Annotated in this window: 39 protein-coding genes, 1 other RNA gene and 4 pseudogenes (1 of these 44 cut by a window edge); 25 read left to right on the top strand and 19 right to left on the bottom strand. The window is 62.2% G+C overall.

The window, feature by feature from the left end; translation table 11 throughout:
- Positions 1 to 111: 111 nt before the first annotated feature.
- A complete protein-coding gene (locus NKH02_RS16200; protein ID WP_352880011.1) occupies positions 112 to 423 on the bottom strand; it encodes a DUF2853 family protein in 312 nt (103 codons plus the stop codon).
- Between the two features lie 166 nt (positions 424 to 589).
- On the opposite strand from NKH02_RS16200, the gene ssrA reads away from it, so the two are divergent.
- Positions 590 to 947, top strand: a transfer-messenger RNA (tmRNA) gene (gene ssrA, locus NKH02_RS16195).
- 119 nt (positions 948 to 1066) lie between these two features.
- Positions 1067 to 1524, top strand: a pseudogene (locus tag NKH02_RS16190) (AAA family ATPase).
- A 58-nt stretch (positions 1525 to 1582) separates the two neighbouring features.
- On the opposite strand, the gene NKH02_RS16185 reads toward NKH02_RS16190, so the two are convergent.
- Positions 1583 to 2788: a multidrug effflux MFS transporter gene (locus tag NKH02_RS16185; protein WP_352880010.1), complete on the bottom strand. Its 1206-nt coding sequence runs from the start codon at positions 2786 to 2788 to the stop codon at positions 1583 to 1585.
- A gap of 186 nt (positions 2789 to 2974) precedes the next feature.
- Here NKH02_RS16185 and NKH02_RS16180 point away from each other — a divergent pair, with 186 nt between their 5' ends.
- The 6 genes from NKH02_RS16180 (at position 2975) to NKH02_RS16155 (ending at position 6116) form a co-directional block, all read left to right on the top strand.
- On the top strand, positions 2975 to 3664 hold the full coding sequence (locus NKH02_RS16180; RefSeq protein ID WP_352880009.1) for a TetR/AcrR family transcriptional regulator: 690 nt from the start codon (positions 2975 to 2977) through the stop codon (positions 3662 to 3664).
- A 118-nt stretch (positions 3665 to 3782) separates the two neighbouring features.
- The gene (locus NKH02_RS16175) at positions 3783 to 4319 is read left to right on the top strand and encodes an SspB family protein (protein WP_352865602.1); all 537 of its coding nucleotides are present in this window, start codon (positions 3783 to 3785) and stop codon (positions 4317 to 4319) included.
- 12 nt (positions 4320 to 4331) lie between these two features.
- Complete coding sequence (locus NKH02_RS16170; protein WP_352865216.1) at positions 4332 to 4529, top strand: DUF4169 family protein; 198 nt, start codon at positions 4332 to 4334, stop codon at positions 4527 to 4529.
- Between the two features lie 10 nt (positions 4530 to 4539).
- Positions 4540 to 4764, top strand: coding sequence for a ribbon-helix-helix domain-containing protein (locus NKH02_RS16165; protein WP_352865218.1), 225 nt, complete (start codon positions 4540 to 4542; stop codon positions 4762 to 4764).
- 131 nt (positions 4765 to 4895) lie between these two features.
- Complete coding sequence (locus NKH02_RS16160) at positions 4896 to 5201, top strand: hypothetical protein (RefSeq protein WP_352880007.1); 306 nt, start codon at positions 4896 to 4898, stop codon at positions 5199 to 5201.
- 27 nt (positions 5202 to 5228) lie between these two features.
- Entirely contained in the window at positions 5229 to 6116 is an 888-nt protein-coding gene (locus NKH02_RS16155) for a sigma-70 family RNA polymerase sigma factor (protein ID WP_352880013.1), read from the top strand.
- A 48-nt stretch (positions 6117 to 6164) separates the two neighbouring features.
- On the opposite strand, the gene NKH02_RS16150 is transcribed toward NKH02_RS16155, so the two are convergent.
- Positions 6165 to 10118, bottom strand: coding sequence for an AsmA family protein (locus NKH02_RS16150; protein WP_352880005.1), 3954 nt, complete (start codon positions 10116 to 10118; stop codon positions 6165 to 6167).
- A gap of 130 nt (positions 10119 to 10248) precedes the next feature.
- On the opposite strand from NKH02_RS16150, the gene NKH02_RS16145 reads away from it, so the two are divergent.
- Positions 10249 to 11211 (top strand): Dyp-type peroxidase, encoded by a 963-nt coding sequence (locus NKH02_RS16145; protein WP_352880003.1) that lies wholly within the window; start codon positions 10249 to 10251, stop codon positions 11209 to 11211.
- A gap of 144 nt (positions 11212 to 11355) precedes the next feature.
- Here the strand turns inward: NKH02_RS16145 and NKH02_RS16140 are convergent, their stop codons facing one another.
- Positions 11356 to 11724: an avidin/streptavidin family protein gene (locus tag NKH02_RS16140; RefSeq protein ID WP_352880001.1), complete on the bottom strand. Its 369-nt coding sequence runs from the start codon at positions 11722 to 11724 to the stop codon at positions 11356 to 11358.
- Positions 11725 to 11891: 167 nt separating this feature from the next.
- The gene (locus NKH02_RS16135) at positions 11892 to 13304 is read right to left on the bottom strand and encodes an FAD-binding oxidoreductase (RefSeq protein WP_352879999.1); all 1413 of its coding nucleotides are present in this window, start codon (positions 13302 to 13304) and stop codon (positions 11892 to 11894) included.
- Between the two features lie 102 nt (positions 13305 to 13406).
- Here NKH02_RS16135 and NKH02_RS16130 point away from each other — a divergent pair, with 102 nt between their 5' ends.
- The gene (locus tag NKH02_RS16130; RefSeq protein WP_352879998.1) at positions 13407 to 13886 is read left to right on the top strand and encodes a thioesterase family protein; all 480 of its coding nucleotides are present in this window, start codon (positions 13407 to 13409) and stop codon (positions 13884 to 13886) included.
- Positions 13887 to 14126: 240 nt separating this feature from the next.
- Positions 14127 to 14324 carry a hypothetical protein gene (locus NKH02_RS16125; protein ID WP_352879996.1) on the top strand — a complete coding sequence of 66 codons (198 nt, stop codon included), beginning with the start codon at positions 14127 to 14129 and terminating at the stop codon, positions 14322 to 14324.
- Positions 14325 to 14352: 28 nt separating this feature from the next.
- Here NKH02_RS16125 and NKH02_RS16120 read toward each other — a convergent pair whose 3' ends face one another.
- Entirely contained in the window at positions 14353 to 14832 is a 480-nt protein-coding gene (locus NKH02_RS16120; RefSeq protein WP_352879994.1) for an Lrp/AsnC family transcriptional regulator, read from the bottom strand.
- 89 nt (positions 14833 to 14921) lie between these two features.
- On the opposite strand from NKH02_RS16120, the gene NKH02_RS16115 reads away from it, so the two are divergent.
- Positions 14922 to 15824 carry an EamA family transporter gene (locus NKH02_RS16115; RefSeq protein ID WP_352879992.1) on the top strand — a complete coding sequence of 301 codons (903 nt, stop codon included), beginning with the start codon at positions 14922 to 14924 and terminating at the stop codon, positions 15822 to 15824.
- Between the two features lie 14 nt (positions 15825 to 15838).
- On the opposite strand, the gene NKH02_RS16110 is transcribed toward NKH02_RS16115, so the two are convergent.
- A complete protein-coding gene (locus NKH02_RS16110; protein ID WP_352879990.1) occupies positions 15839 to 16732 on the bottom strand; it encodes a dienelactone hydrolase family protein in 894 nt (297 codons plus the stop codon).
- Between the two features lie 231 nt (positions 16733 to 16963).
- Here NKH02_RS16110 and NKH02_RS16105 point away from each other — a divergent pair, with 231 nt between their 5' ends.
- Together NKH02_RS16105 and NKH02_RS16100 are read left to right on the top strand one after the other, a co-directional pair.
- Positions 16964 to 17113, top strand: a complete 150-nt coding sequence (locus tag NKH02_RS16105) for a hypothetical protein (RefSeq protein ID WP_352879988.1) — start codon at positions 16964 to 16966, stop codon at positions 17111 to 17113.
- A 9-nt stretch (positions 17114 to 17122) separates the two neighbouring features.
- Positions 17123 to 17554 (top strand): hypothetical protein, encoded by a 432-nt coding sequence (locus tag NKH02_RS16100; RefSeq protein WP_352879987.1) that lies wholly within the window; start codon positions 17123 to 17125, stop codon positions 17552 to 17554.
- 237 nt (positions 17555 to 17791) lie between these two features.
- On the opposite strand, the gene NKH02_RS16095 is transcribed toward NKH02_RS16100, so the two are convergent.
- On the bottom strand, positions 17792 to 20107 hold the full coding sequence (locus NKH02_RS16095) for a glucose/quinate/shikimate family membrane-bound PQQ-dependent dehydrogenase (protein WP_352879985.1): 2316 nt from the start codon (positions 20105 to 20107) through the stop codon (positions 17792 to 17794).
- A gap of 307 nt (positions 20108 to 20414) precedes the next feature.
- Between NKH02_RS16095 and NKH02_RS16090 the strand changes: the two genes are divergently transcribed.
- The 3 genes from NKH02_RS16090 to NKH02_RS16080 all read left to right on the top strand — a co-directional run bounded on the left by NKH02_RS16090 (position 20415) and on the right by NKH02_RS16080 (position 24388).
- Positions 20415 to 23084, top strand: a complete 2670-nt coding sequence (locus tag NKH02_RS16090) for an ATP-dependent helicase (RefSeq protein ID WP_352879983.1) — start codon at positions 20415 to 20417, stop codon at positions 23082 to 23084.
- A gap of 53 nt (positions 23085 to 23137) precedes the next feature.
- Complete coding sequence (locus NKH02_RS16085) at positions 23138 to 23626, top strand: Panacea domain-containing protein (protein ID WP_352865254.1); 489 nt, start codon at positions 23138 to 23140, stop codon at positions 23624 to 23626.
- Positions 23627 to 23737: 111 nt separating this feature from the next.
- Positions 23738 to 24388: a hypothetical protein gene (locus NKH02_RS16080; RefSeq protein WP_352865257.1), complete on the top strand. Its 651-nt coding sequence runs from the start codon at positions 23738 to 23740 to the stop codon at positions 24386 to 24388.
- Positions 24389 to 24399: 11 nt separating this feature from the next.
- Here the strand turns inward: NKH02_RS16080 and NKH02_RS16075 are convergent, their stop codons facing one another.
- The 5 genes from NKH02_RS16075 to NKH02_RS16055 form a co-directional block, all read right to left on the bottom strand.
- Complete coding sequence (locus NKH02_RS16075; RefSeq protein ID WP_352879982.1) at positions 24400 to 25452, bottom strand: ABC transporter permease; 1053 nt, start codon at positions 25450 to 25452, stop codon at positions 24400 to 24402.
- The gene (locus NKH02_RS16070) at positions 25449 to 26246 is read right to left on the bottom strand and encodes an ATP-binding cassette domain-containing protein (protein WP_352865262.1); all 798 of its coding nucleotides are present in this window, start codon (positions 26244 to 26246) and stop codon (positions 25449 to 25451) included. Before NKH02_RS16070 ends, NKH02_RS16075 begins: the two co-directional genes overlap by 4 nt.
- 86 nt (positions 26247 to 26332) lie before the next feature.
- The gene (locus tag NKH02_RS16065) at positions 26333 to 27346 is read right to left on the bottom strand and encodes a substrate-binding domain-containing protein (protein ID WP_023757039.1); all 1014 of its coding nucleotides are present in this window, start codon (positions 27344 to 27346) and stop codon (positions 26333 to 26335) included.
- Positions 27347 to 27439: 93 nt separating this feature from the next.
- Positions 27440 to 28348 carry a sugar phosphate isomerase/epimerase family protein gene (locus tag NKH02_RS16060; RefSeq protein ID WP_352879981.1) on the bottom strand — a complete coding sequence of 303 codons (909 nt, stop codon included), beginning with the start codon at positions 28346 to 28348 and terminating at the stop codon, positions 27440 to 27442.
- Positions 28345 to 29376, bottom strand: coding sequence for a Gfo/Idh/MocA family protein (locus NKH02_RS16055; RefSeq protein WP_352879979.1), 1032 nt, complete (start codon positions 29374 to 29376; stop codon positions 28345 to 28347). The genes NKH02_RS16060 and NKH02_RS16055 overlap by 4 nt, the downstream gene beginning before the upstream one ends.
- A gap of 196 nt (positions 29377 to 29572) precedes the next feature.
- Here NKH02_RS16055 and NKH02_RS16050 point away from each other — a divergent pair, with 196 nt between their 5' ends.
- The gene (locus NKH02_RS16050) at positions 29573 to 30598 is read left to right on the top strand and encodes a LacI family DNA-binding transcriptional regulator (protein ID WP_352879978.1); all 1026 of its coding nucleotides are present in this window, start codon (positions 29573 to 29575) and stop codon (positions 30596 to 30598) included.
- A gap of 160 nt (positions 30599 to 30758) precedes the next feature.
- Here the strand turns inward: NKH02_RS16050 and NKH02_RS16045 are convergent, their stop codons facing one another.
- Positions 30759 to 30968, bottom strand: a complete 210-nt coding sequence (locus tag NKH02_RS16045) for a hypothetical protein (protein ID WP_352879976.1) — start codon at positions 30966 to 30968, stop codon at positions 30759 to 30761.
- A gap of 435 nt (positions 30969 to 31403) precedes the next feature.
- Here NKH02_RS16045 and NKH02_RS16040 point away from each other — a divergent pair, with 435 nt between their 5' ends.
- Positions 31404 to 32906, top strand: coding sequence for an ATP-binding protein (locus NKH02_RS16040; RefSeq protein WP_352879974.1), 1503 nt, complete (start codon positions 31404 to 31406; stop codon positions 32904 to 32906).
- Between the two features lie 14 nt (positions 32907 to 32920).
- Here the strand turns inward: NKH02_RS16040 and NKH02_RS16035 are convergent, their stop codons facing one another.
- The gene (locus NKH02_RS16035) at positions 32921 to 33235 is read right to left on the bottom strand and encodes a ferritin family protein (RefSeq protein WP_352879972.1); all 315 of its coding nucleotides are present in this window, start codon (positions 33233 to 33235) and stop codon (positions 32921 to 32923) included.
- A gap of 135 nt (positions 33236 to 33370) precedes the next feature.
- Positions 33371 to 33885, bottom strand: a pseudogene (locus NKH02_RS16030) (trimethylamine methyltransferase family protein); the annotation flags it as partial.
- A gap of 160 nt (positions 33886 to 34045) precedes the next feature.
- Here NKH02_RS16030 and NKH02_RS16025 point away from each other — a divergent pair.
- Positions 34046 to 35520, top strand: a pseudogene (locus NKH02_RS16025) (esterase-like activity of phytase family protein).
- 56 nt (positions 35521 to 35576) lie between these two features.
- Here the strand turns inward: NKH02_RS16025 and NKH02_RS16020 are convergent.
- Positions 35577 to 36365 (bottom strand): L,D-transpeptidase, encoded by a 789-nt coding sequence (locus NKH02_RS16020; protein WP_352879971.1) that lies wholly within the window; start codon positions 36363 to 36365, stop codon positions 35577 to 35579.
- A 170-nt stretch (positions 36366 to 36535) separates the two neighbouring features.
- Between NKH02_RS16020 and NKH02_RS16015 the strand changes: the two are divergent.
- A pseudogene (locus NKH02_RS16015) lies at positions 36536 to 36751 on the top strand (MATE family efflux transporter); the annotation flags it as partial.
- A 1-nt stretch (position 36752) separates the two neighbouring features.
- The gene (locus NKH02_RS16010) at positions 36753 to 36989 is read left to right on the top strand and encodes a hypothetical protein (protein WP_352879968.1); all 237 of its coding nucleotides are present in this window, start codon (positions 36753 to 36755) and stop codon (positions 36987 to 36989) included.
- Positions 36990 to 37008: 19 nt separating this feature from the next.
- Here NKH02_RS16010 and NKH02_RS16005 read toward each other — a convergent pair whose 3' ends face one another.
- Positions 37009 to 38217 carry an MFS transporter gene (locus NKH02_RS16005; protein WP_352879966.1) on the bottom strand — a complete coding sequence of 403 codons (1209 nt, stop codon included), beginning with the start codon at positions 38215 to 38217 and terminating at the stop codon, positions 37009 to 37011.
- Positions 38218 to 38409: 192 nt separating this feature from the next.
- On the opposite strand from NKH02_RS16005, the gene NKH02_RS16000 reads away from it, so the two are divergent.
- Together NKH02_RS16000 and NKH02_RS15995 are read left to right on the top strand one after the other, a co-directional pair.
- The gene (locus tag NKH02_RS16000) at positions 38410 to 38985 is read left to right on the top strand and encodes a TMEM175 family protein (RefSeq protein ID WP_352879964.1); all 576 of its coding nucleotides are present in this window, start codon (positions 38410 to 38412) and stop codon (positions 38983 to 38985) included.
- A 94-nt stretch (positions 38986 to 39079) separates the two neighbouring features.
- Positions 39080 to 39352, top strand: a complete 273-nt coding sequence (locus tag NKH02_RS15995) for an SgcJ/EcaC family oxidoreductase (protein WP_352879962.1) — start codon at positions 39080 to 39082, stop codon at positions 39350 to 39352.
- A 226-nt stretch (positions 39353 to 39578) separates the two neighbouring features.
- On the opposite strand, the gene NKH02_RS15990 is transcribed toward NKH02_RS15995, so the two are convergent.
- Positions 39579 to 39860, bottom strand: coding sequence for a hypothetical protein (locus NKH02_RS15990; protein WP_352633593.1), 282 nt, complete (start codon positions 39858 to 39860; stop codon positions 39579 to 39581).
- Positions 39861 to 40040: 180 nt separating this feature from the next.
- Here NKH02_RS15990 and NKH02_RS15985 point away from each other — a divergent pair, with 180 nt between their 5' ends.
- On the top strand, positions 40041 to 40883 hold the 5' portion of the coding sequence (locus NKH02_RS15985) for an SDR family NAD(P)-dependent oxidoreductase (RefSeq protein WP_352879960.1). Its footprint extends 24 nt past the window's final position; the window shows 843 of its 867 coding nt (coding positions 1-843); the start codon lies at positions 40041 to 40043; its stop codon lies off the right edge, out of view.

Below are 40883 nucleotides of genomic sequence, written 5' to 3'. Positions count from 1 at the left end.
AAAACCGACCAGAGCTTCAACGCCATCATCCATCTCGCCGCCGCCGTGATAAACTCCAGATGAATCTCAACAGGCCCTAGTCGGCTGCCAGAGTAGAATTATCAAAAGGTCTCAGAGGGAGCCGAGCTTGCCCAGGTCTTTCGCGACCAGGTAGTAAAAAGTCACCCGGCTCTTGGTGTTGTCAGCAGCCATTGCCTTGCAAGTCTTCTCGATTGCCGCATCGGCCTTCGCCGCGTCGCTGATGCCGAGTTTCTTGGCGACCCAGTTGTCCCTGACGCGCCCAAGCTCCTTCGGGTCGGTGCAGGATACCAGCGAGGAATCACGGTTCCTGAGCGCGATGCCCAGGTGCTTTACGATCTTTTCGACCGCATCCGCACTGGCACCAGCGTCGTATTTCTTCACGTCTGCAAGATAGTCGGCCATCAAAATTCCCCTCGTCGGCGCCACGGATCCGATCGATGAGGCTGTGGCGCTGCTGCAACTTGTGCCTTTAGGTCGGCTACTCCTCACCGTGGCAAAGCTTCGGTGGAGACCGCGCCCAAGTCAACCCTTTGGAGATGCGGTTTTGACGGGTACAAAGTGCCATTGCGGCCTTTCATTTCTTGCGATGGGTCACTATATTCATCTTGTCGGCTTGACCGACTATGGTGATAAATGGGCGATGAAATAAGCCGTTCGGACCCGGGGGCGGTACCCGGCGCCTCCACCAAAAGCCGCTGTCGGCGACAGCGGTTTTTGCTGGGGGCGAAATAGGATCGACGAAGGTGTAAAGATCGTACTTTTGCCCGGCATGGTACCACCGTTATCGGGCTAAACCTGTAGTTGCAAATGACAACTATGCGGAAGCACGTCTCGCCGCGTAAGCGGTGCGATAGCTTCAATTCAAGCCCTAGGGGTTCGCACTTCTAGGCGGGGTTCGGAGGTACCTGGCAACAGAAACCTCCACTTCTCCCCTCCTCCTTCGATATGCGTCACGCGCAACGGCAGCTCCCAGTCCAGGCAAATCCTTGTGCGACCTGTCAGCCGCCAAGGCGCGGCACCTCGCGCGCCTCTCCATGGATAAAACATGCAAAGCGATTCCGATCGATTCTTCGTGCTGACCGGAGGTCCCGGCTCCGGCAAGACCACCTTGGTCGCAGCCTTGCGCCGGGCCGCCGAGTTGATGCTGTCATGGGAGATGCGCTCGTACTAGGTCGCGCGAGAACAGACCGGGCGCCCTGTTTTCTTCGATCGCGGCGTGCCGGACACGCTTGGCTATCTCAGGCTAAGCGGCCTGCCGGTGCCCCAGCATGTCAGTTGCGCAGCGAAACGTTTCCGCTCCAGCCCGCGCGTCTTCGCCGCCCCCCATGGCCGCAGATTTTCGCGCAGGATGAAGAGCGCAGGCAGACGCCTGATGAGGCCGAACGCACCTGTCATGCACTGGTCGGCGTCTATACGGAACTTGGCTACGAACTGGTCCCGCTACCTTCGGCACCGGTCGAGGAGCGGTTGCGCTTCGTGCTCGCCGAGGCAGGATCGATATGAAAAAGGCCGGGGAGAACCCGTGGGGAGAACCCGGCCCTTTGTTTGGAATGGCGAGTGTTTATTCCGCCGGGGCCTGGACGGTTTCGCGCGAACGGCCGAGCGTGACCTTGGCCAGCGTGAACGAGATCACCGCGCACAGCGTGATGCCGGCCACCATCGGCAGCGGCGTGCCGTCGAAGAACACGCCGGCAACGCCCATGGCGACTGCGCCGATGGCGAAGTGCAGCGTGCCCATCAGCGCCGAAGCCGTACCGGCGATCTCGCCATGTTCTTCCATGGCCAGCACCGAAGTGGTCGGGATGACCAGACCGAGGAAGCCGTAGCCGACGAACAGCAGTGCCGCCATCACGTCGAGCCGGTCGATGCCGGTCGCCATCACTGCGAACAGCACCACCATCGTCGTTGCATAGCCGGTCACCGCGACGCGCACCACGCGCCGCAGGCCGAACCGCTCGGCCAGCAATCCCGTCATCTGCGACATGCCGATGAAGGCAACCGCATTGATCGAGAAGAATACGCTGTAGACCGAGGGCGACAGCCCGTAATGATCGATCAGGATGAATGACGAACTCGACAGATAGACGAAGAAGCTCGCGATGCCGAAGCCGGCGATCGCCGTCAGGCCGAGGAAGTTGCGATCGCCCATCAGCAAGCGGTAGCCCGACAGCGCGGTGCCGAAGGAGGATCCGGCGCGGTCTTCCACCGGCCGCGTCTCCTTGAGCGAGGTTGCCAAAAGGATGGTGGCCAGCAGTGCCGCACCCGTCACCGTCCAGAACACGGCGCGCCAGCCGAAATTCTCGATGATCTGGCTGCCGGTCAGCGGCGCCAGGATCGGCGACACCGAAAACACCAGCATCAGCAAGGACATCAGCTTGGCGGCCTCATTGCCGGTGTGCAGGTCGCGAACGATGGCACGCGGAACGGCCATGCCGGCGCTGGCGCCAAGCCCTTGCAGGAAGCGGAAGGCGATCAGCCATTCGATGGTCGGCGCCATTGCCGACCCGATGCCGCCGACCATGAACAGCGCAAGGCCGCCATAAAGCGGCAGCTTGCGGCCGACCATGTCCGAGATCGGCCCGACGACGATCTGGCCAAAGCCCATCGACAGGAAGAAGATCAACAGGCTCATCTGCACGGCCGCGGTGCCGGCGTTGAGATCGGCGCCGATCGACGGCAATGCGGGCAGATACATGTCGATGGCGAACGGGCCGATGGCGGACAACAGGCCGAGCACGACCGCTATGCGGAGGAATTTGGGACTCATGATATAGGCTTCTTTCAAGTCTGGTTGCCGCCGCCAGGCGACGTCTAACCTAGGACGTTCCATCCCATGAGATTCCGACACCCAAGAGCGAATTTTATTCGTCTCAGCGGGCGAAATCTCTTTATGTTATGTCCACAAATTTAGACAGTCTTGTCTAATTCGTCAATCACCTCTATATAGATCTTAATGAAGCTGCACGTTTCTCCTGACACTTTCCCGCCACGCGGCCATGAGGCCAAGCGTCTGTCGATCGTCGATTCCGCGGCTGCCGTGTTTTGCCGCGAAGGGTTCGCCGGCGCCAACATCGATCTGATCGCCGCCGAGGCCGGCGTCTCGCGCCAGACCATCTACAATCATCATGGTGACAAGGAGAAATTGTTCGTCGCGGTGGTTCGTGATCTGACCGAGCGCTGCAATGCCGGCATCTTCGCCACCATTGCCACCTTCCCCGATCGGCCCAAGGATCTCGAAGCGGATCTGATCGGCTTTGCCGTGCGCTTGAACCAGAACTGCATCTGCAGCCGCGACGGAAAATTCCTGCGCAAGCTGATCCAGACCGAAGGCGAGCGCTATCCCGAACTGTTTGCGGAGTGGCGCGAACAGGGACCGGGCAGGACATGGCCGGCGATCGCCGCCCGCTTTGCCCGCCTTGCCTATGGCGGTTACCTCGCGATCGAGGACCCCGATGTGGCGGCACGCCAGTTCCTTGGCCTCGTCAATGCCGAACTGCAGACGACCTTCATGCTTGGCGGCTCGCCGAGCGAGGACGAAGTTGTGCAATCCGCGACGAATGGCGTGCGCACCTTCCTGCGCGCCTTTGGCAAGCGCCGCTCCACGATACCGGTTGAAAAGCAGACCGCGCTCGCCAGCGCCTGAGCGATCAAATCGTTGGCAATAGTCCTCGTCTCGGTGCGGTGGCGGTCTATATCAGGTTTACGCCGCCCTAAAGCTTGATTACAGCTATGCGGACGATTCAATGGAACCCTACCGTCACATGGCCGACGACCACATCCGCTATGACATTCTGGCCCAGGAGGCGTTGCGCGGCGTCATGCGCAAGGTCCTGGCCGAAGTCGCGCGCACCGGCCTCCCCGGCAACCACCACTTCTTCATCACCTTCCTGACCGGCGCGCCGGGCGTGCGCGTGTCGTCGCGTCTGCGCGAGCGCTATCCCGAGCAGATGACCATCGTCATCCAGTTTCAGTATTGGGACCTGAAGGTGACCGACACCGGCTTCGAGGTCGGCCTGTCCTTCTCCGACGTGCCGGAGAAACTCGAAATCCCGTTCTCGGCCGTGCGCGGCTTCTATGATCCCTCGGTCAATTTCGAGCTCGAATTCGACGTCAAGACGGACGGTGCGGCCGAGGAACCAGCCGCTCAAGCCTCGCCCGAGCCATTGACCATCGTCTCCGAGAAAAAGCCGAAGGCCGAGAAGAAGGCCGCCGCCGAGGCGGAGAAGAAGCCCGCGGCGGCGGACGCCGCCACCAAGGGCGCCGAAGTGGTCTCGCTCGACGCCTTCCGCAAGAAATAAGCCAAGCTCGCCATGGCCGAAATCATCAACCTCCGCCAGGCCCGCAAGCAGAAGGCGCGGGGCGAAAAGGTGCGCGTTGCCGACCAGAACCGGGCGTTGCACGGCCGTTCCAAAGGTGAGAAGCAACGCGACCACCTGATCGCCGACAAGGCCGAAAAATTCGTCGCTGGCCACCGCCGCGAGCCATCCGGCGGCGAAAACGAACAATGAGCGCTCTGCCGTGAGCGCGGTCGAAAAGCGCTCGGTGACCATTCGCGGCCACCGCACCAGCTATTCCCTTGAAAAACCTTTTTATGACGACCTCGTCGCGATCGCGGCGACCAGAAAGCTGACGCTCGCCGCCCTTGTCGCCGAGGTCGACGAGACGCGGCCCCGCGACACCAACCTGTCCTCGGCGCTGAGGCTCTATGTCCTGGGCTGGGCGAAACGCAGCGCGGACGTATAACTGCGGCAGGGCGTTCCCAGGCAGGCGCACCCGCAATTATTTTCCCGGGCATCCCGAATCCTTTGGCTTCGCCGCAACGTCTCGGACATGAGCGGCCTGCTGGGCGCGGGCAATCAAGAGGAACAACTTCGATGAAACGCCACCTGATACGCTACAAGACGAAACCGGAACGGGCCGACGAGAATGAACGGCTGGTCAAGGCCGTGTTCCACGAGCTGCGGGAAAAATCGCCGGAAGGCGTTCGCTACATGACATGGCGTTCCGACGACGGGACCTTTGTCCATCTGGTCGAGACGGAAACCGAGGCCCATGTCGACATCATCACCGGGTTGGCGGCATTCGAGGCCTTTCAGAATGGCATCAGGGATCGCTTGATCGAACGTCCGCAGCGCGAGGAAATGACCGTGGTGGGCAGTTATCGTATGCTCGACCAGTAGGTGGAACACGGCACTCATGGCAGGCGCATGAATATCATCATTGACGTCGAACAACGCGAACTCTTCAGCCGCCTGTTCGGCGAACTGCGTCCAAAGCTGCACCGCTACTGCGCCCGCATGACGGGCTCGGTCATCGACGGTGAGGACGTGCTGCAGGAAGCACTGGCCAAGGCATTCGAGGCGCTGCCGAATGCCGGCCCGATCGCCAATCCCGAGGGCTGGCTGTTCCGCATCGCTCACAATGCGGCGCTCGACTTCCTGCGCCGGCGAGCCCGCGAAAAGACTCTTTCCGATGAGGACCCGGACATGATCGTCGACCCGGCAAACCCCACCGTCGACCGTCAGGCCGCGGCGGCCGGCCTCCATACCTTCATGCGCCTCCCTCTCGCGCAGCGAAGCAGCGTCATCATGATGGACGTTCTGGGCTATTCACTGCAGGAGATCAGCGCCACGCTCGACACCAGCATCCCCGCCATCAAGGCGGCCCTGCATCGCGGCCGCGGCCGGCTGCGTCGGTTCGCGGACGAACCTGACGACCGCCCTCTCCCCAAGCTGAGCGCGGCCGAGCGTCTGCTGCTCGACGCCTATATCGACCGATTCAACGCCCGAGACTTCGACGCCGTGCGCAACATGCTGGCCGATGAGGTGCGGCTGGAGCTGGTGGCAAGGACGCGGCTGAATGGTCGCCAGGAGGTCGGCACCTACTTCCACAATTATTCCCAGGTGCAGGATTGGCGCTTCGTGCCGGGCTTCGTCGAAGACAGGCCGGCAGTCCTCGTCCGCGACAGTGACGATCCAGCGGCCCGGCCATCCTATTTCATCCTGCTGGCCTGGCAGGACGGCAAACTCCTGACCGTCCGGGATTTCCGCCACGCCCGCTATGTGGCGGACGGGGCGCAACTGCTCGTTCTTTGAAACGATTTCGGGGCGGAAAGGCCTTCCCTACTGCCTACTGCCTACTGCCTACTGCAGTGACTTCAGCAGATTGTCGAGCGTGAACGGATTGGATTTCGGCTTGGCCGGCGGCGGATTGCCGTTGGCCTCCGGCAGTGGCGCACGCTCCACCTTGGGAGGCTGCTGCGCGGCTTTGCGTTCGGCCTCGAGCCTTGCCTTTTCCTGCGAGACCACACGCATCGCCTCTTCCACCTTCTGCCGCTCCTGCTCGGCCTGCGCCTTGGCCGCCTCGTCGGCGGCCTGCCGTTCAACAGCGGCCTTGGCGTCCGCATCCGCCTTGGCTTTGTCGTCGGCATCCGCCTTGGCCTTCGCCTCGGCGTCGGCCCGAGCTTGGGCGTCGGCCTCGGCTTTGGCCTGAGCGTCCGCTTCGGCCTTCGCCTCGGCCTCGGCCTTCAGCCGCGCTGCTTCCTCCTGCTTGCGCAATTCCTCGGCGGCCTTGTCACGTTCGGTCTGCAGCGCCGCGTAGTAGCGTACCTCGCGCCGCAGCCGCTGCTTTTCGAGCAGTTCGGCCTGCATTGCCTCGACACGCTGCTGCTCCCTTTCCAGCGCGCGCTGAGTCAGGAACTGCGCCAGCGGCTCGCTGTCGAACTCTCGTTTCACCGCGCCGAAGGGCCCCTCGGCGGTGAAATTCACCGTCGGCTCGGAGCCGACCAGGGCGTCATCGCCCGGCCGATAGGCGATCGTCCCCTTGGCGGAAATCATGCTGGTATTGAGATCGGCCGTGATGTCGGCGGACAAGGTCGCCGCCGGATTTTCGAGGTTGACCGGCGGTGCCCTGAGCATACCGCCAGCAACCGTGAAGGCGATATCGGTGTCCTTGGCGGCAAAACTGCCATCGGCGGCAATTTCAGGCGCAAAGCCGGCGGTCTTGGCCGCATCGATGTCACGCCCGATCGCATCCGCCTTGGCGAGGAATGCACTGAACGCATCGGGATTGACACCGGCGACCTGCAAGCCCCTCAACGCCGCCGTACCGGAGCCAGACAAGGCGGCCACCATTCCTTCGACCGATTTGCCGCTGCTTGACAGCGCCGCCGAGAAATCGCCATTGCCGCTGATGCCGGCATCCGGCAGCATGGTCGCCAAGTCGGCGCCAGCCAGTTTCATCTGGCCGGTGAAAAGGCCGGTGCCGTCATTGTTCTTCAGCTCGAACAGGCCGGTCAGCGCCCCGCCCAGCAATTTCGCCTTCAGATCCGAAACGCGGATGCCTTCCTGGTCGAGCTTGAGCGAAAAGGCGGCATCATAGGCGGTGGCGAACCGGCCGGCGGCAAGCGCTGCCGTCGTCAGGTCGAGATCGGCGGTGAACGGCAGATTGGATTTCTGGCTGAACGGCGTTGCCCGCCACGCCCCACTCTTATCGGTTCCTTCCTTGTCGGCAAGGAAGGCGGAATCGCCGAACAGCGCCACCGCCATCGGATCGAGGTCGAGTTCGTCGAGCGCCAGCGCCCCGGCCAGATGCGGCACGCCGTCCTTGACGTCGACATTGACGTCGCCGGACACCGCCGCTTCGTTGATGGCGCCGCTGAGTTCGTCCAGCACCAGCAGACCGTTGCCATAGTCGCCCTGCGCCGAGAGCGACGTCGACATGCCGGCACCCATGCCTGGCAGGCCGATGCCTGATGTCATCAGCCATGGTTCGATGTCGGCGGCATCGAGGCTAAGCTTGCCCTTGGCGGCGAGGCCTTGCGGGGTGTCGGCGATCGTTCCCTCAAAACCGGCCTTGAAGTCATCGCCGGCAAGGCTGAAACTCGTCGCCAGGCCGCCGCCAAGCGTGCCCTTGGCCTGGATGTCCGTGCTTGCCTCGCCCAGCATGCCAAGCGGCAGCGCCGGCAGGCCGTAGAGCGCCAGCAGCGCGGTGGCGTCAGGATTTTTAGCGTTGAAGGTCAGCGCCACCGGAGCTTCGAGAAGCTTGTCCACCGCCCCCTTCCCCGACAGCGACGCGGAAAAAGCCGAGCCGCCGGCCTTGCCTTGCCCGCTCACCGCCAGGCCCGAGGTGCCGTCGCCATTGTCCGCCGCACTCGCCACCAGGTCGACGCGCGCATCCTGGAACAGCTCCGGATAGGCGGCGGCACGGCTTGCCAGTCCTTTGAGCACGGCGCTGTCGGGATAATGCTGGGCGGCGACATCCATCAGTGGCTTCAGGTCGACGGCAACCACCGAGGCGTCGAGCTTGCCGGTCGGGCGTGCCGGGAAATCCTTGATCCTGCCGGTGGCGCTGATCGAGGCGCCGGCCAGCCCGCCCACCGACAGCCGGTCGATTTCGAGCAGCCCGTCGCGCAGCCTCAGTGCGGTATCGACCGTGTCGGCGGTCAGCCCGCCGGCGCTGACCGGACCGGCCTTGATCTGGAAATCGAGGTCGCGGTCGGCAAAGCGATTGGCACCCTTGTCGCTGACGAAGATCGAGGCAAAGGCCGCCAGCCCGTCGACATCGAGTTCGCCGCCTTCGAGTCGCATCAGCACCGACGGCTTGGCATCGTCAGGCTGGCTAGCATCGATGCGGCCGGAAAACTTCGCCTTGCCCAGGATCAGTTCGAGATCACTGAAGGCCTGCCGCTTTTCCGAGAGGTCGACCTTGGCCTTGAAGCCGGCGGCGGGCAAACGGCGGATCGCCTCGTCGACGTCCTTCGACAGCCACGCTGCAAAACCCGAAGGTTGCGCCACGGCGAGCAGCAACGAGCCGTTGAAGCCGAAATGGCCCTCCACGTTGAGCAAGAGCATGCCATCGGCTTCCAGCGTGGTGCGACCGGGCAAGGTCGCGGCAAGCGATTTCACCGACCAGCCGCCATCGACCGGCTCGGCGGACAGATGAACGTCGCGCACCGTGGTGTCGCCGGCCACCACCGCTGGCAGCTTGACCTCGACGGTACCGGGAATGGTCGGTTTCGGCATATCGAGCAATGCCTGCTCCAGCCCCGCAATGCGCTGATCCAATGTCAGCCCGGCACCAGCTTGCGCACCCACCGCCTCGTCGAGCTGCACCTGAGCGCCACTGGCTTCGATGGCAAAGCTGGGCTCTAGCCCGAGATCGACCGAGGCCTTGCCGTCGGCGGTGTAGGGGTTGTCGAGCGGCCCGGTCTCGAATCGAAATTCGTCGACGCCCAACTTCTGGTGGTCGAGCGAAAACTTGCCGTTCAGCCGAAAGCCCGGATCGGGCTTGCCGGCGCTGACCTTCGTCTCGCCATCGGTGCCGCGCAGCTCCGCGCTGTTCTTGTCGGCGCCATTCTTGTCCGGATTTGAGATCTTGAACTGGCCGGAATAGACGGCAGCCCCATTGACGATGCCGGCATTGCCGTCGGTCTCGATGACCAGCGGATAGGCGTCCGGATCGGCCTTCAGCCGAAGCCGCATCTGCCCTGTGCCTTCGGCCTTGCCGGTGGACGCCGCGACCGTGGTGCGAAGACCGTCCAGCCGCAGCGTGCCGTCCATGCGCCACGGGCCGGCCAGCGACTTGGCCGAAATGGTCGAATTTATCTCGGACATCAGATGGCTGCGGCCGCCGGCGGCATGGCGCAGTTCGACCTGACCTTCGGTCACCGTCAGCTTTTCTATCGAGATCTGGTTGAGGTCGAAGGGCGAGGACGGCCGCATCGCCCAGTCGACCGTGCCGTCATTGGCAATATCGATGGTCGCTTTCGGCCGCACCAGCCGCATGTCGAAGATCAGCACTTCACCGCGCAGGAAGGGCGCCAGTTCCGCATCCATCGAAAACGTCTCGACGGTCATGGCCGGCTGGCCGTTGGGGCCACCGGCGACAGCGACATTCGCGAAGGTCACCGACGGGAACGGCAACAGCCTAGCCGTGGCGTCGCCCCGCACGGTCACCTTGCGGCCGAGAATGGCGCTCGCCTCGCGTTCGAAATCGGCGCGGTAGCCGGTCCAGTCGACAAAATACGGCACCACCAGCGCCGCACACAGCACCAGCACAAAAAGGCCACCGAAGATCACGAACAGGCGAGCGAGCATCAGCTCCGAACGGGTTGATTGAAATTCTGCCGCACTCTACCCGCATCCGCGTGTCGATAAAGAGGCAAATCATCCAGTGTTGCCTGATGTCCGGTGATCTGAAACAAATCCCGGCAAAGCGGAGATTCGAATGTCTGGGAAGAACTGGGACCGGGTGCCGATCGATGCGCAGAGCGTCGACGCTCCGCTGTCGCTTTCGGCGGTCTTTCTTGTCGTCACTGTCGTCAGCGAACAGAGCGCGCTCGCCAAGGTCGCCTCGGTGCTCGGCGAACTTGATGACCTGGTGAAGACCGTCGGGTTCCGCGACCTCTCCGGGCGACTGTCGTGCATAGCGGGCATCGGCCGCGATCTCTGGGACCGTTTCTCTCCCGATCGGCGCCCGCTCGAATTGAAACCGTTCGCGCCGATCAAGGGAGCCGTTCATTCGGCGCCATCGACAGCGGGCGATCTTCTCTTCCATATCCGGTCCGAACGCCCCGACATGTGCTTCGAGTTCGAACGCATTCTGCTCGACAGTCTCGGTGACGGCGTGACCGTCGTCGATGAAGTCTCGGGCTTTCGCTATTTCGATGCACGCGACCTGCTCGGCTTTGTCGACGGAACCGCCAACCCGACCGGCCTCGATCTGCCGGCCTCGGCACTCGTCGGCGATGAAGACGCCGAATTCGCCGGGGGCAGCTATGTCGTCGTGCAGAAATATCTGCACGATCTCCAGGCGTGGGCACGGACCCCGACACCCCTCCAGGAAGAGATCATCGGCCGCACCAAGATCGACAACATCGAAATCGACGATGACGCCGCGCCGCGCAAGTCGCACAAATCGCTCGCCACCATCGAGGATGCCGATGGCAACGAATACGACATCCTGCGCGACAACATGCCCTTCGGCCGGCCGGGGCAGCAAGAGTTCGGCACCTATTTTATCGGCTATTCCAGATATCTCTGGGTGATCGAGAAGATGCTTCAGCGCATGTACATCGGTGAGCCGCCGGGCGCTTACGACCGCCTGCTTGATTTCTCCACGCCGTACACCGGCACGACATTCTTCGCGCCAACTCGCCCCATGCTGCAAACCCTTGTTCAGGGCGTGTAGGAGAAGCTTGCGGCCGCACGCTAACGCTCCGGGATTTACTTCCGCTTTGGGCGCATGCGAACATAGTCGACACCCGCTGCTGGCCCTACCGCGATGACCAGAGCGGCGTCGTGCGAGGCCAAATGGCTTCGCTGGCCATTGGGACTAGCTTCTTTGGAACGTGTCCGCGCTGGTCGACATCGAACGCCACCAATTCAGTTTTTCGATTTTCGCAGGTTGGCCCTCGCCGCTGGCCTTAATCGCCACATCCGAGACGACAAACCACAACGTCTCCATTTTTCCCTCCCGAAGGAGGCCGGTATAAGAGACGATTGCATCGCCGACTGGCGTTTTCCCGCCGCCGGCAAAACTTATGCAATCGCCGCAGTGGACGCCCAAAATCGGAATTTCCTGGCCATGGAAACCGCTATCCGTCAGCGCGGTTCGAAACGATCCCGATATGCGATTGTCCGCATCATCGGTGATTTCGACAATGGACCCGTATTGATTCTTCCAGACGCCTTTCCAGTTCATGGGCGACCGCTCCGCTAGACGATGTTCCGTTGGTTGCCGCAACGTGAAAGCTATGAATCGGTTCCGAAGGTGGCGGACCGTTTCAGACCTCGCAGTGCGGCCGATCTCGGTTCCATCGTGGCCCGGTCGAAATGAGCCGTATGTGAACCTTGCGTCGGAGGACTCGCCTAGTTTCCCGGCAATATCTTGCCCGGATTCATGATGTTCAAGGGATCGAGCGCCTGCTTGATAGTGCGCATGATGTCGACGCCATGGCCGAGCTCATGACGCAGGAAGCCGATCTTGCCCTGGCCGATGCCGTGCTCGCCGGTGCAGGTGCCATCCATGGCGATTGCCCGCATGTTGAGCCGCGCGACGAACTTTTCCGACTGCGCGATCTCCTTGGGATCGTTCACATCCATCAGCACCAGCACGTGAAAATTACCGTCACCGGCATGACCGACGATCGGTGCGATCAAGCCCATCTCGGCGATATCGGCTTCGGTTTCCATAACGCATTCGGCAAAGCGCGAAATCGGCACGCAGACATCGGTCGACAGCCCCTTGGCGCCCGGCCGCAGCGTCAGCGACGACCAGTAGGCGTCGTGCCTGGCCTTCCACAGTTTGGTGCGCTCCTCGGCAACGCTGGTCCACAAGAACGGCCCGCCGCCATTCTCCTCGGCGATCATGCCGAAAGTCTCGGCTTGTTCGGCAACACCGGCATCGCTGCCGTGGAATTCGACGAACAGGCACGGGCTCTCGGGATAATCGAGCTTCGAATAATTCTTCATCGCCCGCATCTGCAGCGCATTGACCAGTTCGATGCGCGCCACCGGAATGCCCATCTGGATCGTCGCGATGACCGCGTTGCAGGCCGCCTCGACGCCCGGAAACGGGCAGACGCCGCCGGAGATCGCTTGCGGAATGCCTTGTAGCCTGAGCGTCAGCGAGGTGATGATGCCGAGCGTGCCTTCCGAGCCGATCAGCAATCGCGTCAAATCATACCCGGCCGAACTCTTTTTCGCGCGCTTGCCGGTCGTCACCGTTTCGCCGTCGGCCATGACCGCCGTCAGCGACAGCACGTTCTCGCGCATCGTGCCGTAACGCACCGCGTTGGTGCCGGACGCCCGCGTCGCCGCCATGCCGCCGAGTGAGGCATTGGCGCCCGGATCGATCGGAAAGAACAGGCCGGTGTCGCGCAGATGCCGGTTCAGATCCTCGCGGGTCACGCCGGGCTCGACCGTGCAGTCGAGATCCTGCGGATTGACCGCCAGGATGCGGTTCATACGCGACGTGTCGACCGATATGCCGCCGCCCGGTGCGTTGGTGTGACCTTCCAGCGACGAGCCGACGCCGAAGGCGACGACCGGCACGCGGTGCGCGGCGCAGGCGCGCACGATCTCCTGCACCTCGGCGGTCGTCTCGGGAAAGGCGACGCCGTCCGGCGCCTGCGTCGGAATATAGGTGGTGGTGTGCGCGTGCTGGGAGCGGATGGCCTCGCCGGTCTGAAAACGTTCGCCCAGCCGCTGCTTGAGGATGCCGAGCACCGCGGCGATGCCTTCCTCGTTGCGTTCGACCGGATTGAGGTCGCTCAGAGCCATGAATTCCTCCGCGAATGGACCAGCGTCCACCCTTGTTGTGCGATTATGGATGCGTAGTCTTACCCGCCATGCTCTGTCCAGCGCCAGCATAAGGAAGTTTCGATGCCCATCTCCGCCCCCTTCGTCTCCCGACCGATGGACATCGAGAAGGATTGGATCGATTACAACGGCCATCTCAACATGGCCTATTACAACGTGCTGTTCGACCGCTGCTCGGACGACGCCTTCGACGTAATGGGCATGGGGGCGAACTATGCCAGGGACCGCCGCCTCACGATCTATACGGCCGAAGTCCATGTTTGCTACGTGCAGGAGTTGCATCTCGAGCACAAGGTCACGGTCTCCTTCCAACTCATAGACCATGATGACAAGCGGCTGCGGGTTTACCAGGAAATCCGCCATGTCGACGGCTGGCTCGCCGCCACCTCCGAATCGCTTTCGCTGCATGTCGACATGTCCGGACCGAAGGTAGCGCCCTTCCCCGCCGATGTGCTTGCCAAGGTCGAAACCATGCGCGCCGCCCACTCGGCACTGCCGATGCCAGAGCGCGCCGGCCGCTCGATCGGCATCAAACGCAAATAGGGGCGAAGCCGAAGCCCATCCCGTTCCGGGCTTCAAAGCACACCGACAACCTAAAATCGCAGAACCTTCAAATCGGCTGGCAGCGGTGCTTGAAGCGGCCCCGCGCCCGCGTTAACCTTACCGAGGTTTTAACGGGAACAAAGCCAATTGGGCCGTTGAACGACTCAGCGGAGCGGTTGAAAACGGTCCGCACAGGGTTGCGATGCGGGCGGCGCGGCGAAGCCGGTTCGAGGGAAGTGCATGAAAACCGACATCAAGGTCGAGGTGGACAGGCTGGCCGCCGATCCGCGCATCACCGACTATGATTTCTGGCGCTCGCTCAAGAACGTCGACAACGAGATATTCCACATTGCCAACAACAACGAACCGATCCCGTTCGACATGATCCGCTGGCGCACCATTCTGAAGCGCGCCCGCCTGAAGCGCGGCCACATATAAACCTTCGAGCCGACCAATCCTTGCCTGCCTAAACCGTACGCTTCACCGCTGCCAGTGGCGAGCGCGCCACCACCGGCGACGACTGGATGATCGCCGTGTTGGTCATCGCGTAGGGGATGATGCGGTCGATCACACGCTCAAGTTCGGCCACCGAGCCGACATGAGCCAGCGCGATGAAACAGTCCTCGCCGGTCACCCGATCGCATTGCGCGATCTCCGGCAACTCACGGATGATTTCGGCCACGACAGCCAGTTGCCCGGGTACCGGACGGATGCGCAGCCATGCCGACAGCGGCAGGCCGAGTGCTGTAGGGTTGATCCTGACCGAATAGGCCTCGATCACGCCGCTCTCCTGCAACCGCTTGATGCGCTCGGCCACGCTCGGCGCCGACAGGCCGACCGAGCGCGCAAGCTCCGCCGTGCTGATGCGCGCGTCCTTTTCCAGCAAGCGCAGGATTTTCATATCCGCGGCATCGAGATCGGCGCTTTCAGTCCGAAGGCGTTTCATGAAAAAATCCTTGCTTCCGGGAGGAACACGGCAGGAAGAGCCAATCATCACCCATATAAACAGGCAAATTTGCCTGCGATACTGATCCGATGGATGATCAAACGCAAGCTCTCGCGGCGGACCCTGCCGCTGCCGGCTCCACCCTCGGCAGGCTGACAGAAAAACTGCCGCCGCATGTCTGGTTCGGCGTCAGCGCCGTCTTCCACTATCTCGGGCCGGCATTCGCCGTGCTGCTCTTCCCGCATGTCGGCGTGCTTGGCATGGCGTGGCTGCGCATCGCCACCGCCGCGCTGATCTTCGCACCGCTGACCCGTCCGTGGCGAACCTTCGCCCGCGCCGAGCGCTCGAGCCGGCTGCTGTTGCTGGCCTTCGGCGCCTGTCTGGCGGTGATGAACTGTTCGTTCTACCTGGCACTCGACCGCTTGCCGATATCGCTGGTGGCGGCGATCGAATTCGTCGGCACCATCGGTGTCGCGGTGATCGGCCTCAAGACCCCGCGCAATCTCGCCGCGCTTGCCATCGCCGTCACCGGCACCTTGCTGCTCATCGACGTCAAGTGGTCGAGCGATCCCCTGGGACTGTTCTGGGCCTTCCTCAACGGCACGCTGTTTGTCGGCTACATCGTGCTCGGGCACCGCGTGGCCCGCTCAGGCGCGGGCGGCGGCATCGCCGGCCTTGGTGCCGCGATGGCGATCGCTTTCATCATCGTGCTGCCGATCGGCTTCAGAGATGCGCTGCCGGCCTTTTTCTCACCGCCGCTGCTGCTCGCCGCCATCGGCGTCGGCATCTGCTCGTCGGTTATCCCCTACATCTGCGATCAACTCGCCATGTCGCGGCTGCCGCGCGCCAGCTTCGCGCTGATGCTGTCGCTGCTGCCGGTCACCGCGACGCTGATCGGCGTCATCGTGCTGCGCCAGATTCCAAGCCTCACCGATTGCCTCGGCATTGCGCTGGTGGTCGCCGGCGTCGCTTTCCACAAACCGGCGCGCTGAAACGACGCCGGAAGCTACGCCAGCTTCTCCTTCAGAAAGGCGATTGTGCGTCCCCAGGCGAGGTCGGCCGCCTTCTTGTCGTAGCGGGCGGCCGAGGTGTCGTTGTTGAAGGCATGGTTGGCGCCTTCATAGACATAGACCGTGTATTCGACATGCGCCGCATCGAGCGCCTTCTTGAAGGCGTCGATGCCGGCATTGATGCGCTCGTCAAGTCCGCCATAGTGCAGCAGCAAGGCCGCCTTGATGTCAGACACATCGGCGGCGTTCGGCTGCATGCCGTAATAGGCGACGGCGGCATTGAGATCGGGCGCGTTGACGGCAAGCATGTTGACCGTGCCGCCACCCCAACAGAAGCCGATGGCACCGACCTTGCCGTTGCCGTCCTTGTCGCCCTTGAGGAAAGCGACGGTCGCTACACCATTGGCGATGGTCCGTGCCGAATCGAGCTTGGTGAACATGTCGCGCGCCTTGTCCTCATCGGCCGGCGTGCCGCCGAGCGGCGACAGAAAATCCGGCGCCAGCGCCACGAACCCTTCCAGCGCCACGCGTCGCGCTACGTCGCGGATATGCGGATTGAGTCCCCTGTTCTCATGCACGACGATGACCGTGCCGAGCTTGCCCGCCTGATCCGCCGGCTTGACCAGATAGCCCTTCATCTCGCCAGCGCTGCCGGGATAGCTGATGTCCTCACCCTTCACCCGCGGATCGTTGTCGGCGACGATTGCCGCCTGGGCGGAATTCGCCCCCAGAAGCGGCGCGATGGCCGCCGCCGCCGCGCCCGATCCGGCAAGCCTGGTCAACTGCTCCATGAAGCGGCGGCGATCGAGCGTCAGATGCGTGTATTCGTCATAGGCATCGATCATCGCCTGAGTGATGGCGGGCTTGGTGTTGGCTTCGGCTTTCGTCATGGATGCGCTCCTCTGCTTCGGAAAGTCTCGTTGCGGCGCAAGATAGGGTCGAGACTTGCATGGTCCAGTCACGGCTGGGTGACGGTGCTCACCCGAAAGCCGTGATGCGGCAGAACCCGCTGCAATCACATTTTGGTCATTTTCGGCAATCTTGATGCTGCTGCCACAATATAAGGGAAGCTGCCGGCGGCGGTCTCTGTGCGCGCGATCTGACCAGAAGGAACAACACCCATGACCTTCTTCACCCCGGTCCTTGCAACCACTTTGGTGCTCGCCGCTGCCGCCCTGCTGGCGCTGCGCTCGGCCGCCTCTGCCAGGCGATCGATGGTCAGGGTCCGCAGTAACCAGCGCCAGCCTGCATCCAAGAAAACCCAAGGTTGAGGTCAGGCCATGAACGTCCAGGATATTGTCAACACCGTCTCCCAGAAAGCAGGCCTCGACCAGGCGACGACTGAAAAAGTCGTCGGCACCATTTTCTCGGTGCTTGAGCACGAGGCGGAAGGTACAAGCGCCTCGTCGTTTTTCGCCAAAATCCCCGGCGCTGACGACCTCGCCCACCAGTACGATGTCATGGCCGCCGCTCCGGCCGGGGGCGGCTTCCTGTCATCGCTGCAGGGCGCAATTGGCGGCGTTTTGGGTGAAAAAGCCGGCGCGCTGGTCAACGGCCTCGCCGCGCTCAAGGCATCCGGCCTCGATTTGGCGCAGATCCAGAAGGCCGGCGAAACGTTGGTCCAGCAGGCCGAAGCAGCGGCTGGCCCCGACCTGACCAACCAGGTGCTCGGCTCGGTGCCCAGCCTGAAGAGCCATCTCGGGCTTGGCTGATCGTTTCGCTACTGACGCCGCGTAGCGCTGCCCCTCATTGCCCTGCCGGGCATTTCTCCCCGTATAGCGACGGGGAGAAAGACGCTTTCATCGATGGTTTCGTCAATCGCCAGCGCTGCAGGAATTGCCCCTTCTCCCCGTCGCTATACGGGGAGAAGGTGGCGGCAGCCGGATGAGGGGCGGCGCGATGTTCCGAAAGATCGCCCGTGCAAAAGCTGACCTCCCAGAAACAATCCCCTACTTCGGCAGCGCATAGGCCATCACATAATCCCCCGGCTTGGTGCCCACCGAGCCGTGGCCGCCGGCGACGATGACCACGAACTGGCGGCCGTCGGCGACCGTATAGGTCATCGGCGTCGATTGTCCGCCGGCCGGCAGCCGCGCCTGCCAGAGCTGCTTGCCCGATGTCAGGTCATAGGCGCGCAGATAGTCGTCGACCGCGGCCCCCAGGAAGGCGACGCCGCCGGCGGTGATCATCGGCCCGCCGATGCCGGGCACGCCGACCTTCAGCGGCAGCGGCAGCGGGGTCATGTCGTAGACGGTGCCGTTGCGGTGCTTGTAGGCGATGGTGCCGGTCCTGAGATCGACGCCGGCGACATAGCCCCAGGGCGGCGCCTGGCAAGGAATGCCGAGCGGCGACAGGAACGGTCCCATCACCACCGCATAGGGCGCGCCCTCGTTGCGGTTCAGTCCCTGCTCGCTGCCGCGCCCCTCGTCCGGCGGCGGTACCTGATCGCGCGGAATGAGCTGCGACTTGAACGCCAGATAGGTCGGCATGCCGAACAGCACCTGCCGGACCGGATCGACGGCGACGCCACCCCAGTTGAAGGTGCCGAAATTGCCGGGATAGATCAGCGAGCCCTGGACGGAAGGCGGTGTGTAGCGGCCCTCATAGCGCAGGCCCTGGAATTCGATCCGGCAAGCCAACTGGTCGAACATGGTGAGACCCCACATGTCGGCGCCGGTGAGCGGCTTCGGCATGAAGGTAAGATCCGAGACCGGCTGCGTCGGCGATGTGTGGTCGCCCTCGATGGCGCCGCCGGGCGCCGGCACTTCGTTGACCGCGATGACCGGCTCGCCGGTTCGGCGGTCGAGCACATAGAGGTCGCCCTGCTTGGTCGGCCCGACCAGTGCCGGCACCACCGTGCCGTCGGCCTTGGTGATGTCGATCAGGCTCGGCTGCGCCGGCACGTCCATGTCCCAGAGATCGTGGTGCACGGTCTGCCGCACCCAGCGCAACTGCCCGGTGTTGAGATCGAGCGCGGTGATCGACGACGAGAACTTCTCGACATTGGCGCTGCGCCCGGCGCCGAGTTGATCCGGCGTCTGGTTGCCAAGCGGCACATAGAGCAGGCCGAGCTTCTCGTCGGCGCTCGGCGTCGACCACATGTTGGGCGAGTTGGCGGTGTAAGTCTGGCCGGCCGCCAGCGGCGTCGTCTGGTCCGGATTGCCGGAATCCCAGTTCCATAGCAGCTTGCCGGTGGCAGCGTCGTAGGCGCGGATGACGCCGGACGGCTCCTGGGTCGAATAATTGTCGTTGACCGCGCCGCCGACGATGATCTTGCCACCTGATATCAGCGGCGCCGAGGTCGAGTAATAATAGCCCGACTTCGGATAGGGCATGTTGGTCAGAAGGTTCAGCGTGCCGCCCTCGGCGAAGCTGGGGCAGACCTGGCCGTTGGCGGCGTCGAGCGCGATCAGCCGCGCGTCCGAGGTCGGCAGGTAGACGCGGGCAGCGCATGGCTGGCCGGCGGCGATGGCCGCATCGGCATAATAGGACACGCCGCGGCAAGTCTGGTGCTGGCGGTCCTTGTCGAGCTTGACCTTGGGATCGTAGCGCCATTTCTCCTTGCCGCTCGCGGCGTCGATGGCGATGGCGAAATTGTGCGGCGTGCAGATGTAGAGCGTGTCGCCGATCTTCAGCGGCGTCACCTGATAGGTGGTCTCGCCGATGTCGTCCGGACCCTTCACGTCACCAGTCTGGTAGGTCCACGCCGGTTGCAGCTTGGCGACATTGTCCGGTGTGATCTGGTCGAGCGGCGAATAGCGCTGGCCGAACTGCGTGCGGCCGTAATAGTGCCATTCGCCGGCCGGCACATTGTTACCGAGGTTGGCGTTGGGGATCACCTTGTCGGTGTCGAGTTCTCCAGCGATGTCCTTCGGATCTGCTGTCATCGAATAACCGGCGACGGCAAGCGATGCCAGCACGGCAAGGATGAGCGGCGCGCGCGCGTCAGGCCCGGCAAGACCACGCCTCGCCGACGGCGTCAGCAGCCATAGCGCCACCAGCACGATGATGCCGCCGCGGGGCCCAAGTTCCCACCAGTCGAAGCCGGTCTCCCAGACGGCCCAGGCCAGCGTGCCGAGCACGATCGCCGCGTAGAGCCACAGCGCGGTGGATCTGCGTCGGTAGAGCAGCCAGGCGGCGATCAGGAAGGCGAGGCCGGCGACGATATAGTACCAGCTGCCGCCCAGCGAAGCCAAGCGGATACCGCCGCCGCCGAGCGCCAGGCCTATGAGCAAGAGGACGAGGGAGGTGGTGGTGACAGCCAAGATGATACTCCTTCGACTGTTGCGCTTTGCGACGCCAAGGACAGCCCGACGCAATCGTTCCTGCCCAGGACACAACTTTCTCCTGACCGCCGCGCCTGTCAAGTTGGCCACACGCCATGGTGGCAATCCATCTTGCTTGTATCAGGGTTTCCAGCAGTCTCGGCGCCATGACGACCGACGAGGCGCGCTCGTTCGGTTTTCGTCACTCTCGGTTACTGCAAGGCCTGAACGGCGATATCAGGCACTTTGCCGGAACAAAACGTAGACACTTCTGGTCTTTCGCCCCCGAATCACTACATTCGGGGCGATGTCCGGCTTTTCCGAAGACATGCCCTTTTTCGATGAACCCAATGCGCGGCCCTCGGCCCCGTCGGGTATTGCCGCGCGCGCCATGGCTGCCCGTGGCGGCCACAACAATGCACCCGACTATCTGAAGGGGCTGAACCCCGAGCAGCGGCTGGCGGTGGAAACCACCGAAGGTCCGGTTCTTGTGCTGGCCGGCGCCGGCACCGGCAAGACCCGCGTGCTCACCACCCGCATCGCCCACATCCTCGCCACCGGCAAGGCCTTCCCGTCGCAGATCCTGGCCGTCACCTTCACCAACAAGGCCGCCCGCGAGATGAAGATCCGCATCGGCGTCCTGATCGGCGAAGGCAATGTCGAGGGCATGCCGTGGCTCGGCACCTTCCACTCGATCGGCGTCAAGCTGCTGCGCCGCCATGCCGAACTTGCCGGATTGAGATCCGACTTCACCATCCTCGACACCGACGACGTCGTGCGGCTGATCAAGCAGCTGATCCAGGCCGAGGGACTCGACGACAAGCGCTGGCCGGCCAAGCAGTTCGCCCAGATGATCGACGGCTGGAAGAACAAGGGGCAAGGTCCGGCCGACATCGCCGAGGGCGACGCGCGCGCGTTCGCCAACGGCAAGGGCCGTGAACTCTACAAGGCCTATCAGGAGCGGCTGAAGACCCTGAACGCCTGCGACTTCGGCGATCTTCTCTGCCACCCGATCCGCATCTTCCGCGCTAATCCGGATGTGCTGAAGGAATACCACAAGCGCTTCAAATACATCCTCGTCGACGAATATCAGGACACCAACACCGCCCAGTATATGTGGCTGCGGTTGCTGGCGCAGCGGCCTGATGCCGGGCGCGCGTCGACATCGACGGATGTGCGATCGGCCGAAGGCCGCAAGCCCGACCGGGCGTCGGCCGGCCAGGCCGCCCCCGCGGAGGCCAGCGAGCGAAGCTCGCGTACGGCCGTGAGCGACAACAAAGTAAACATCTGCTGCGTCGGCGACGACGATCAATCCATCTATGGCTGGCGCGGCGCCGAGGTCGACAACATCCTGCGCTTCGACAAGGATTTCCCCGGCGCCACCATCATCCGCCTGGAGCGCAACTACCGCTCGACCGCGCACATCCTTGGCGCCGCCTCCCACCTCATCGCCCACAATGAGGGCCGTTTCGGCAAGACGCTGTTCACCGACCGGAACGAGCCGGATGACGGCAAGGTGCATGTCCATGCCGCCTGGGATTCCGAGGAGGAAGCCCGCGCCGTCGGCGAGACCATCGAGACCTACCAGCGGCAAAAGCACAATCTCAACGACATGGCGATCCTGGTCCGCGCCTCCTTCCAGATGCGGGCCTTCGAGGACCGCTTCATCACGCTCGGCCTCAACTACCGCGTCATCGGCGGCCCGCGCTTCTATGAACGTCTGGAAATCCGCGACGCCATGGCCTTCTTCCGCGTCGTCGCGCAAGGCGCCGACGACCTTGCCTTCGAACGCATCGTCAATGTGCCCAAGCGCGGCCTTGGTGAAGCCACCATCCGCCAGATCCACGACACGGCGCGCGCGCTGCGCATCCCGATGCTGGAAGCCGCCGCCAAGCTCGCCGAAAGCGACGAACTGAAGCCGAAACCGCGCGCAGCCCTTCGCGAAGTGGCTGCCAATTTCGAGCGCTGGCAAAAGGCGCTGGAAACAACGCCGCACACCGAACTCGCCGAGACCATTCTCGAAGAGAGCGGCTACACCGACATGTGGAAGAACGACCGCTCGGTCGAAGCGCCAGGCCGGCTGGAGAACCTTAAGGAGCTGATCCGCTCGATGGAGGAGTACGAATCGCTGCGCTCCTTCCTCGAGCACGTAGCACTCGTCATGGATGCCGAGCAGAATGCCGGGCTCGACGCCGTCAGCATCATGACGCTGCATTCGGCCAAGGGCCTCGAATTCGAGACCGTGTTCCTGCCCGGTTGGGAGGAAGGCTTGTTTCCGCACCAGCGCGCGCTCGACGAAGGCGGCCGTTCCGGATTGGAGGAAGAGCGCCGCCTGGCCTATGTCGGCCTGACGCGGGCCAAGAAGAACCTGCATATCTGGTTTGTCTCCAACCGCCAGATCCACGGCCTGTGGCAGTCGACGATCCCGTCGCGTTTCCTCGAAGAATTGCCGAACGCCCATGTCGAGGTCGCCGAAAGCGGCAACTCCTATGGCGGCTACGGCAATTCATACGGCGGCGGTTCTTTTGCCTCCGGTCGCGGCGGTCAGGGCGCGGGAAGACAGAACCCCTATGGCGCTTCGCGCTTCGACAATGTCGGCGCCGACACCGAAAAATCCGGCGCCTTCTCCAACACCTATGCGACGCCAGGCTGGCAGCGCGCGCAGGCCAACCGCACCGAGGCCACCGACCGCAACTGGGGCTCGCGCTCCGGCCATCAGGTCGAGCGCATCGGCTATGGCGAGACGGACAGCGGCTACGGCGCCGGCCGCACCTCGGTCAAGGGCCGCACCATCGACGGCGAGCTGGTCGCCAAATCCGTCGCCGACAAGCCGTCCGCCTTCAACGTCGGCGACCGCGTCTTCCACCAGAAATTCGGCAACGGCAACATTTCCGCCATCGAAGGCAACAAGCTGACCATCGACTTCGACAAGGCCGGCCAGAAACGCGTGCTGGACGGGTTCGTCGCGGCGGTGTGAGCGCATTTGCAATTTGCCTGACATCCGGGAACAAATAGGGTACAATTTCTTGCATGGCCTACGACTCACGTTATATTGCAAATTTGGTGCTCGATCGTGCGGACGCAGAAGGGCTGGGGATTACAAATCTTGAGATCAACAAAATAATATATTTTCTGCATTCCACATATCTAGCTAATTTTGGAGAGCCGTTAATTGAAGCAAAGATCGAGGCTTGGGACTACGGTCCAGTAATTAGGGAGATATATTCGGAATTTAAATCTTTTGGAGCTGCCGATATTAGAACAAGAGCCACGAGGCTCGATTTAAATTCTTTGAAGAGAGTGCCCGTATACGAAACTATAAGCGGGCCTGATGCAAATTTCCTGCATCCGATAATTGACAAATACATGCGCTTGGGGGCGACAAAACTTGTGAATATGTCCCATGAAAAAGGTGGGCCGTGGGACCTAGTGTATAATGCTTCGGGGAGGAGCAATCCTGGAATGGAGATATCCGACGATCTCATCCAGCAATATTTCTTACGTCAAACCCGGCACTAATGAGGAACGCTCGTGCAGATAAGCAAACTTAGCAGGCCTCCCTACGCTCACAACTGGGTCCGATATGTTTTTCCGGATCGCGCCCGAACGACGAAAGAACTCGTTAGATTTGTGACCGGCTTTCCAACGACTACGTATTCTGCGGCGTCGCCGATTATTCGAGACCGAATTGTCTATGGACTCGATCGGCGCACCGCGTTGATTGCGGCAATGTCGAAGGGACGCGCAAATAGCCGTGGTATTGTCGGCGAGTACGTTGAGGCGTTTTATGACTACGATGAAAAAAGGGGCTACTTCGGCAAGCCGTGTTTTGACGAAATAATTGAACCATTTCGAGTTGGTAAGGGGCTTGTCGTTCCCGTGAAGCCCCTCATAACCATCATTGAGAATGGGCTTCAGGTTCCTATCTTTACAGTGGGTTGGGCAAACTTCCCGTTGACCATCTGGCAAATGCGTTTGCTCGCCACGATTTTTGAGGATGCTGTGTTTTCGCTAACCGATTTTAGGAAATCGCCTGGCGAATTTCTCTGCTTCCCAAAAGTTGGAAAAGGCGATTCAGCGAAACGCCAGCCCCTCGTGTGGAACCGCGGTGACTTTGAGCTTCTCTCAAGAAATGAATTACGCGAGTGCCTCGATGAATTTCTGTTGGCGCTAGAAGACGCGAAAATTATTTTAGAAGCAGCACATCGGAAAGAACAGGCCGAGGCTCCGGTTGTTGAAGAGAAACCATTGGGTGAAACACCACTATTCGACTGGCGCTAAATGCGGCTGAGCTACCGATACCGCGCCTGGTTCCACTTATGCCCCAGCAGCGACAGGATGATGATCAGCCCGTTGAAGAACTGCACGTAGAAGCCGCTCAGGCCCGCCGCTACGACGCCGGTCTGGATGAACGACACGGTGACGGCGCCGATAGCGCCGCCGACGACGGTGCCGATGCCGCCCCAGGTCGGGGTGCCGCCGACGAACACCGATGCCAGCACCGGCAGCAGATAGCCGTCGCCGGCTGTCGGCCACCAGGTGAAGTTGATCATCACCGAGAAGGTGCCGGCGATCGCCGCTCCGATGCCGACGAAGACGAACACCTTCACCCGCACACGCTTGACGTCGATACCCATCTGCTGGGCGCTGTCGGGGTTATCGCCGACCACCCTCACCTGCGCACCGAAGCGATGGCGGTTGTAGAGCATCGCCGACAGCACGACAAAGGCGATAGCCCAGAAGACCTGCACCGGGATGCCCATGAGCTGACCGGAGAAGATCGTGTAGGCCCAGCTGTCGGCAAGGCTGGTCAGCGCCATCGACTTGCCCTCGTTGATGATCTGGATCAGGCCCCGCAGCAGGAAATTCATGCCGAGCGTCGCGATCAGCGACGATAGCCCGCCATAGACCACCAGCGACCCGACGAGGAAACCGAGCAGCATGCCGGTGATCAGCGCTGCGACTATGCCGAGGAACGGATCATAGCCGGCCTGCACGACCAGCGCGAAGACCCATGAGGCAAAACCCATCGTCGCCGGAAACGACAGGTCGATCTCGCCGCAGGTGACGACGAAGACCAGCGGCACCACCACGAACAGCGCCACCGGCAGCGTGGTCAGCACCGAGCGGTAGAGGTACCAGGTGGTGAAGACCGTCGGGTTGGCGATGATGAACACCGCCATCATGACGATGAACACGCCGAGCGTGCCGAGCGAGGCGCGGTTGTCGAGGATGAAGCCGCGCATCCAGTGATCGGATGGGTGTTTCCATTCCTTCTGAGGGCTACCTTGCCGGGAAATGCCGGCGGACGGCTCGTGCAGATCGGGCTCCATGGTCTTGCTCATCGCGTTGCCTGCTCCGTATCGCCGGTGTCATGCAGTCCGGCCAACCCGCCCGGGTGCGCGACGTCTTCCATGAAATTGATGAGGTCTTCGGCCGACTTGACCTGGCTGCGGTCGGTCGTCAGTGCGACCTTGCCGCGATCCAGCACGACGAAGCGATCGGCGATGTCGAAGACATGGTGGATGTTGTGCCCGATGAACAGGATCGAGCGGCCGCTCGCCCGCACCTGGCGCACGAAATGGAAGACCTTGGCGGTCTCGGTCAGCGACAGCGCGGTCGTCGGTTCGTCGAGGACGATCAGCTCCGCCTGCTTGTAGATGGCGCGCGCGATCGCCACGCCCTGGCGCTCGCCGCCGGACAGCTGGCCGACGATCGAATGCGGCGTGAACACTTTCGAGGTGAAACCGATCTCGCGCATCAGCCGGCTCGCCTCCTCGATCTCCTTGTTGACCCTCAGAAAGCCCATGAAGCCGGTGAGTTCGCGGCCCATGAAGATGTTGCGCACGATGGTCTGCTGCACGGCCAGCGCCCGATCCTGAAACACCGTCTCGATGCCGGCGTCGCGCGAGCGTGCCGCGCTCCATCCGGTAACCGGCTTGCCGCGCACCAGGATCTCGCCGCTGGTCGGCTTGACCACGCCGGACAGGATCTTGATCAGCGTCGACTTGCCGGCGCCATTGTCGCCGATCAAGCCGACCACCTCGCCGCGGTCGACGCTGAGATTGACCCCGCCCAGTGCATAGACGTGGCCATAGGACTTGCTGATATCGCGCAGTTCGATGAGACGTTCGGCCATGGCGGTCCTCGCTTGATTGTCTCGTGCCGGCTTCTCGCCGGCGGTTCCGCCGGCCGGGCCTGAACCCCGGCCGACGGCTTGGGAGGTCAGCGCAGCGCCTGCTTGGCAAGCTCGGCGACGATCTCGTAATTGTCGGGCGTGACGAAACCGGCGCCGGTGTCGACATTCATCGGCGCCAGGCCGAGCACCACCTGCTGGCAGAGGCTGAGGATCGGCAGATAGCCTTGCAGGAACGGCTGCTGGTCGGCCGTCAGCTGCACCCAGCCGCCCTTGAAACCCTCGACGATCTGAGGGCTGGTGTCGAAGCCGAAGTTGAAGATCTCGCCCGCCTTGCGTCCCGCCGCCTGCATGTAGGTGGGAACATTGCCGAGCATCTGCCCGCCGGGATAACCGACCGCCTTGACGTCGGGATTGTTGAGCAGTGCCGCGGTGATCACCGGAATCGCCAGATTGGGATCGGACGCCCATTCGCCACTTGGCGGCGACGACAGCTGGATGACTTCGACGCCGGCCTCCTTGAGCGCCGCCACCGTGCCGCGCTCGCGCGCGCCACGGGCCTCGTTCTCGAACGGGCCGATCATGATCGCCTTGTCGCCGGCCTTGAGCTTGCCGAGCTTGAACGCCTCGGCACCGAGCGCGCGGCCCTGCTGCTCCTGCTGGGCGCCGACATAGCCGCCGCCGAACGCTTCCACCACCTTCGGCACCGGCACGTTCTGGTACATCATCTTGATGCCATCCTTGTGCGCCTGCTCGGCCAGCGGCATGATCGCGCCGTCGCCGGGATGGCCCATCATGGCGATGCCGTTGGGCTTGACCGCGACCGCCTCTCGCAATTGCTGCACCATCTTTTCAACGTCCCATTGGGAGAAGATGTAGTCGACCTTCGGTCCGAGATCGGCCGCCGCCTGCTTGGCGCCATTGTAAACGATGGTACCGAAAGCGTCGCCCTCGGCGCCCCCGACGAAAAAACGGATATGGACGTCCTTGCACCATTGGGCGTCGAGCGCCTGCGCGGGCAAGGTGGAGATTGTGGCGCAAAGCGCCGTGGCGGCCGCCACGACGGTCGAGCGCAGAAGTGTCGTTCTCTTCGCGATGCTCATGCACGTTCCTCCCATTGTTTCCCTCGTCAGCCGAGGGGCTTTTGATGATTGCTGGCAGTACCACTTGCTTGCCGGCTCCTCTCCGGCCTGCTCTCACGCTGGGTTCGGCAGGTAGCTGGCGCCTCCCCGGCATTGCTTCAGATATTCCAGCGCCCGCACCTGCCCTGTGATCTCGAGATCGTCGCGATAGACCGGGTCATGCCAGCCTTCGATGTCGATGGCGCCCTTGTACCCGGCCAGCCGCAATTCGCTGATCACCCGCGTCCAGTCGCTGTCGCCGAAGCCAGGCGTGCGCATCTGCACGAAAGGCAGCCTGCCGAACACGCCATGCTCGCGGATGACGTCCCAGCGTACCGTCGCGTCCTTGCCGTGGACGTGGAAGATGCGCGGCGCCCATTTGCGGATCTGCGGCATCGGATCGATCAGATAGACAAGCTGGTGGCAGGGCTCCCATTCCAGCCCGAGATTGTCGTCGGGCACTTCGTTGAACATCAGCTCCCAGGCGTCCGGATTGTGGGCGATGTTCCAGTCACCGCTGGCCCAGTTGCCATCCATCGCGCAATTCTCGAAGGCGATGCGCACGCCCTTGTCGGCGGCGCGTTTGGCCAGCGGGCCCCAGACCTCCTTGAAGCGCGGCAGGCTGTCGGTCAGCTTCTTGCCGCGCAGGCGCCCGGTGAAGCCGCTGACCATCGACGCGCCGAACAGATGCGCATTGTCGATCACCGTTTCCCAGGCCTGCAGCACGCCGCGATCGACATCGCCGCTCTCCAGCGGATTGCCGAACACGCCAAGCGAGGACACCGTGACATCGGCATCGCCGATCGCCTCGCGGATCTGGCCGGCGAGCCGCGGCAGGTCCTTGCCGCCCAGCGTCTGCCAGAAGAAGGGCTGGATGCTCTCGAATCCGAGCGGCAGGATCGCCTTGATGTAGGCCGCCGGATCGTCGAGGTTGGCCCGCACCATGGTGCCGATCCGGATGTCGAGAAGCGGGTTTGGCATCATTGTGCGTCCTCTGCGATTGACACGCGGCGTCCGGTTTCGGCGCTCTCGATGGCGCCGAAAACCATGGCCAGGCTCCTGATGTTGTCGGCGCCACGCGTCTCCGGCTCTGTGCCGGTCTCGATGGCATGCATAAAATCCCTGATGATGCCGAGATGGCCACCGATGCGGTCGGCCGGATCGAGCAGCGGCACTTCGATCGGCTGGGTCTTGTCGATCAGGCCATCGCGGCCCGACGCCACCACCTCCGCCTTCAACGCATCGTTGCCGTCCCAAATGAGGCTGCCGCGCTCGGCGACGATGCGCCAGCTGCCTTCCCAACTGGTGCGGAAGCCGTCGGCACACCAGGAGCCGGCATAGGTGAAGACCTTGCCGCCACCGAGATCGAAGACGGCGCTGGCCGACGATCCCTGCCGGTACCAGGAATTGGCCGGCTCCCATTCCTGGCAATAGACCCCGGCCGGCTCGCCATCGACCATGTAGCGGGCGGCGTCGAACGTGTGGATCGCCATGTCGAGCAGCAGCACATGGGCCATCTCCTCGCGAAAGCCGCCGAAATGCGGCGCGACGAAGAAGTCGGCATGGATGCTGGTCGGCGCACCGATGGCGCCGGAGTCCAGAAATCTCCGGATGCGCCTGACATTGGCGACATAGCGGCGGTTCTGAACGACGGCATGGATGCGTCCGGCCTGGCGAGCCGCCTCGACGACGGCCCGCGCATTCTCAGGACTGTCGGCGAGCGGTTTTTCCGTCAGCAGATGGCAATGATGGGCAAAAGCGGAGAGCGCGACTTCGCGCCTGGCGGCGGGAACCACCACATCGAACACCGCCTGCGGTTTGGTCTGGTCGAGCACGGCGTCGAGACTGGTGCCGATGACGACATTGGTGAGGTCGTATTCACGCGCCCTCGCCCGCGCCCTGTCGGCGTCGAGGTCGACAAGGCCGACAATGGCCAGCCCGTCGATCTGCCGCACGGCATCGAGCCAGGCTTTGCTCATCGCTCCGCAGCCGACCAGGACGACATCGATCATCCAGCACTCCTCCCTCTCGGTCCCTCCAGACCGATCGTCACGGCATTCACGGCAAGACCGTAAACGTTTTTCCGTAAACGTTTACGAGAACACACCCGAAGGCGTAGAATGTCAATTGGCCGCTCTCAAAAATCGTCCTTGCCGCCTTGGCCTGAGCGGCTACCGGTGCTAGCCAAGCAAGGGGGAGAACAGTCATTTGGCGTCCAGCATTCACGACCTTGCCCGTCACCTGAACATTTCGATCGGCACGGTGTCGCGCGCGCTGAATGGCCGCGCCGACGTCAATGCCGACACGCGTAAGCGTGTGCTGGAGGCGGCCAGGACGCTCAACTATTCGCCGAACCAGTCCGGCCGCAGTCTCAGGCAAGGCGCCACCCATTCGATCGCCTTCATGCTGCAGCCGCATCCGGGCGACCAGCAATATGGCGAACCGTTCTTCATTCCGTTCCTTATCGGGCTGCAGGCCAGGCTCGCCGAAAGCGGTCTCGACCTGATCGTGGTGATGGGCGCGCCGGGCGACTACCAGCAGGAGCGCCTGCGCCGCGTCGTCGAAACGCGCCGCGCCGACGCAGTGCTGCTGGCCTGGACGCGGCGCGAGGACGAGCGCATCGACTACCTCACCCAGGTCGGTTTCCCGTTCGCCACGCTTGGCCGCAGCCGTTCCGGGGCCAAGTCCTACCCTTCCCTCGACCTCGATTTCGAAAAGGCCGGAGCCGATGCGGTGGACCGCCTCGTGGCGCGCGGCCATCGCCGCATCGCCGCCATCCGCCCGTCGCTCGATCTCAACTTCGGCTATCTGTTCCTGGCCGGCTACCGCAAGGCCTTGCGGCGGCACGGCATCGAGGTCGACCCCGAACTGATCGCGTCCGGCTTCATCAACGAGGCCGGTGGCTACGAGGTGACACCGCGGGTGATGCGCTCGAAAGATCCGCCGACCGCCATCATCTTCAACAATGACGCGATGGCGCTTGGCGGCTGCAAGGCTCTGGCCGAGATGGGCATCAGGCCGGGTCACGACATGGCGGTGACCGTCATTGTCGACACACCGCTCTGCCGCTACTTCTCGCCGGCGCTGACCGCCTTCCGCCCGGCGCTGGAGCCGATGGGACAGCGGCTCGCCGAAATGCTGCTGGCCTCGATCCCGGCCTTCGCCGGCCCGGAAGGTCCACGGATCATGCGCGAAGTCTGGCCGCTGGAACTGGTCGCACGGGATAGCGATTGATCGTGGGCGAGGCCGAACCAGATTGGTTACGGCCATCGACTCGCGGCGCGGGCAACAGAATTGCACCGAGATGACCTGCCGTCCCTATGCTCACGCCCGGCTACCAGGTTGAACGCATGGACTATGGCGAGACTGACTTGGGCTATTTCGCTGCCCAACGTCAAAGGGCAATGAGCCAACCATTGACTTCGGCCGAGCAAAAGCGCGGCGTTGCAAATCGATAGTGATATAGCGCTAAATCAAATAGCTGCTGGGTGTTTCTTTTTATTTCTTCCTCAATTGCGTCCAAGGCAATTTGGTCGACAACACCCGTTAGGATGGTCTTTATTCTTCTCGGATTACCTATGGTAATGAAATCGATCGGCGGCATCGTTCTACTTTAAAAGCGGTGCATCGCGAGTATAGTCCTCTAGAATTCGAATCTTGGCAACAATGCCTCACATTCCAGTCACAAACTCATCCAGCACGCTAAATCACACCAATGGAGACAGAAAGTCTCACGACTTTATTATGCAGGCTACTCGTGCACGAAAGCGACGCGCTACTACTCAACAGGCGCTCATTCAACGGATAGCTCCGACCACAAAAAGGTGGGAGAACTACCGGCGGACTTCCCAAACGCCGCAACTTTTGGCAACAAATTGAGTGTTTTGCGCAGCGATAGAAATACGTGTGATTATGATCATGTGTCGAGGGCGGCAGATCTTGTCATTTCCACTGCAGAAGCAGCACGGGTTGTCCAAGATTTATTGAAAGAGACAAAAACATATTTTGCGGGAAAGGGTTTTCCCCTGCGGGGTAGGATATGAATAACAATCTCGATTCCCTAAAGACTTTACTTCATGAATTTGAAAAAAAATCAGGACTGATTGGTGTAAAACACGAATTTCAGAAGACATCGAAGCAACATGTCTTGGTAATATATATACCCCACCCAACAAATCGACATTTTGAGATTTTAGAGGCATCCCGCACCGCACTACACAATATTGACCAGGAAGAGATAATAGCAACTATAAAGCAAAAGGCGAGCGAAGACTCTCTAGAAGGCCCGGAGGCTCGGTTACTCCTCAAGACACTAGCCGAGAGCCAGAATATAAATCGTTTCAGTTTTGAGTATGACTTTATGAGTCGATACACTCGCTCTGTATCTGGGGCCGAATCTCAGATCGTATCCAATGCCAATCACGTCGTGCTTGGACGACGCGGAGCCGGGAAATCTACGCTGCTCCTCTACGCATTGAACGACCGCAAGCAAGACGACCAATCATGCGTCTGGATTGATATGCAGGTATACTCGCGGCGCGACGATCCCCAAGTCGCCGCAGATATATTCCGCGAAATTTTTGACCAGATATTCAGCGAACTAAACCCATCGCTTGAATACAATCCGATGATAACCGCGCTTCGGTCACCAAACATAACTGAGGTCGAGATACGAAAACTACTCCCTACAATTCGAAGAGAAATAAGCCGCTTTGCACGAGCAGGCAGCAATCTTTTTCTTTTTCTTGATGATTTTCATGTACTATCGAAGGACCTTCAGCCGATTGTTTTGGATTTTATTTACGCCTGCGCGCGCGGCAACAGGGTATTCTTGAAGATTTCGGCGATTGAGACTCTTACTCAAACCTACGATCAATCAAGTAAGATTGGTTTAGAAATACCGCAAGACGCGCAATATATTCGTTTGGACTATAATCTGACGTCTCCGGACAGAGCAACGGCGCACATCCAAGCGATTCTTGACTCGCATTCGAGATATGCCGGCTTGAAGTCGGTCAGGAGTCTCTGCACCAGCGCCGACGTACTGCCTCGCCTCACTTGGGTTGCAGCCGGGGTGCCACGAGATGCCATTAACCTCTTTGCTCAGGCGATGACAAAGGCCTCCGTTGAGGGGCGCAAGAAAGTGTCCGTCTCCAACGTGAATGTGGCCGCGTCGGAAACAATAAGTTCAAAACTGAGAGACCTCGACGCGGATGCATCACAAGAGGCTGATCAGCTAAAGGCACTCTTGGAGGAAATTCGCGATTTTTGCGTATCAAAACAAAGGAAGAATGCATTCTTAATTGAGAATACGACAGAGAATATGAATTTTAACAAGTTTTTGAATTTGGTAAATTTAAGAATTCTCCATGTCATAACGGAAGGCATAACGGTTGGAGATGCCGGTCGTAAATTTATGGGTCTTATACTCGACTACGGTTTCTACACCGGCGTGCGAGCCGCACAGAGCGTTGATCTATTTGCAAAGAAAGGCGGGAAGATTACCTATAAAGAGCTTAGGAAGCTCCCAATATTTAAGTAGGTCGGTCGCAGACCTCAATCCACCTTCTTCTCGCCCTTCTCGCCGGCCTTGACGATGTCACCGGTGGTGAACAGGATTTCCTTCAGTTCTGCCCGCCAGTCCTCCTTCTGGCGCAGCAGGAATTCGAGATCCATGCCGAAATGCTTGAACTCCTCGCCTTGCGCGTTCTTCATGATGGCCCGCGCTTGCGCGTCTTTTTCCACCGACATGCGCTGTTCGTACCAGCTGATCGCTTCCGCCTCCTCGATCAGCGAGGTGATCATGCGGGCAAAGGTCCGCACCTCCTGCGTCAATTCTTCGGGCGGTTCGTGATACTGGTCGAATCCCATGTCGTCCTCCCACAATGGCTGGCAAATGCGACAAGGCACCGGCCGTAACCCTGAATGTCTTGGGACGCCGCTGGTTCCGCGGCGTGGCCGCAATTCGGCAGGAGCAAGAAATCAAACGCCCGTAGCGGCGCTGTCTCACGACACCGGCGCCGCTCCGCCCTCCGCCGTTCGCCGCGCGATGAACTCGTCGAGGGCGCCTGATGTAGCGGCAGCGGAAGCCGGCGGCTCGAAGTCGGCCAGCGCCGGTGGCGCGCTCGCTCGCCGTCTTTGACCCGCTTTGCGTCCAGTTGCCGAAATTCGACCAGTGTCGACATTGGAGGAGAAAGAGCCGTAGACGACCGGCGCACCGGGCCGCACGAGCTGCGCCAGCGCCAGCCCCGCCAGCGCTTCGGCATGCTGCAGCGTCAGCGCGCCGGCAACTGTAATCGGCGCCATGGCGCGCCCGCCAGGCAGAACGGCGTGATCACCGAGACTTGGCCCGCACGTGCAAAATCGATGATGCCTTGCGCCATCGGAATGTCGAGCTGGCGCGGCGAGTTGGTGTTGATGACGGTGTAGCAATGCGCGCGCGCCAGAAACTCGTCCTGCGACAAGCCGCGCGCCAGCTGCAGCATCTCGAAGCCGTCCTCGATTTGCGGTGTGCCGCGCGCGCGAACACGAACCTGGCATGCATCATGCGCTGTCACGCAAGCATCATGTTCGCGCCGTAGACCGCGCTTCGGGAGGTGCTAGCGGCATCATCGTTGTCGCACCTCTTCAGCTTTTCGTCCCGCGGCCGCTCCGGCACATCTGTCACAAAGAGGACTATCCATGAAACACCTGTACCGAACCGCGTCGCTCGGCATCGCGCTGGCCTTGTTCACCGCCTTGACGCCGGCGCTCGCCGACAGCACCGCGACGATCGGCGGCCTCGTCAACAAGGGACTGGTCGGCGTCGGCCGCATCCCGGCCGCTCTGCGCGACAAGTTCGGTGAGACGTTCGGTTCGGGCTCAGGCATGTCGATCGACATCGCGGGCTGGACGCATGACGCGAGCGGCTACAAGGGTTCGCTCTGGCTGCTTCCGGACCGAGGCTACAATGTCGTCGGCACCACCGACTACCGGCCGCGCCTCAACACGATCGGCATCGAGTTTGCCCCGGTCAAACCAGGTGCCGCACCCGCCGCCGGCCAGGAGCAGGCGGGCGTCAAGGCAACGCTTGCCGAGACCATGCTTCTCACCGACGACAAGGGCGCCGATGCCACCGGCCTCGATCCGCTCAACGGCGTGCGCGCGGCAAGCGGCGACATGCCGATCCTGCCCGAAGCCAACGGCAAGCTGGCGCTCGACAACGAGGCGATCGCGCGCCTGCCCGACGGCACCATGTTCATCTCCGACGAATACGGCTCCAACATCTACCGCTTCTCCGCCGACGGACATCTGCTGTCGGCGACCCAGCCGCCGGCGGCGCTGGTGCCGATGCGCCGCGGCGCGCCGAACTTCGCCTCCGACAATCCGGGGCCGGGTGCCGCCGAGCCCGATCCGAAGAATCCCGATAGCGGCCGCCAGAACAACCAGGGCCTCGAAGGCATGGCGATGACGCCCGACGGCAAGTTCCTGATCGCCGTGCTGCAGTCGGCACCCAGGCAGGATGGCGGCGATTCGCCCGCGACGCGCCAGAACACCAGGGCGCTGGTCTATGACGCATCCGACTTCGCCCATCTCAAGCTGGCGCACGAGTATGTCGTGCCGCTGCCGGTGTTCAGGGATGCCAAGGGCAAGACCAAGATCGCCGCGCAAAGCGAGATCGTGGCATTGTCGGATCAGACGTTCCTGATGCTGGCGCGTGACAGCGGCAACGGCCAGGGCGTGAAGGGCGACACCTCGCTGGTGCGCCAGATCTTCGTCGTCGACGTCTCGGCCGCGACCGACATCGCCGGCGGCGCGTTCGATGCCGCCGGCAAGCCGCTGGCGCCCAAGGGCGTGCTCGACCCATCGGTGACGCCGGCCAAGCTGACGCCGTTCATCGACATCAACGACAGTGCCGAGCTCGGCCGCTTCGGCCTGCACAACGGCGCGCCGAATGACAGGAACAACCTTTCGGAGAAGTGGGAGGCGATGTCGGTGGTCAGCGTGCTCGATCCGAAGCTGCCCGACGACTATTTCCTGTTCGTCGCCAACGACAACGACTTCCTTACCCAGGATGGCTTCCAGGTCGGCGCGCCCACAAGGCCGACGACGGCGCCGATGTCGACACCATGTTCCTGGTCTATCAGGTCACGCTGCCGGGCCTGGCCAAGAAGTAACGACCACTGCTTAGGCGGGCGCGCCGAGCGCGTCCGCCTGAGCAGATCGTGAAGGCTTAGTTCAGCATCTCCGCATCCCTTGGCACGCCGGCATCGATCGGCTCGGCAGTCCTGTTCGACACGGCGGTGATCTTGCCGGCGGCCGACAGATTGGGGCGCACGAAGACCGGCGCGACGCCGTTGACCCGGCTGTAGAGGTCGATGATGTCCTGGTTCATGAAGCGCACACAGCCCGACGATGCGTTCTTGCCGATGGAATCCCACTCCGGCGTGCCGTGCAGCCGGTACATCGTGTCCTTGCCGTCGCGGAAGAGATACAGCGCGCGGGCGCCGAGCGGGCTCTGCGGGCCGGGCGGCATGCCGTCCTTGTATTTCGCCAGTTCCGGCCGGCGCTGGATCATTTCCGGCGGCGGTGTCCAGACCGGCCATTTCTTCCTCGCCTGAACCACCGCGCTGCCGGTCCATCCGAAACCGGCCTTGCCGAGGCTGACGCCGTAGCGGATAGCCTTGCCGCCATCGCCCACCAGATAGAGGAAGTGCTCGGACGTATCGACGACGATCGTGCCGGGTTTCTCTCCGGTCGGGTCGGATACGATCTGGCGCACGAATTTCGGATCGAGCTTGGCCACCGGGATTGCCGGCAATTGATAGCCCTCGTCGGTGCGCGCCGCATACATGCTTGCGGCATCGCCGAAAGCCGGATCGCTTGGCGGTGCCGCCACCGGCGGCGGCGCAACGTCCGTCGTGGTGCACGCCGAAAGAGCCATGGAGGCCGCGCCCAAGGCGGATGCACCGAGAAACGCGCGCCGGCTCAGGCGCTCGGAAAACAGCGGAATATCGGACATGAACCCCCCGGTCTATCCAAGATCTAGTAGGAATGCGGCCCCACGCATCAAGAATCAATATCCCATTCCTGAAGTTTTGAGAACATGATTAGATCAAGGCAGACCTGTCCCGTGGAATCGGCGATCATCGTGGACCGGACTTGAGACAAACCTTCGCCGAGTTGCCAGCCATGGACGAAAAAATGCCCTCGCGCCGCCGCACCGGCGACCTGACCAGCGGGCCGATTCCGCGCACGCTTCTGCTGTTCGCACTGCCGGTGCTCGGCTCCAACGTGCTGCAGTCGCTCAACGGGTCGATCAACGCGGTCTGGGTCGGCCGTTTCCTCGGCGAATCGGCGCTGACCGCCACCTCCAACGCCAACCTCGTCCTGTTCCTCGGTGCTGGTCGTGCGCACCGGCTTTGCCTATTTCATGCGAGGCGTGCTCGGTGAGGAGGCGCTATGGTGGAGTTTTCCGGCCGGCTCCATCACGTCGCTGGTTCTGGCAGCGGCCTACTACCGCTTCGGCGGCTGGCGGACCTTGCACATGATCGAGAACAGGCCGGCCGCCGGCGAACCACCGGATACCGGGCTTGGCGTGCCGCGCCAGCGCGCCAACATGGCGCCCGAAATGCCGAGCGGCTGAGCCCGAGCGGCGCCTCGTCTCAACGCCTGTGTTTCAGCCCGAAGGCCAGCGCCACCACCGCAAATATGATAATCATGCCCGCAAAGGCCAGGCTTGCGGCGATAGAATTGGCATAGGTCGAAACGATGCCGATGCCGATGACGGGCAAGGCATTGCCGACAAAGCAGCAGATGAAGAAGCTGGACACCACCTCCGCGCGGCGATCCCGCGGCGCGATCTCGTTCACCACCTGCAGGCCACCACGGTAGCCGAGCGCCGCCACCACGCCGCAGCAGGCTGTCGCCGCGATCATCAACGCCAGCGAAGCCATCATTTGCGCCGCCACCACCAACAAAACGCTTGGGATCATCAATGCCAGCGCGGCCAGCATGGCTTTGTTGCTCTTCATGTGCATCAGAACCACGATGCTGAGCGCGGTGACGATCGCCAGTTCGAAGAACAGCGCGCCGGCGACGGCGTGGTTGGCCTCATGCAGCTGCTGCGCAAGGATGCTCGGCGCCACGGCGGCATAAAAGCCGACCAGCGCCATCGCGCCGAAGCCGGTGACCGCCGGCGCGACGAAACGCGCGCGGATATCCTCCGGCACGGAGAGTTGCGGCCGGATGGAAACATATTTGAGGCCACGTGGCTTCGCCACCGTTTCACGGGTGCGCCAGACCAGGATCGTCACCACCGCGAGTGCCGCCAGGTAGACGATGAAGACCAGCCGCAACGGCCAGGGCTCGTACTCGGCCAGAAGTCCTGAGATCAAGGCGCCAAAACCGAGGCCGAGGAAATTGGTGCTGGTGGCGATGACGCTGGCGCGCGACTTGTCCGCACCGGGAAGAAGCTCGGCAATCCATGCGGTTCCCGTCCCCGCGCCAATGCCGATGCCGAGCCCGCTCAGAATGCGGGCGACATCGAGCGACACGACGTCTCCGGCAAACAGGAAGACAAGCGCGCTGACGATGGCGACAAGCATGGCCGCCAGGCTCGCGGGCCGGCGCCCGACAACGTCCGAGATGCCGCCCAGCATCAGCAGTGCCGCCAGATTACCGACGACATACACCGCGTAGACCAGCGTCAGCGTGATTTGTGAAAAGCCGAATTGCTGCTTGTAGATGATGTAGAGCGGCGTCAGCACGGTGCTGCCGGCAAACAGCACCGCGATCATCGCGGCGACGGCCGTGATTGAAAGAGCATCGCCGCGAGTTTCGTTGGGCGTACGCGCCAAATCGCGAATGGCCATGGCCAACCTCATTACCGGTTTCGGGGATCGCGACTTAACGCACGTTCATCCGCGACGTTCCGGCCGGCAGGCAGGCCTCCTGACGGCACGGTGGGCGTTGCCGGAGCAACAAGCTCGTTGTTGAGCGATCAAATCGAGAGATGGCGTCTTTGGATTTCGTACCGTAACCTGTGCCGGCAGAAGGGAGGATTTATGGGCAAAGGCAGGGTCGAGGCGTTCACCGATGGCGTCGTGGCCATCATCATCACCATCATGGTGCTTGAGCTGAAAGTACCGCATGGCGAGGATGTCTCCGCCTTGGTGCCATTGTGGCCGGTCTTCTTCAGCTACGTGCTGTCCTTCATCAATGTCGGCATCTACTGGAACAACCTGCACAACATGTTCCACACCGTGCAGCGCGTCGACGGCCGCGTGCTGTGGGCGAACCTCAATCTGCTGTTCTGGCTGTCGCTGATGCCGGTGACGACAGCCTTCATGGGCGAGAACCACTTTGCGCCAGTGCCGGTCGCCGTCTATGGCGCCGACCTCGCACTATGCGCCATCGCCTATGCGATACTGGCCGCCGCGTTGCATCGCCTGCACGGCAAGGACACCGCCTTTGCCAAGGCACTGGGCAACGATCGCAAGGGAAAGATCTCGCTGGCTATCTACATCGCAGCCGTCGCGCTGACCTTCGTCAGCCAGTGGATCGGCGTCGGGCTGTATGTGCTGGTCGCAACGGTATGGCTCGTGCCGGATACGCGTTTTGCGCGAGTGCTCGAAAAATAGCCGCTATTGCGGTAGTGTCTCGGTTTGAAAATTGACCTTGCCGCTGTCGCATCCGGCCTCCGACTTAGCGGAAAGTATCTAGGAGACGTTGGTCATGGACATGACGACTAGCAAGCCTGAGCATGTCGCTACCGCTTTTGCGAACGCTTGGAACCGGCATGATATGGATGAGTTTGCATCTCTGTTCGCTCCTGATGCTAATTTCGTCAACGTCGTAGGTGTTTGGTGGAAGAACCGATCCGAAATCGAAGCAGCGCACCGAGCCACCCATGACACCATGTTTCGGGATAGCCGATTGGAAGGCGATGTCTCGTCGTCGTGGAATTGGCTCCGGGGCTTGCTTCCGTTCATTACACTTGGACCCTAACGGGAGCATCTGCCCCGGACGGGTCCCCGGCAGGGCTCAGGAAAGGCATATTGCTTCTGATTGCCCAAGAAGGGCCGTCGGGATGGCGTATCAAGGTGGCTCAGAACACTGATATTGTTCCTGGCGCCCCCAGCCGGCTCGAAAAGCTAACTCATGCCAACCTAGCCAAAGGCAAGAAGCGCGCCGCCATGACGCCGGAGCGGCGCGCCTGGACTGAGACACTACCCTACTTTCGCATCGCTTTCAGTTTTTCCGCCACCGACGCGGCAAGGTCGGCATAGCGCTCCTCCAGCCGTTCCGCCGCCTTGATGATCGAGAAATCATGGCCAAACTTTTCCAGCGCCATGCGCAGCTTTTCGACGAACTCTGCTTGCTTCTCCAAAGCGGAAAACAGCGTCTTCACCTGCGCTTCGCTGATGTCGGGGTTGGCCAGCATCTGCGGCACCTCGCGACCCATCTGATCGCCGATGGCGGTCTGTTCCTTCAGAATTGCGACCCAGTCCGTCAATCAGGAAATCTCCATTTTGCCCCGGCAAAAGTCTCCCTTTGCCCCGGCAAAAGTCTCCTTTTGCCAGGGGCAACATGCGCAGCCTCTACCGGACTGGTCAACCCGACAAGGTGAGCAGAGGCTTGCGCAAGCCCGTTCGGGCGCTAAGTTCGGCGCCATCGCAAGAAGGAACCATCGCCCATGACCACCGACGCCGAGATCCAGACCGTCCTGCCCGCGCTTGGCCGGGGCAACGCCGCCGTCATCACCGGCGCCGCCAGCGGCATCGGTCTTGCGGCCGCCAAGCGGCTTGCGTTGATGGGCATGAAGATCGTGCTGGCCGACATTGGCGGCGCGCGCCTTGACGACGCCTCGCGCGCCGTCGCCGCGATTGCCGGCGACGATGCCGTGCTTGCCGTTGCCGCCGACGTTTCGAAGGCGGATGAGGTGGACCGCCTCGCCGAAAGGGCGTTCGGCGCCTTCGGCGATGTGTCGCTGCTGATGAACAATGCCGGCGTCGGCGACAATCCCGGAAAGCCCTGGGAAAACCGCGATGCCTGGAAACGGCTGCTGGACATCAATTTCTGGGGCATCGTGCATGGCGTCGAGGCCTTCGCACCGCGCATGCTTGCCTCGGCCAGGCCGGGCCTGATCGTCAACACCGGCTCCAAGCAAGGCATCACCACGCCGCCCGGCAACCTCGCCTATAACGTCTCCAAGGCCGGGGTGAAGACCTACACCGAAGGCCTGGCGCATGCATTACGCAACGAAGCCGGCGCCCATGTCGCAGCCCATCTGCTGATCCCAGGCTTCACCTTTACCGGCCTGACCGAAGGCGCGACGGAAAAACCGGCCGGCGCCTGGACCGGCGGACAGGTCGTTGATTTCATGCTGGAATCCCTGACCAGGGGCGATTTCTACATCTTGTGCCCGGACAATGAGGCGGCGCGGCCGTTGGATGAAAAGCGCATGGCCTGGGCGATCGGCGACATCATCGAAAACCGCCCTGCTTTGTCGCGCTGGCATCCGGACTACAAGGAGCCT

Origin of the sequence: Mesorhizobium sp. M1396 (assembly GCF_040317725.1) — a bacterium.
Taxonomy (GTDB): domain Bacteria; phylum Pseudomonadota; class Alphaproteobacteria; order Rhizobiales; family Rhizobiaceae; genus Mesorhizobium.
Note: the sequence above shows the minus strand (reverse complement) of the source record. Positions and strands in the feature narration are given on the sequence as shown.

Excerpts from the sequence above, each read along its gene's own strand:
- NKH02_RS16185 (WP_352880010.1), bottom strand. The coding sequence starts at position 2,788 with ATGAGTCCCAAATTCCTCCGCATAGCGGTCGTGCTCGGCCTGTTGTCC.
- NKH02_RS16040 (WP_352879974.1), top strand. The coding sequence starts at position 31,404 with ATGAATAACAATCTCGATTCCCTAAAGACTTTACTTCATGAATTTGAA.
- NKH02_RS16100 (WP_352879987.1), top strand. The coding sequence starts at position 17,123 with ATGAACGTCCAGGATATTGTCAACACCGTCTCCCAGAAAGCAGGCCTC.
- NKH02_RS16120 (WP_352879994.1), bottom strand. The coding sequence starts at position 14,832 with ATGAAACGCCTTCGGACTGAAAGCGCCGATCTCGATGCCGCGGATATG.
- NKH02_RS16085 (WP_352865254.1), top strand. The coding sequence starts at position 23,138 with ATGGCCTACGACTCACGTTATATTGCAAATTTGGTGCTCGATCGTGCG.
- NKH02_RS16200 (WP_352880011.1), bottom strand. The coding sequence starts at position 423 with ATGGCCGACTATCTTGCAGACGTGAAGAAATACGACGCTGGTGCCAGT.
- NKH02_RS16070 (WP_352865262.1), bottom strand. The coding sequence starts at position 26,246 with ATGGCCGAACGTCTCATCGAACTGCGCGATATCAGCAAGTCCTATGGC.
- NKH02_RS16160 (WP_352880007.1), top strand. The coding sequence starts at position 4,896 with ATGAAACGCCACCTGATACGCTACAAGACGAAACCGGAACGGGCCGAC.
- NKH02_RS16110 (WP_352879990.1), bottom strand. The coding sequence starts at position 16,732 with ATGACGAAAGCCGAAGCCAACACCAAGCCCGCCATCACTCAGGCGATG.
- NKH02_RS16000 (WP_352879964.1), top strand. The coding sequence starts at position 38,410 with ATGGGCAAAGGCAGGGTCGAGGCGTTCACCGATGGCGTCGTGGCCATC.
- NKH02_RS16115 (WP_352879992.1), top strand. The coding sequence starts at position 14,922 with ATGGATGATCAAACGCAAGCTCTCGCGGCGGACCCTGCCGCTGCCGGC.
- NKH02_RS16140 (WP_352880001.1), bottom strand. The coding sequence starts at position 11,724 with ATGAACTGGAAAGGCGTCTGGAAGAATCAATACGGGTCCATTGTCGAA.
- NKH02_RS16060 (WP_352879981.1), bottom strand. The coding sequence starts at position 28,348 with ATGATGCCAAACCCGCTTCTCGACATCCGGATCGGCACCATGGTGCGG.
- NKH02_RS16135 (WP_352879999.1), bottom strand. The coding sequence starts at position 13,304 with ATGGCTCTGAGCGACCTCAATCCGGTCGAACGCAACGAGGAAGGCATC.
- NKH02_RS16180 (WP_352880009.1), top strand. The coding sequence starts at position 2,975 with ATGAAGCTGCACGTTTCTCCTGACACTTTCCCGCCACGCGGCCATGAG.
- NKH02_RS16035 (WP_352879972.1), bottom strand. The coding sequence starts at position 33,235 with ATGGGATTCGACCAGTATCACGAACCGCCCGAAGAATTGACGCAGGAG.
- NKH02_RS15995 (WP_352879962.1), top strand. The coding sequence starts at position 39,080 with ATGGACATGACGACTAGCAAGCCTGAGCATGTCGCTACCGCTTTTGCG.
- NKH02_RS16125 (WP_352879996.1), top strand. The coding sequence starts at position 14,127 with ATGAAAACCGACATCAAGGTCGAGGTGGACAGGCTGGCCGCCGATCCG.
- NKH02_RS16065 (WP_023757039.1), bottom strand. The coding sequence starts at position 27,346 with ATGAGCATCGCGAAGAGAACGACACTTCTGCGCTCGACCGTCGTGGCG.
- NKH02_RS16150 (WP_352880005.1), bottom strand. The coding sequence starts at position 10,118 with ATGCTCGCTCGCCTGTTCGTGATCTTCGGTGGCCTTTTTGTGCTGGTG.
- NKH02_RS16045 (WP_352879976.1), bottom strand. The coding sequence starts at position 30,968 with ATGCCGCCGATCGATTTCATTACCATAGGTAATCCGAGAAGAATAAAG.
- NKH02_RS16155 (WP_352880013.1), top strand. The coding sequence starts at position 5,229 with ATGAATATCATCATTGACGTCGAACAACGCGAACTCTTCAGCCGCCTG.
- NKH02_RS16170 (WP_352865216.1), top strand. The coding sequence starts at position 4,332 with ATGGCCGAAATCATCAACCTCCGCCAGGCCCGCAAGCAGAAGGCGCGG.
- NKH02_RS16075 (WP_352879982.1), bottom strand. The coding sequence starts at position 25,452 with ATGAGCAAGACCATGGAGCCCGATCTGCACGAGCCGTCCGCCGGCATT.
- NKH02_RS16145 (WP_352880003.1), top strand. The coding sequence starts at position 10,249 with ATGTCTGGGAAGAACTGGGACCGGGTGCCGATCGATGCGCAGAGCGTC.
- NKH02_RS16105 (WP_352879988.1), top strand. The coding sequence starts at position 16,964 with ATGACCTTCTTCACCCCGGTCCTTGCAACCACTTTGGTGCTCGCCGCT.
- NKH02_RS16130 (WP_352879998.1), top strand. The coding sequence starts at position 13,407 with ATGCCCATCTCCGCCCCCTTCGTCTCCCGACCGATGGACATCGAGAAG.
- NKH02_RS16020 (WP_352879971.1), bottom strand. The coding sequence starts at position 36,365 with ATGTCCGATATTCCGCTGTTTTCCGAGCGCCTGAGCCGGCGCGCGTTT.
- NKH02_RS16090 (WP_352879983.1), top strand. The coding sequence starts at position 20,415 with ATGTCCGGCTTTTCCGAAGACATGCCCTTTTTCGATGAACCCAATGCG.
- NKH02_RS16055 (WP_352879979.1), bottom strand. The coding sequence starts at position 29,376 with ATGATCGATGTCGTCCTGGTCGGCTGCGGAGCGATGAGCAAAGCCTGG.
- NKH02_RS16175 (WP_352865602.1), top strand. The coding sequence starts at position 3,783 with ATGGCCGACGACCACATCCGCTATGACATTCTGGCCCAGGAGGCGTTG.
- NKH02_RS16005 (WP_352879966.1), bottom strand. The coding sequence starts at position 38,217 with ATGGCCATTCGCGATTTGGCGCGTACGCCCAACGAAACTCGCGGCGAT.